The 44,506-nt window shown below is 42.6% G+C and carries 41 protein-coding genes (1 of these 41 running past the window's edge); 31 read left to right on the forward strand and 10 right to left on the reverse strand.

The window, feature by feature from the left end; genetic code table 11:
* The 11 genes from D890_RS0106930 to trpA all read left to right on the forward strand — a co-directional run.
* Positions 1-710: the 3' portion of an ABC transporter permease gene (locus D890_RS0106930; protein WP_018963795.1), read on the forward strand. The gene continues 469 nt to the left of window position 1, outside the view; 710 of the gene's 1,179 nt are visible here — the last part of the coding sequence; its start codon lies beyond the left edge, outside the window; the stop codon is at positions 708-710.
* The gene (locus D890_RS0106935) at positions 707-1,543 is read left to right on the forward strand and encodes a hypothetical protein (protein WP_018963796.1); all 837 of its coding nucleotides are present in this window, start codon (positions 707-709) and stop codon (positions 1,541-1,543) included. The genes D890_RS0106930 and D890_RS0106935 overlap by 4 nt, the downstream gene beginning before the upstream one ends.
* Before the next feature lie 1,308 nt (positions 1,544-2,851).
* Positions 2,852-4,021 (forward strand): hypothetical protein, encoded by a 1,170-nt coding sequence (locus tag D890_RS0106940; protein ID WP_156802699.1) that lies wholly within the window; start codon positions 2,852-2,854, stop codon positions 4,019-4,021.
* Between the two features lie 38 nt (positions 4,022-4,059).
* Positions 4,060-5,220, forward strand: a complete 1,161-nt coding sequence (locus D890_RS0106945; RefSeq protein WP_018963798.1) for a hypothetical protein — start codon at positions 4,060-4,062, stop codon at positions 5,218-5,220.
* 425 nt (positions 5,221-5,645) lie between these two features.
* The gene (locus D890_RS07790) at positions 5,646-6,299 is read left to right on the forward strand and encodes a hypothetical protein (RefSeq protein WP_156802700.1); all 654 of its coding nucleotides are present in this window, start codon (positions 5,646-5,648) and stop codon (positions 6,297-6,299) included.
* Positions 6,300-6,399: 100 nt separating this feature from the next.
* Positions 6,400-7,434, forward strand: coding sequence for a WD40/YVTN/BNR-like repeat-containing protein (locus D890_RS0106955; RefSeq protein WP_018963800.1), 1,035 nt, complete (start codon positions 6,400-6,402; stop codon positions 7,432-7,434).
* A 138-nt stretch (positions 7,435-7,572) separates the two neighbouring features.
* Positions 7,573-8,025 carry a PTS sugar transporter subunit IIA gene (locus D890_RS0106960; RefSeq protein WP_018963801.1) on the forward strand — a complete coding sequence of 151 codons (453 nt, stop codon included), beginning with the start codon at positions 7,573-7,575 and terminating at the stop codon, positions 8,023-8,025.
* A 19-nt stretch (positions 8,026-8,044) separates the two neighbouring features.
* Positions 8,045-9,322: a PTS ascorbate transporter subunit IIC gene (locus D890_RS0106965; RefSeq protein WP_018963802.1), complete on the forward strand. Its 1,278-nt coding sequence runs from the start codon at positions 8,045-8,047 to the stop codon at positions 9,320-9,322.
* Between the two features lie 26 nt (positions 9,323-9,348).
* On the forward strand, positions 9,349-9,648 hold the full coding sequence (locus D890_RS0106970; RefSeq protein WP_018963803.1) for a PTS sugar transporter subunit IIB: 300 nt from the start codon (positions 9,349-9,351) through the stop codon (positions 9,646-9,648).
* 487 nt (positions 9,649-10,135) lie between these two features.
* A complete protein-coding gene (gene trpB, locus D890_RS0106985; RefSeq protein WP_018963806.1) occupies positions 10,136-11,326 on the forward strand; it encodes a tryptophan synthase subunit beta in 1,191 nt (396 codons plus the stop codon).
* Positions 11,327-11,341: 15 nt separating this feature from the next.
* The gene (gene trpA / locus D890_RS0106990; protein WP_018963807.1) at positions 11,342-12,154 is read left to right on the forward strand and encodes a tryptophan synthase subunit alpha; all 813 of its coding nucleotides are present in this window, start codon (positions 11,342-11,344) and stop codon (positions 12,152-12,154) included.
* 38 nt (positions 12,155-12,192) lie between these two features.
* On the opposite strand, the gene D890_RS0106995 is transcribed toward trpA, so the two are convergent.
* Positions 12,193-13,593, reverse strand: a complete 1,401-nt coding sequence (locus D890_RS0106995; RefSeq protein ID WP_018963808.1) for an MFS transporter — start codon at positions 13,591-13,593, stop codon at positions 12,193-12,195.
* Positions 13,594-13,712: 119 nt separating this feature from the next.
* Between D890_RS0106995 and D890_RS0107000 the strand changes: the two genes are divergently transcribed.
* Both D890_RS0107000 and D890_RS0107005 read left to right on the forward strand, forming a co-directional pair.
* Positions 13,713-14,330 carry a DsbA family oxidoreductase gene (locus tag D890_RS0107000; RefSeq protein WP_018963809.1) on the forward strand — a complete coding sequence of 206 codons (618 nt, stop codon included), beginning with the start codon at positions 13,713-13,715 and terminating at the stop codon, positions 14,328-14,330.
* A gap of 72 nt (positions 14,331-14,402) precedes the next feature.
* Positions 14,403-14,879 carry a DUF421 domain-containing protein gene (locus tag D890_RS0107005; RefSeq protein ID WP_018963810.1) on the forward strand — a complete coding sequence of 159 codons (477 nt, stop codon included), beginning with the start codon at positions 14,403-14,405 and terminating at the stop codon, positions 14,877-14,879.
* 63 nt (positions 14,880-14,942) lie between these two features.
* Here the strand turns inward: D890_RS0107005 and D890_RS0107010 are convergent, their stop codons facing one another.
* The 5 genes from D890_RS0107010 to yhfZ all read right to left on the reverse strand — a co-directional run bounded on the left by D890_RS0107010 (position 14,943) and on the right by yhfZ (position 19,151).
* Positions 14,943-15,866: a phosphotriesterase family protein gene (locus tag D890_RS0107010; RefSeq protein ID WP_018963811.1), complete on the reverse strand. Its 924-nt coding sequence runs from the start codon at positions 15,864-15,866 to the stop codon at positions 14,943-14,945.
* Between the two features lie 22 nt (positions 15,867-15,888).
* Positions 15,889-17,226 carry a YhfT family protein gene (locus D890_RS0107015; RefSeq protein WP_018963812.1) on the reverse strand — a complete coding sequence of 446 codons (1,338 nt, stop codon included), beginning with the start codon at positions 17,224-17,226 and terminating at the stop codon, positions 15,889-15,891.
* 94 nt (positions 17,227-17,320) lie between these two features.
* Positions 17,321-17,698, reverse strand: coding sequence for a DUF2620 domain-containing protein (locus D890_RS0107020; protein ID WP_018963813.1), 378 nt, complete (start codon positions 17,696-17,698; stop codon positions 17,321-17,323).
* A 7-nt stretch (positions 17,699-17,705) separates the two neighbouring features.
* Positions 17,706-18,083 (reverse strand): hypothetical protein, encoded by a 378-nt coding sequence (locus D890_RS0107025; RefSeq protein ID WP_018963814.1) that lies wholly within the window; start codon positions 18,081-18,083, stop codon positions 17,706-17,708.
* Between the two features lie 138 nt (positions 18,084-18,221).
* Positions 18,222-19,151, reverse strand: a complete 930-nt coding sequence (gene yhfZ, locus D890_RS0107030; RefSeq protein ID WP_018963815.1) for a GntR family transcriptional regulator YhfZ — start codon at positions 19,149-19,151, stop codon at positions 18,222-18,224.
* A gap of 396 nt (positions 19,152-19,547) precedes the next feature.
* Between yhfZ and D890_RS0107035 the strand changes: the two genes are divergently transcribed.
* The 9 genes from D890_RS0107035 to glnA all read left to right on the forward strand — a co-directional run bounded on the left by D890_RS0107035 (position 19,548) and on the right by glnA (position 30,186).
* Positions 19,548-20,657, forward strand: a complete 1,110-nt coding sequence (locus D890_RS0107035; RefSeq protein ID WP_018963816.1) for an aminotransferase class V-fold PLP-dependent enzyme — start codon at positions 19,548-19,550, stop codon at positions 20,655-20,657.
* The gene (locus D890_RS0107040) at positions 20,648-21,805 is read left to right on the forward strand and encodes a YhfX family PLP-dependent enzyme (RefSeq protein ID WP_018963817.1); all 1,158 of its coding nucleotides are present in this window, start codon (positions 20,648-20,650) and stop codon (positions 21,803-21,805) included. The genes D890_RS0107035 and D890_RS0107040 overlap by 10 nt, the downstream gene beginning before the upstream one ends.
* Positions 21,802-23,007, forward strand: a complete 1,206-nt coding sequence (locus D890_RS0107045; RefSeq protein WP_018963818.1) for a phosphopentomutase — start codon at positions 21,802-21,804, stop codon at positions 23,005-23,007. The genes D890_RS0107040 and D890_RS0107045 overlap by 4 nt, the downstream gene beginning before the upstream one ends.
* Positions 23,008-23,217: 210 nt before the next feature.
* Complete coding sequence (locus tag D890_RS0107050; protein WP_018963819.1) at positions 23,218-24,042, forward strand: aldo/keto reductase; 825 nt, start codon at positions 23,218-23,220, stop codon at positions 24,040-24,042.
* Positions 24,043-24,195: 153 nt separating this feature from the next.
* Entirely contained in the window at positions 24,196-24,810 is a 615-nt protein-coding gene (gene epsC, locus D890_RS0107055; protein ID WP_245533162.1) for a serine O-acetyltransferase EpsC, read from the forward strand.
* Positions 24,786-25,670: a PLP-dependent cysteine synthase family protein gene (locus D890_RS0107060; protein WP_018963821.1), complete on the forward strand. Its 885-nt coding sequence runs from the start codon at positions 24,786-24,788 to the stop codon at positions 25,668-25,670. The genes epsC and D890_RS0107060 overlap by 25 nt, the downstream gene beginning before the upstream one ends.
* A gap of 345 nt (positions 25,671-26,015) precedes the next feature.
* Positions 26,016-26,645 (forward strand): peroxiredoxin, encoded by a 630-nt coding sequence (locus tag D890_RS0107065; protein ID WP_040363601.1) that lies wholly within the window; start codon positions 26,016-26,018, stop codon positions 26,643-26,645.
* A gap of 85 nt (positions 26,646-26,730) precedes the next feature.
* Entirely contained in the window at positions 26,731-28,713 is a 1,983-nt protein-coding gene (locus D890_RS0107070; RefSeq protein ID WP_018963823.1) for an ATP-dependent helicase, read from the forward strand.
* A 144-nt stretch (positions 28,714-28,857) separates the two neighbouring features.
* A complete protein-coding gene (gene glnA / locus D890_RS0107075) occupies positions 28,858-30,186 on the forward strand; it encodes a type I glutamate--ammonia ligase (protein ID WP_018963824.1) in 1,329 nt (442 codons plus the stop codon).
* A gap of 51 nt (positions 30,187-30,237) precedes the next feature.
* Here the strand turns inward: glnA and D890_RS0107080 are convergent, their stop codons facing one another.
* The 4 genes from D890_RS0107080 to D890_RS0107095 all read right to left on the reverse strand — a co-directional run bounded on the left by D890_RS0107080 (position 30,238) and on the right by D890_RS0107095 (position 35,300).
* A complete protein-coding gene (locus D890_RS0107080; protein WP_018963825.1) occupies positions 30,238-30,507 on the reverse strand; it encodes a MoaD/ThiS family protein in 270 nt (89 codons plus the stop codon).
* 8 nt (positions 30,508-30,515) lie between these two features.
* Entirely contained in the window at positions 30,516-32,360 is a 1,845-nt protein-coding gene (locus tag D890_RS0107085) for an aldehyde ferredoxin oxidoreductase family protein (RefSeq protein ID WP_018963826.1), read from the reverse strand.
* Positions 32,361-32,541: 181 nt separating this feature from the next.
* Positions 32,542-33,870: a TldD/PmbA family protein gene (locus tag D890_RS0107090; protein WP_018963827.1), complete on the reverse strand. Its 1,329-nt coding sequence runs from the start codon at positions 33,868-33,870 to the stop codon at positions 32,542-32,544.
* On the reverse strand, positions 33,867-35,300 hold the full coding sequence (locus tag D890_RS0107095) for a TldD/PmbA family protein (RefSeq protein WP_018963828.1): 1,434 nt from the start codon (positions 35,298-35,300) through the stop codon (positions 33,867-33,869). The genes D890_RS0107090 and D890_RS0107095 overlap by 4 nt, the downstream gene beginning before the upstream one ends.
* 109 nt (positions 35,301-35,409) lie before the next feature.
* On the opposite strand from D890_RS0107095, the gene D890_RS07980 reads away from it, so the two are divergent.
* From D890_RS07980 to D890_RS07715, 9 genes are all read left to right on the forward strand, one after another.
* Positions 35,410-35,607 (forward strand): hypothetical protein, encoded by a 198-nt coding sequence (locus D890_RS07980; RefSeq protein ID WP_156802701.1) that lies wholly within the window; start codon positions 35,410-35,412, stop codon positions 35,605-35,607.
* Positions 35,549-36,871, forward strand: a complete 1,323-nt coding sequence (gene dnaA, locus D890_RS0107100) for a chromosomal replication initiator protein DnaA (protein WP_018963829.1) — start codon at positions 35,549-35,551, stop codon at positions 36,869-36,871. Before D890_RS07980 ends, dnaA begins: the two co-directional genes overlap by 59 nt.
* Before the next feature lie 423 nt (positions 36,872-37,294).
* Positions 37,295-38,380, forward strand: coding sequence for a DNA polymerase III subunit beta (dnaN, locus tag D890_RS0107105; RefSeq protein WP_018963830.1), 1,086 nt, complete (start codon positions 37,295-37,297; stop codon positions 38,378-38,380).
* Positions 38,377-38,568, forward strand: coding sequence for an RNA-binding S4 domain-containing protein (locus D890_RS0107110; RefSeq protein WP_018963831.1), 192 nt, complete (start codon positions 38,377-38,379; stop codon positions 38,566-38,568). The genes dnaN and D890_RS0107110 overlap by 4 nt, the downstream gene beginning before the upstream one ends.
* 231 nt (positions 38,569-38,799) lie before the next feature.
* Positions 38,800-40,260 (forward strand): MATE family efflux transporter, encoded by a 1,461-nt coding sequence (locus D890_RS0107115; RefSeq protein WP_083916962.1) that lies wholly within the window; start codon positions 38,800-38,802, stop codon positions 40,258-40,260.
* Positions 40,261-40,611: 351 nt separating this feature from the next.
* Positions 40,612-42,234 (forward strand): extracellular solute-binding protein, encoded by a 1,623-nt coding sequence (locus D890_RS0107120; RefSeq protein WP_018963833.1) that lies wholly within the window; start codon positions 40,612-40,614, stop codon positions 42,232-42,234.
* A gap of 104 nt (positions 42,235-42,338) precedes the next feature.
* Positions 42,339-43,259 (forward strand): carbohydrate ABC transporter permease, encoded by a 921-nt coding sequence (locus tag D890_RS0107125; RefSeq protein WP_018963834.1) that lies wholly within the window; start codon positions 42,339-42,341, stop codon positions 43,257-43,259.
* Positions 43,260-43,265: 6 nt separating this feature from the next.
* Complete coding sequence (locus tag D890_RS0107130) at positions 43,266-44,135, forward strand: sugar ABC transporter permease (RefSeq protein WP_018963835.1); 870 nt, start codon at positions 43,266-43,268, stop codon at positions 44,133-44,135.
* A gap of 33 nt (positions 44,136-44,168) precedes the next feature.
* Positions 44,169-44,506, forward strand: a 338-nt coding sequence (locus D890_RS07715; RefSeq protein WP_040363500.1) for a glucodextranase DOMON-like domain-containing protein, incomplete at its 3' end; no start/stop codon positions are given.

Genomic DNA, 44,506 nt, shown 5'->3' on the forward strand with positions numbered 1-44,506 from the left:
AGCCCAACCTGACCCGTTGGGACGATTGGATAGATATAAACAACTCTATGCTTCCGTTATTGATAGCCTTTGTGATTATACTGGGCATATCTGGTGTTTACACGAGTGAGTACACCAGTAAAATGCATGGCATATTACTTACAACAAAAAACGGCAGGAGCAAACTCTTTTGGAGTAAGTTACTGGCAAGCTGCTTATTTGCCGCTCTGACTGTAATCATTTTTCAGGTTTTTGCAGCGCTACTTTACACGCATGTTTATGGCATTCCCTTTAAGAACACGCCAATGGACAGCCTTACATCCTTTTATAAAAGACCAAATACCATGTGGGCTTTGCAGTTTTATCTTTGCCAGCTCGTAGGCTCTTTGCTTGGAGCTATGGTACTTACAGCAGTAACGTTGTGCATATCGTCTTTCTGCCGCAGCAACTTAGCCAGCTTTTTCCTTTCAGGCATCTATTTTGCCTTAGGTACCCTTTACTCGCAAAATCTCGAAGGTCAATATATCAGCTCTAAAGTGACCATATTCGCTGATGTAAGCACATTCTCATTGATGTCCCTCACAGACGTTTTGGGGAATGGAAAGGTGTTTATTGTTGGAAACAGCGCCATCCCCACCATTGAGCTAACCGTTATTGCTCAAGCGGTTATATTCGCTGTAGCTCTTTCGCTAACCTATCTTTTCTACAATAGAAAGGAGATAGATGCATGATTAATAAAAGAGGCAGTAGACGTAATCTTATGATAGCTGAACTAAAAACGCTGCTAAATACTCGCTGGACATTTATCGTTCTTGGCGCTTATGCTTTATTTTCTTATGGAGTTTTCTTTTCTGAAGGATTCAGACAGATATGGGTGCAAGTGCTTGATGGAAACTTACTTACTACCATGTTTAATCTCTACATGCCAACATTTCTTTTCATAGTTGTACTTCTGAGTGCAGCACCAATTTTTGCCGGTGACAAGAAAAATGGTATGGAAGAGCTTGGGGATACCTGCTTCTACGGTAAAACGGTCAGGAGAAAAGCAAAAGTAGAAGCTATGGTTCTTTATACCTTTCTCGTCACAATAGCAGGCTTTTTTATAACGGCCATGATGTCATTAGTAAGTAAATCGCCTCTTAACCTTGCTAATAGAGCTTTTGAGGCAACAACTTCAGATGTAGTCATGAGTAATGGTCTATTTTACTTATTTTGCTTTGCCATGATTTTGCTTGGGCTGCTTGTGGTGACATCAGTAGTGGTACTTAGCTCTTCAAAAAGCGACGATGTAATTGTGCCTCTGGCATCAGGCATACTAATTTATGGAGTGGAACTGGCTCTATATCTCAAACCTGTAGCAAAAATTTTGTGGGATATAAACCTGTTTAGGATGCTTAGGCCTTACACAATGTTGCTTATTTCCTTGTATTTTGATTCCACCGCAAAAGCCATCGTAGCAAGCGTTATCATATTTTCCTTGCTAAGCGTAGGATTATTTGCGCTCACTATTAATAACCGTTCCCGGGTGAAGACAGAACGTGTCTTGTCTTCACAAAGTACGTAAGAACTATGAACGCATGGAGTGATTTTAAGGGTTTGCCCGTTTTTGTCAAGGCAAGCCCTGTTTATATGTTTAGTATCTAAAGAGTTGTTACGTGAAGCGCCCGAACTTGGTGTTTAGAACGCAGTAGCGTAGGAAGATCCTTGGATAGGCTACAAAAAGGTATACTGCCCTATACCTATATGTAGAACCCGACCAACGTGGAGTTGTATTCTAAAAGCAAATGGTCAAGCCGTTGCCAAGTCAGGATATCAGGGAATAGTGTAGAGGACATCCTTGGACAAATAGAAATGTACATGCAATGCTCTGCAGACGACTTTACATAAGACTTGGAAGCCAAATTTAAGATGGGTGCAGCGGTTTTACATGACTTGCTGAGAGCACGCTACAAACAGTGAAACTTGCATATACCAGCAAACTCGTAAAACTTCAGGAAGCTAAATCTGATGATTTGAAAATATTTACAAAGAGACTCAGACATAGCTGGTAGACTGGTATTGGCAAACATAACCATGTGCTCAAATATCTTATATTTCTGATGTGCTACCACCGACTTTTTCTTCGCACATTGCTGTTCGGGAGTGCCGAAGAGCAATCTAAACAGGAAGTTTGCAACATCACCCAAAACAATATATAATCGCAAGTTTAAAGGAATGCGATCTCATTCCAAAGCCATACAAGGATTTAGTAGACAGCCTCTTTGCAAATATTTTTCAGTTTCGGAATGGGGTCAAAGTCTGTTAATCACAGCATAAAGACCCAACTATTGTAGAACATAAAACCAGTAAGATACTCTGTTAATCCCTGGCTGCTATACGGGGGAATGAAAAAGCTCAGTTTTGAAAACATAGCGTAGATGCTACAGGCTTTCTCCAAGTTATAGGCATACTCGTGAGTGCTTTTTGCTTATAAAAAAGGCAACGCAATAGGCAAATGCCTAAGCTAATTGATATCTTTACGAAAAAACCGCCTGTAACTATTCTAATAGTAAAAAACGTGTGTGGGTTGTATTAGTCTTTGATACGTGGCAAAGGAAAATAAACGTTACCCGTAATGCCTGTAACGTAAGGAATTAGAAGCCCATAATGTCATGTAATCACTAATTTTGCTTTAGTTATAGGTATCATCCTAGTCAGAACCGAGTGTTTAGCACCAGTAAAAAGTCGCATTTTTCATCGAAGCCATGATAGACTTGTCAATAGGTAAAGGAAAGAGGTAGGAGTAACAATTAAGCATCCTGTGCAGGTAAGCTCAAACAAAGCTAAAATTCCTGTTCCGTCAATTGGGATTGGTCAGGCCCAGAGGTGTTAATTGAAAAAGAGTAGTCGTTTGTGTGTGTTGGTAGTCGCATTTGCTATTTGCTTTGCTGAATTATGTTTGTTTAGCGGTTGTTCTAATCCTACTAAGCAGGATACTACATTGTCAGGAAACATTATGTATCTATCAATAGTGTACACAGCTCTCGACCCAAGTGCTACAGACAGGTCGCAAGCAAGAACAACTTATTTCTATATTTATGACATCAGTAAGAAAGAACTGAAGAAGATGTACTCCATTACAGCTCCTTCTTCCTATCCTGTTGGAGTTGTAGATTACAAGAATTCCAAGGTTTATTATTCCATATGGGGCGATCTGAAAAATACTGCTGATAAGGCAGGAGACAAACTGCAGTGTTACGACCTTAAAACACATAAGACAACCGATATCACTTCAATGCACCATAGTTTCAATCAGATCACGTTGTTTGCCAATCAGATATTTGCCATTTCCGCAGGGCTAGAAAGTAATGGAAGTAGGCAGCTAACAAGAATAAACCCTATAACCCATGAATTTACACCAATTTCCCCAGATAACACGGACATTGAGTATAGAGATTATTCCATTGATTACAGTACAGGTGAGATACTCACCCTGTCATATTCTGATTTCTCAGATAGGCACGCTCCAGAAAGCAAAGATAACTCTGGTATCATTAAGGCACCACCTATATTCTTGTCTGTTACCAATACTCGCCTTGACACACCTAAAGTAATCTACACTTTTTCTCAGAGGCCATATTATTCTCCGTATGGGTATAATTGGGACAAAGATCCAGAAACAAAGAAGCTAGCTGAAAAGACGGCAAACAATCTGGATGTAGCCGCACCGAGCCGAATGGACAGCAATAATATACTCTTTTTGGGTGCTCCAGATGTGTTTAGCAATGATATAAAACTCAAGGTGCTCCACTTGGACACTAAAACCGTAGATGACTTCCCTATCAAAGGTGTAAAGTACTACTCAAGACCGCTTGTTTCGCCTAATAAAAAGGGCATGTTCATTTCTTTAAAGATGGAGAATGGTGAAGGCGGCATGTATTATTACACATTTGCTAATAAGAAATTGGAGTACTTGTTTTCCATAAACGATGTAAAGAAAGATCTGCTTACTCAGACTGCCAGCTCTTTAGTGACTACAGAAATACAATTGATTGTAGAATAATGACTTCTCGATAAGGTGTGGAAAACGGAGGTTTATCTATGAAGATGGCGATTAGAGGAACTTCTTTTTTTGCGGTGTTCATTTTATGTATAGAGTTATTCACGCTCAGTGGATGTTCTATTACCAGTTCATCAAATAAAAGTTCTATGGCTTATATATCATTAGTTTATACATACAGCGATACACAAGAAACGGACCCGTCAAAGAAAATTAAAACACTATTTTACATTTACGACTTAGCTAATAAGCAGTTAAAGCCCATATATAGTATCTCTGGTACGAGTATGTACTCAACCGGGATAGTGGATTACAAAAATTCCAAAGTCTACTACACAATGCCTGCTAACAATCACGATACATTGCAAGTCGACAACGAGGCAGGATACAAGTTAATTTCCTATGATTTAAAAACACATACAACTAAGGACATTACCGGTTTTCACCATGAATTTAAACAGCTTAACCTGCTTAATGGCAAAATCATTGGCATCGTGAAAGGTTCTGAAAGTAATGGGAATTCCCAGTTATCTTTAATTGACCCTGCCACTGGCATCGTCGAACCTATTTCCCCAGACGATACGGATGTAGTATATAGAGATTACTCTATTGACCATAGTACTGGCGAAATACTTACGCTAACCTACTCAGACTTTGCACGAAGGAATGAAAATGTAGGTATAAGTACAAGAACAGTATTACCATGTCCCTACTACCTTTCTGTAACGGACTCAAAGCTTAGCCCACCTAAGGTGATTTATACATTCTCTAGGTATATCTATTATACAGAATATGGATCTAGCTTGCATGAGGACCCACAGCTAACAGAGCTGGCACTCCGAACAGCGAACAACATAGAGGTAAAGGCAGCAAGCAGAATGGATGATAACAACATACTTGTCATAGCTGCTACGTCTTCTTTAACCAATAACGCTACACTGAAGATACTTCATCTGGATAAAAAAACTGTTGACGACTTTCCGATCGCAGGTGTCAAGTATTATTCAAAACCACTTGCTACACTTGACAGAAAAGGCATGATCATGAATTTAGTTATGCAGGATGGAACGAGTGGCACATATTACTACAAGTTTGCCGACAAAAGCTTAAAACTGCTTTTCTCACTTCAGGATGCACAGAAAGGGCTGCCTAATACTGCAACGCACCTGAATCTTATAGATATGGAATTTGTAGTGCAATAAACTTTCTACTTATTTGCATACGCTTAAGACTTAGAAAAAGGAAAGCTTAATACTGTAAAATCTATAGATCCGTACAAGTCACGTATTGAGACTGAAACAAATGTAGGTAGTTAAAACATCGCAGAGTCGGCGAAAATCTTCATATGACGGCCGTAGAATTGGATAAACAAGATCAGTGTCTACACACTAAGTTCCTGCGCAAGGGCAAAAACGTGTTTTGTCTTCACAAAGTACGTAAGAACCTACCGCCTCGAAAAGAGGGCTTTCTAATCAGTGCATATTTAGTTTCTGAAGAGCTACTTGACTTGCACGAAAAAAAAGATTAGACTAAAAGATGATAGAGGGGATGAGGTAATATGAGATAGTTAAAAAGGGAGTTATGGAGTATGAGGAAGCTAAAAGCAGAAACAAAAGGGGGTAAAAGTATGAAAAAGACAGTGAGAAACATTATCATTTTCCTGGTAATAACCGCATTGGTGGGAACCTTTTCGCCCATGGGGATGAAGCAGTCCGCTGCTCAAATAACAACACCAGAAGAAACCGTATATCAATATATCAGTGCACTAAACAACCATAACTGGAATGAAGTTGTCTCCTTGCTTACAGGTGATGAGCAAAGTGCAGTAAAGGGCTTCATAGCTAATCCAGAAAATGAAGGCCAAGACATTTTAGGTGTCTTAAGCGCTCAAATTGTTGAAATTAAAGAAATGCCTTCGGATGCAGCCAGATTCGCGACAACAGTAGATTCGTATAGATCCACTTACGGCGATGTTCACGTGTTTTATGCTGGCATAAACTATACCGTTGAAAACGAAAGCGAATTTTACCTGAATGGTGTCAACTACAACTTGATAGTGGTGGTTCCTGAAAACGGTAGTTGGCGCATAGTTCAATTCTCAATGGCACCGATTGATACCTTTGTAAAATGGGGCTATGGTTTTAATTCCCCATCAGAGAATGCAGCCCTAGAAGTGCTCAAACAGAGAGAAGAAGGTAGGATAGTCAATTATCAAGGCAAACTTCTTGGGACAAATATAGCAACTGAAGAACAGCTTAATGAGGAGAAAGGCGAACAATAATTCAGCAAATGCAATAGAAAGTGCAGCATAAACTTTTAAATAACTTCCTGAGGTGGACCGTTTTTCTGGTTTACCTCAGGACTTAAAAACGGAGGGGGAAATGGGGAAATTAATTAAGAACATTTTATTGGTTTTATTGGCTTGTGCTTGCATCTTTCCCTTAGTAGGATGCAATAGTAAACAGAATTCAGCAAATAATAGCGACAAAGCTTTTACAAAACCGCCAACAGTAGCAGAGGTTAAAAAGGTAAATCTCCCTGAAAATGCATATCCTCTTTACGTAAATGAACAAAAGCATCTTATTCTTGCTTTGGTTAGTGTAGATAGTCAAAAGAGCAGCATTCTTTTTGGTAAAGACGCTTCACATCTTAACAAGATTATGGAAATCGACTATCCTGCAGCTAAACTTTTTGCAGATCCTTTAAATGAGGACAAAATGTATCTACTGGGGTTTGGAGTGGCAAACAAAACGAATGCCGTTTATTTCAGCAAAGATGCTGGCAACAACTGGAATCGTATTGATGCCCCGGCAAATTTTTCTACAGTCGGCTTTTCTTATGATGGATTTGTTTATTTTGCGGGACCCGGCGAAAAGATGCCATGTTACATTTACAAATCGGATGATAACCAGCACTTCACCGAAGTTTATGAAGCGGAACTTAATCACGATATAATGTCGCTCACTTTTAATCCGGATAATCAAAAAATCATCTGGACATTTGGAGATTTAGGCATTTTTATAAGCAAAGATGCTGGAAAAACCTTCAAAAACTTAAACGTATCTGACAGAGCGTTAACCGATGGAGCTCTGGATCCGTATAACTACAATGTAGTCTACGTCGGTTTGGGTAACTACGGATTATTCAAAGTAAAGGATGATGGGACAGTTCAAGGCGTTTATACATCAAAACAACCTACAGAGCGTTTTATATCCGTTTTGACGGATTTCACACATAAAATAACTTATGCATTGGATGACAATGGCACTGTCTTTGTCATTCTAAAGGGCAACGTTTATAAGCTTGGCACATCTCTTAATAGCGCACCATTAGGATTATCAGAGGATGGAGAAAACAACCTTTATGTGCAATATGATGGTTATTACTACAGAATAGAACTGAATACTCCTTCATAGAACATAGATGTTCTCACCACTCCTCTGAAAAGGCAAACGCTCTTCAGCGGTTCACAGCGAACACATAATATGTTTTCGAACATGAAGGTAAAAGCAGCTAAAATTAAAGTATAAAAACCTTTTCAGGGGAGGAGCGCAATGCTTGAAAGCATTCTGACAGAAAAAGCAATCAAACTAAAGGCGCAGGCAAAAGATTGGCAGGAAGCAGTACGCTTAGGCGGTGAGCTTTTAGTAAATGCAGGCTTTGTACACCCTGCTTATGTCGATGCTATGGTGGAAACGGTAAGAGAGCTTGGTCCTTACAGCGTCATATCACCAGGCATCGCCATGCCACATGCAAGGCCTGAAGCAGGTGTCATAAAACACGGTTTGAGCTTGCTCACTTTAGCCACGCCGGTAGAATTTGGAAACAAGGAAAATGACCCCGTAGACATTGTGGTTTCTTTTTGTGCCACAGACAATACATCCCATATCCAAATGCTCGCAGAGCTTGCTCAACTTCTCGGCAGCGAAGAGGCTTTGTCCACTATAAGGAACGCTGAGGAGGTGAAAACAGTAGTTGATCTACTGAAAAGCTTCAAATTCACATAAAAAAGGAGAGTGATGGTCTATGGTAGCGTTCATTAATTTTCTGGTGAACAATATTTTCAACCAAGTAGCCATACTCATAGGCATTGTAGCCATGGTCGGCCTTATATTGCAAAGAAAGCCCATTGAAGAAGTCATATCAGGAACAATAAAAGCAGTTGTAGGCATACTCATAATGACCGCTGGAACAAACCTCTTCACAGCAGGCTTGTCTTCATTCCAAACCATTGTTTCTTCTGCTTTCGGTATAACGGCTCCTGTAGCTCAGAGCACATTGGATAACTTCACAACAAATTTCGGAAGTGTAGCGGTATCCATAATGGCGCTGGGTTTTCTCTTCCATCTCATATTGGTTCGTCTGTTTAACACGGGATTTGTGTATTTAACAGGCCATCTCATGTGGTGGATTTCCTTAGTCATAACAGCCAGCTTTATAGAAGTGTTTCCAACCATGAATCAAGGCTGGCTTATCGTTATAGGCGCTTTTCTTATTTCACTATACTGGACTTTGCAGCCGCGCATCATCCATAAGTACATGAGAAAAGTTACACACAGCGATGAAGTGGGTTATGGTCATACCTCGTCCAGTGTAGCTTACATGGGCGCTGCATTGGGTGGTTACGTAGGCAAACCTGAAGAAAGCACCGAGAAAATCAATATACCCAAACGCCTTTCCTTCATGAACGACATAACCGTGGGAACGGCATTTATTATCGGTATCATCATACTCATAGCTGTTTTCTTCGCTGACAGAAACGTGGTCACCCAGCTTGCAGGTAATATGAATTTTGTGGTTTGGGCAATTCTGCAGGGTTTACAGTTTGCAGCAGGTATAACCATACTCCTGTACGGTGTGAGGATGTTCTTAGGAGAAATCGTTCCTGCTTTTAGAGGTATTTCCCAAAAGCTCATACCCGGTGCCAGGCCCGCTTTGGATGTGCCAGTTGTATTCCCTTATGCGCCTACAGCGGTGCTTATCGGTTTTATCAGTTCAACGGTGGTTTTTCTCATACTAATGGTCATTTTTGGCATGACTGGGTTTGCTACCATCGTTCCTTCTATGATCATGCTTTTCTTCCCAGGAGCTGGCGCAGCCATTTTTGGTAACGCAACAGGAGGTTGGAAAGGTGCAGTACTTGCCGGTGCGATAAATGGTATATTCTTGGCATTTGGCCAAGCTATAACATGGCCCATGCTCAGTGGTACAGCGCCAGAACTCGCAGTGCTGGCTGATCCAGATTGGTATATAATCACATGGCTTATCATAGGCATTGGAAGCTTAGTTAAATCCGTATTCTGATACAAACACAAACGGAGGTGCGTTTAGTGTCCGATAAATTGAAAATAGTAGCCGCGTGCGGCGTTGGCATGGGAAGCAGCCTAATTCTAAAGATGAATATCGAAGATGTACTAAAAGAATTGAAGGTACCAGCTACAGTGGATCATTCTGATATCAGCAGCTTGATTGGAACAAACTACGACATCGTAGTGGTTCAAACATTCTACGCTGATCAAGTGAAGAACTACGGTAAAGTGGTCGTTGCTGTAGATGACTTCTTAAACAAAGACAAGCTCAAAGAAAAGCTACAGGAGGCTTTTAAAACCTTGGGCGTAGAAGCGCAGTGAACAGTACCGCCTTGTTAACATACATTTAGCGTGAAGAGTGGTCCCCGTGCGTTAAAGTGGATTGCAATAAACCTTCAGGAGGTGAAATACATGCGGTTCACAGTTTACGTCTCAAGTAAACATCCGCTTACCGCCTTGAAACAAAGCGATTTGCGGAAGAACATTGTTTCCACGGGGGCCACATTAGAGTGGCGCAATACTCACCTCCTTTGGCGCTGGCGAAGCGCTTTATAATCTCTGTCTATTTAAGACCTCTGCAAACACTATTGGCTCATCACTAAAGAAACCGTTTGCTTCTTTTTCGTTTACCTTTGAAGCATTTATGAGCCACATTTTCAACTTTCTTCTTGCTTCAACACCACAGAACAGTATCCATTGTTTTGGAGGTGCTGGCAACAGCTTTTGCCCTGAAATGTACTGCAAATACATGGATATGGCGGCTGTTAGAAGAAATTCCCAACTTATGAATTTATGAGGAGGTTTTCATATGATACCTAATGCAAAAGCGAAATTCGGTGAGTTCGGAGGGCAGTATGTACCTGAAGTAGTAATGCAAGCATTAATTGAATTGGACGAAGCATTCAACGATGCCATCAACGATGAACAGTTCATAAAAGAATACCACTACTACCTCAGCGAATACGATGGGCGTCCCACGCCACTTTACTACGCAGAAAACTTGACGAAAAAATTGGGTGGAGCAAAAATATATTTGAAAAGAGAAGATTTGAACCACACAGGTGCTCACAAAATAAATAACGCCTTAGGACAAATACTGCTAGCAAAACGCATGGGGAAGAAACGCATTATTGCGGAAACAGGAGCTGGGCAGCATGGTGTGGCAACAGCTACCGTGGCAGCAATGTTTGGGATGGACTGTGAGATATTCATGGGGGCAGAAGATGTAGAGCGTCAGCGTCTCAATGTATTTCGCATGGAACTTCTGGGCGCCAAAGTACGCAGTGTGACTTCTGGAAGCTCCACCCTCAAAGACGCTGTAAATGAAGCGATAAAAGATTGGGCTGCAAACATCAACGACACGTTCTATTTAATAGGCTCAGCCGTGGGTCCTTACCCTTATCCACTCATGGTAAGAGAATTTCAAAAAGTCATCGGTGAAGAAGCACGTAAGCAAATAATAGAGAAAGAAAACAGGCTTCCTGATTATGTAGTTGCTTGCGTTGGTGGAGGGAGCAACGCCATAGGGATATTCTATCCATTTGTCGGTGACAAAGAAGTAAAACTCGTAGGGGTAGAAGCTGCAGGCAAGGGATTAGATACCAACATGCATGCCGCCACATTTAACCGCGGAACAGTAGGCATCATCCATGGCATGAAAACCTATCTGCTCCAGAGTCCTGACGGCGAAATAACGGCTCCTTATTCCATAGCAGCCGGATTAGATTACCCCGGTGTGGGGCCGGAACACAGCTATTTAAAAGAAACAAACAGAGCCACATACGAAAGCGCCACTGACGAAGAAGCGTTGGAAGCCTTTGAAACGCTTTCAAAAGTAGAGGGAATTATCCCCGCACTGGAAAGTGCGCATGCCGTTGCTTATGCAATGAAGAAAGCTCCAGAGCTCAGTAAAAACCACATCATTGTTGTAAATCTCTCTGGCAGAGGCGACAAAGACGTTCAACAAGTAGCAAAAATAAAAGGCATCGAAGAGGAATAAAGGGGGTAGAGCGCCGTGGAAAACAGCAGAATAGAAAACACTTTCAACAGCATAAAACAGAACCATAGAAAAGCTCTCATAGCTCACATCACAGCAGGATATCCCAACTTGCAAAGTTTGATGCCCATAATGCAGAGTTTGCAAGCAGGTGGTGCAGACATACTACAGATTGGAATACCTTTTTTAGACCCTGTAGGCGATGCTCCCATAGTTCAGAAAGCCTCGCAAAAAGCCATAGAAAACCATTTCACCATAGGAGATTTCTTCCGTACATTGACTAACATACGTCAAGAGATTCAATCCCCCATTGTTCTAAAAGCGTATTACACAAGCATTTTCGGCTACGGGGAAGATAAATTCATTGATGAATGCAGTGCATCGGGGACCGATGCTGTAACCGTTCCAGACTTACCTTTGGAAGAAAGCAGCTCTCTAAGAGAAAAGTTGCACACCCATGGTATACCGCTGATATACACCATGGTACCGGCTTCCACAGAAAGGATGAACGCCATAGCGCACGTAAGCCAGGAATTCATATATCTTTTACCTGAGTACAATCCAGATGAAAAAACATTTATCGATGGGATAAACAACTTTGCTCGCAAGGTAAGAGATATTACTCAATTACCACTTTGCCTGGGTATGGAACTAAGTGATCACGAATCCTTTAAAACCGTATCAAGCGGAGCTCAGATAGATGGGTTGCTCATTGGAGATATTCTCATGAAGAAGATTTGCAGCGCTGTTGAAAAGGGAGCGTTCACGTCAATTACGGAACAATTGGAGCAAGCAGTAAAAGGCTTCTATTCATTGCAAGCCATTAGATAAAAAGCCGTTGGGGGAAGGCCAATGTTCTTCCCCCAATATTACTGCTGTACATGACTACCACGCACAGCAGAGCTTATGGCACAAAGTATGTCTATAGCCACGCCCGTCAGGTAAGCGACGCGAAGAGCGTTCATAAATGCTATATTTTCAAGTGCTTTTCCTGTTAAAGAAAGATGCAGAGAGTAGTACTTAGAGAGGTTAGAGAACACAGCGCCACCCACCGCTATGCCCAATACCATACCTACGTTCCGCATAGTGGCTAAAAAGGAAGATGCTACGCCAAGACGGTGGCGTGGCACACTGCCCATGACGGAACTATTATTGGGTGATTGAAACAAACCGTTTCCGACACCAAATATGATTAGGTTGAGTATGATTCTCCATAGCGGGCTTTCCAATGTGAGCGTGGACATGAGAAATATACCTATTGCGCTTATGACGGCGCCTAACGTACTCAAGCCACGTGCTCCCATCCTGTCAGATAAAACGCCGCTTATGGGAGACATGACCAACATTGCAGCAGGAAAAGCCGTCATCAAAGCTCCCGCTTCACTGGCACTCATCCCCCTTTGCGTCAGGTAAAAGGGCGTAAGGAATGTCATAATGTACTGGGCGCTAAAGTTTAGAAGCGTACTCGTTGTCCCAGCGGTAAAAAGTCTTATTTTGAACAGTGATAAATCCAACATAGGATCAGGCCGGTGGCTTTCAGCCTGAATCAATCCTGTAAGCGAGATTATAGAAATTGCCAGCAAAGAGATACCCTGCAAAGAAGCCCATCCCCACTGACTACCGCGGTTTATATAAAGTAACAATGTAAAGAGAAAAGAGAAGGCAAGAACTGCGCCCACATAATCAAAACGCTCATTGAGGCGTGTGGAACGTTTTGGAATAACCAACTGTGCCCATAAGAGAGCTGCTAAACCAATAGGCACGTTTATGAAAAAGATGTACTGCCAGCCAAAATTGGAAACAAGAAAACCACCCAAGCTTGGTCCTATGGCAAGTCCCACAGCAACAGACATGGCATTTATACCCAGTGCTCTTCCTCTTTCGCTGGCTGGAAATACCGCTGTTAATATGGCAGGGGTCATGGAAAGAAGCATACCGCCACCGATAGCCTGCAAGACACGTCCTATTATGAGCATGGTTATAGTGTGAGAGAAACCACAAAACGCTGATGAAAGTGTAAAGCAAAGCAATCCTATTTGGTATACAGGCCTGTAACCAATAATGTCCCCTAACCTACCAAATGCCAGCAGAGTGCTGCTAACCACCAAAAGATAAGCCATGGAAACCCAACTGACCATGTCCAATGGCGAATGGAAAACATTGGACAGTGTGGGCATGGCGATATTCATGATGCTGCCATCTATGGGAGCCATTATGCTTCCAAGCATTACAGCCACAAGTATTGACCATTTATTAACGCGTTCTTCCATACAGGTTAAATTATATCCGCATGAAATCTGTTATTGCATAAAGCACTTTTTAATGTATAGAACAGAGTAATAGACGGTATTAGCCATTTACCTTACAAAACAAAGGAGGATAACAACACATGACCATAGAGTTTTTTCATGACGTGCTGTGTGCGTGGTGCTATGCCTTTTCTCCCCGAGTTAGGAAACTCGTAGAAGAATTTCCAGAAATACAAGTAATCCACAGAGCGTTTCCGTTAGCTCCGGAGCCCATCTCTATTTCAGAAATGTTCGGCAGTAAAGAAAGAGGTAAAGAAGAGATACTTAAACACTGGGAAGCAGCAAACATAAACGATGACCAGCATAGGATAAATACCCAGCTCATGATGACTAAAGATTTCGATTACCCTTACTCCACACCAGGTTTATTAGCTTGCAAAGCTGCAGAAAAGCAGGGTGGGCAAGCGATGCACTGGGACTATTTCGACAGACTACAAAAAGCTCACCTTAGTGAATGCAGAAACATAGCAGACAAAGAAGTGCTTTTAGACGTAGCAAGAGAGCTCGGTTTGAACATGGAGCAATTCGAAAAAGATATGGAGAGCAAAGAAACAATGCAAGCATTACAGGAAGACATAGAGAGAGCGATGGAGCTTGGCGTAAGTGCCACCCCTACTTTAGTGGCAAACGGTCATTCACTCGCAGGTGCTGTCTCTTACCAGCGGCTGAGGAATTGGTATCTTTCTCTGGCAACATAGCAGCAAATCACTATTTCTGAAATCTTCATAACCTTATTGATGCTAAACTTTCCCCATGAGGGGTGAGATGTTATGGCCAGCCAAATCTTTTCCATAGCCTTCAGATCCGTAGTTGTTTATCTTTTTATCGTAGCCTGCACACGTTTATTCGGCAAGACAGAACTTTCACAGCTTTCTTTGATAGATTTGGTTTTGATCCTGCTCATCAGTAACTCTGTTCAAAACGCCATGGTCGGTTCTGACTCCACTCTCTTGGGAGGCATAGTAGCAGCGGGTATCCTTTTTATCGTTGATTATATCTTGAAGTTTCTACTGGATAAATTCCCCAAGTTGAGTAAAACTGTTCAAGGAGAGCCTATCCTGCTCATTTACAAAGGCGAGATAAACAAGAATAATCTTAACAAAGCAAAAATGGATACCAGCGACCTTGCAGAAGCTTTACGTCAAAACGGTATCATAAACATAAAAGATGTTAAGCTGGCCATATTGGAAGTAGATGGTCACGTAAGCATTATTCCATATGGCAAAGAAGAACAAAGTGGCAACTAAAAGGGGTACCAAGCCTATTACTTAGTTGCCACTTTGTTCTTTGACCAACCAAGCACTTACGACTTAATAAGCCAAAAACTGCCTTGGATTACAAACGAGCATTTTCTCGATGATCTCATCAGTAACACCATTATTCTTGAGCATCGGGATAAATTTCTCATAAATGCTCACATACCCATGCCCACCAAAAGCTTTTAGATATGTACTTCGCGTAATATCACATGAGAGCATTATTCTATCTTCGTAACCGGCGTCCAGTAGCGTAAGAATACCTTTTACTCTATCGTCATCAGAACGGTAATTGTTCTTACCCGTAGTGTCATATTGTATGTAAGCGCCCCATTTCAAAACCTCTTTTTGCGAGCTAAGATCAGGATTCAAATCTTGGTGCCCGAAGGACACTTTAGAAGGATCTATCCCGTTACTATCAAAGATAGCCATCTGATCTACAACCATGGTACCCATTTCACAATGTGTACTTATGGGAGCACCTGTCTCCTTATGCGAATCGCATACACATTCAAAAACCTTTCTTTCCAGTGGTGTTATTTCATTCAGACTGCTTCCTATTTCGCCATAGAACCCTGCTCTAATATGTGTTCCTTCCATGCCGACAAGAATGTCATTGGAAAGTTTTTCGGCTAATTGCTCTTTGGACAAAGCAGCTACTTCTGCCGGATAAAAACCTTCTTTGTAGTAACCGGTACCTGCAATGATATTCATATTCGTTTCGTTGGAGATCCTGAGCAAACGCTCAGGATCTCTGCCCATACCCATATTTGTTTGTTCAACAATGGTGTTAAAGCCATGCTCGAGCAGTCGTTTAAGTTCTTCTTCTATGGCAAACAATGTTTCTGACCAGCCAAGAATGGACACACTGTCACCACGTATTTTACTTAGGTCGAAGACGATATGCTCGTGAATCATCGTCCGATTAATGCTATCTGGTTCTATGTTACCTGAAACGGCATGGACTAATTTTGACATTACCATTCATATCTCCCATTCATCATAGTAAATGGAGCAAATAGAAAACGTTTAGTAAAATGCCCGTTACAATAGCGGCCAGCGGTGACGCAGCCATTCTTATGAGTGGACGGCCCAAATACTCATTTATCATGTACATGGAGACAAACAAGCCAAAGCCCAACCAATTTTGTCCTGTAGCATTGGGAACATTCATATTTAACACCGCTAACGCCGAACCAATGAGCAAAGCCACTTCCAAAACATTATTCATGGCCGACCTTATGTTATCTGACGCTTCTCGTAATGAGGGGAAACTACCTAACCCTTCACCTACCAAGCGCAGTACGGATACTTCCAGAAGTATGGTCCCAGCGCCCAGTACAAAAGCCATGATGTGGCCGAATATCCCTGTACCGAATAAAGCAGGTGCCAGCCAATAACCCACTGGGTAGACAAAGGTCAAACCCACCACACCGTACACACCAGAAGCAAGCGAGGTAGTAACTATAAGAGGAATAAAAGCTAATCCTCTTACAAAATCTGCAGCCGCAACATTGGATAAGCCAGCCATTGTTCCAGAAGCATATACCTGATGAAGTAGTTGAAAATCCACTTCAGAGCCAGCAAACCACTGCATATTGCTTACTAAGGAAACCAATCCACCGATGACCATGAGCAAAGGTAAAGATTTGAATATGCGTAACGTATTCTGCGTAAATATGTTTTCTCCTTTAGCTGCAGCTTTCTCTTCTTTACTACGTTTGGAGTCTTTCGCTATGGCGAATACGACCAGAAGAATGACGCCGACGAACATTTCCAATGCCTCAGGAGAAATGGAAGTTCCTCCGATGGTAATAATATTTAGTGCGGCGAGCTGACGAGCAACTAACTCAAGTAAAAGCGTTGCTACACCGCGTTGCCATCCAAACTGTGAAAGTACGGCAAGCGCTGGGAAAAGTGCAAAACCGGCAATGACTGGAGAAGATAGAGCTCCCAGTGCATCAAGCATGTTGACTGGCAGAATACTTAATACGGAATGAAGACCATCAAAAAATGCGGTTACACCTACTCCCCACACTGCGCCTAAGACACCAGCAAGCCACCCATAAGGTGCCACTATACCTAAAATATCGGTAGGCAAAAACAGCAGCCATGGGTTTAAAAGACCAGATGAAATGGTAAAAGCAAACCCCATAGACAAGATGAACCCGGCGCTCAGACCAAAAGCCACTGAAGCCATTTCGCCCCGCTTCATACGGCCTTCGTTGTATTCAGGCATGATGGGTCTAATTCCATCATGGAATACCGCTCTACCGTAATGAGAAGCCAAAGATGTCAATGCACATAACACTGCGACAATCACTAACTTTAATACCATTTGTTCTCCCTCCTCTAATTTATCGGTACCGATACCCCAAAACGTTCTACAGCGCAGTCAGTGACGTTGTCTGAGGCCACCCCAAACACAATGATTAGCTGTCCATACCGTGCTTCTTTAATATGCTTTTTACCAGCATGGGAACGGTCTCATCGATAGCTTCCACAGACATTCCAAACGCAACTTTCCCTGATTCAACAAGTTTGTCAATTTCTTCCTGCTTAGGTCTTCCTCCAGCCTTTGCTACGGTAGCGCAATTGCTGTAGCCCAAGATTCCTATGGGGATAGACAGAGCTGCCCCACCACCGCTGTTGCACGCACCAAAATAGTAATCTGCTTCTCCAGCTTTGATTTTCTTTGCCGCTTCAAAATCAGACATGACAGATGTGGTTACATTGTCTCCTCCAGCCTTTCTTGTAGCTCTTTCCACAGCATCTTTGTTCAATCCACCTATAACGATGCGAATAGGCATATATTAGTCACCTCCCTTCAACCTCACTTTTTGCTTCCATTAGCAAATTAATGTATAAAACAGCAAAGTTGATCTCTCCCATGGGAACTTCAGACAAACCTGTAATGTTTTGAAAAAGGGATATCATATCGTTGGTGATTTCCGTAAGCCCCTTTATGCTTTCCATAACTTGGTCTGGCGTAGAATCAATTGCTTCGCCTAAATGTATGCGATTTAAAGCCTTGGCAACATGAACAGCGAACATCCCACCTACTTCGTTTTCCACCTCTACGCCATATGTTTCTTCCACGTATCTGAGAATGTACAACGTTTGTTCATATTCATTGGCGTCAATTTGGTCAGAGTTCCTAAGAATATCAAGTCTTTCCAGTACCTCGCTGTCCATTTGCCTATCCCTACTTTCCTTAAAAAGGTTAAATTCCAGATACGGCAACTACCCTGTTAAGACGTTGTTATAAAATTGTGATGTCAAATTAATTATACAGAACTTTGTACAATATTCTATATCAAGGGAGTAGTTTCATCAATACTCTGGAAGTAGTTCACAGGAAAGTACTTTTTTCTGTATATCAAGAATCAAATCGCGGTCAATAAGGTGCTTAAAAACGTTTATTATTGCTTTCTTTGATTTAACGACTACAATCGCCGCCACAGTGGCTTTTTCTTCCAAACGCCGAGCTTCTTCCTGTTGAAAATCAAAGAATGGCGTATCGAGGCGCCTATCGGTAATTTCATCCACATTCCAAACAGCCGCATCTATGTTATGTTTTTGCAAGTTTTCTAAAATCTGGTTGTAGCTCAAATCTACGTAGGTTACATCTTTCCCAGCACATTCCGCTTTAGTAAGAAGCAGCTGGTCCACAGAGCTATTGTCCAAAGCAACTCTCATACCACTTTCTATGGTTTTCAACTTCGAATCAGAAAGAAGTACTTTATGCCCACCCACATAAGAATATTCGCCAAAATCGGCTACCACCTCTACGTTTTTTCGCGCTGTTTTTAATGTTTCCGCCGCCAACAACGACATGACGGCAAAATCATACTTGCCATCGAGAAGAACTTCCTCTCTACGGTAACCACCTCTCATGTAAGCTAAACTAAGAGGTATGCCAGCTTTTTCAAAAGCCTTATAAAGCCCTGTTGCCATTCCTTCATATCTCCGCGAGTAAGGAAGTGGCATAACACCTGTTACCGTCTTTAGGTCGGAAAGGTCCCACAGCTTCTTGTAATCTATTTTGTCAATGAATGTCCCATTATGTCTTTTTGCGCTTATTACAACAGCTCCTGAATCCTCAAGGTATTTAAGTGCCGCTTGTATGGTTCCCCTACCCATACCAAACTGGTCAGCGTATTCCCCCACGGGTTTTATCTTTTGGCCTTCTTCCATAGTAAGAAACCTACGGGCTAATCTAACTACTGCTGTTCCGTTTTTTGTCAATAAATTTTTGTCCAATGCCCCGCACCACCAAACTGTCAGATTGTGTTGTGAAAAAACACCATTCGGCTTTTACGTGAACATTATCATTATTCGTATGCCGTAAGTCAATTATAGCAACATACAATGGCGCAAAACAGCTTGTAACCTAACATCTGATGGAAAACGGTAAGTTTTTTATGTAAGCAAATACATCCTGTGGTTTACTAAATAGCTTGCTAATAATGTGCTATAATGTTTTGTACAAAGTTTTGTACATTGGGATGGCGGTGGCAATTATGTTACTGATGACAATAATAAAGCAGGTATTTTATAAATGATGCACCACATGGGGGAACGTCTTATTTGTTTCGATTCTTGCAGTAGTGTGATTCTATATGTTCTCGTTACTGCCTTTTATAGCGAGGTGAAACCGTGGAAACATATCCATTAGAGTTTTTAACGCTGGAGGAAGCAAAAGAATTACAGTTCAAGCTCGTAGATGTTATAACAAAACATTTCTCTGGTGATGAATTCTTGAACATGGGAGATTTAGGCGTGGCGCCATCCCATGGTCGGCCATTAGCCACAGCAAAGGTGGAAGAGACACTGGCTGACTTTTTTGGTTCTGATGATGCAGTGTTAGTCAGAGGTGCAGGCACGGGAGCCATAAGATTTTCACTGCAGGCACTGCTAAACCCAGGAGACAAAGTAATCATACACAGCAGCCCTATTTACTCCACAACAGCAAGCACCATGCAATATATGGCTTTGCAACTGGAGTATGTAGACATGAACGATTCACAAAATGTTTTGAAAGCACTCAGCAATAACAAAGACATTAAAGCTGTCTACATTCAACACTCTCGCCAAAAAGCTTCAGACCGATACAACATGTATGAACTCATTAAAGAAATCAGAAACAGTTCTGACGTGCCTATCATAACAGATGAAAATTACACGGTGCTCAAAACCCATTGCATAGGTACGCAAGTAGGTGCCACCGCTTCCACTTTCTCTTGCTTCAAACTGCTTGGACCAGAAGGTATAGGCTGTGTCATTTGCGAAAAGCGTGTAGCAGATAAAATCCGGCAGATAAACTATTCAGGAGGTGGTCAAGTTCAAGGCTATGAAGCCATGGAGGCGCTCCGATCGTTGATCTATGTACCGGTTATGAATGCTCTGCAAGCAGAAGAAATAACAAAAGTAGCTGAAACGTTGAATGAAGGAACCATCAGAGGCGTAAAAGGAGCTTACATAACCAACGCTCAATCCAGAACCATATTGGTAGAACTCGACCAGCCCATAGCAGCCAAAGTTATAGAAGAAGCTGGCATATTAGGGGCCGCTACACACCCCGTAGGAGCAGAATCAAGGTATGAGGCTACGCCTATGTTTTATCGCCCCTCAGGTACGTTCATAAAAGAAAATCCACAAATGAAAGATTATATGATAAGAGTAAATCCCATGAGAGCAGGGAGCCAAACGGTAATCAGAATTCTCAGAGAAGCACTTCAAAAAGTGAGCGGTGCATTATGTTCTTAGAAACTGCGATAAAAAACAATCCAGCGCTGCTGGATGCAGCATTCTTTTTTCACAAACACCATCTTATCGAACCGAATACATACTGCATTGACTTAGACATGGTTAGGATGAATAGTGCGCTCATCGCGCAGGAAGCTCAAGCTCAGGGGATATCGCTCTATTTCATGTCAAAACAGTTTGGCCGTAACCCATTGGTCGCACGTGCCGTAAGTGAAATGGGCTTACCACAAGCTGTCGCTGTCGACATGGATGAAGCGCGCATTTTGCATAATGTAGGAATAAAGATAGGCCATTTAGGACATTTGGTACAAATCCCGCAATCAAGCATAGAAGAAGCACTCATGATGAATCCAGAAGTTATTACATGCTTTGGTGTGGAAAAAGCACGACAGATAAACAAGGCCGCACAAAAACTTGGGAAAATACAAGATATTTTATTGCGTGTAATTGACGAGAAAAGCTGCCTTTATCCTGGGCAAGAAGGTGGCATATGCCTACGTAATCTGGAAGAAACGGCAAAAGAAATCTTAAGTCTGGGCAATGTTCGTATTGTTGGCATTACGTCATTTCCATGTTTCTTGTATGATGACGAATCAGAAAGTATTAAACCAACCCGTAACATGGAAGTCCTAATTGATGCAAAAGATGTTCTAACGCAAATGGGCATAGAAGTAAAACAAATTAATGCACCCAGTGCCACATGTGTTTCATCCATCCCCCTCTTAAAGAAATGCGGTGCTACACACGGTGAACCAGGGCATGCACTCACAGGCACCACACCGTTGCATGCCCTGGGAAATGAACCTGAGAAAATCGCCATGGTTTATGTTACTGAGGTATCACACAGAGATGACCATAACGCATATGTATTTGGCGGAGGCTTTTACCCCAGGTCTCATCTGAAGCATGCTTACAATCCAGAGCATAAACACATTTTTCAAGCGCAAGAACTACCAGCAGGAAACATTGATTATTACGGCAGAGTGGAAGATGAAGACGGCTTACTCAACATTGGGGATGGTGTTCTGTTCGCTTTTAGAACACAAGTGTTTTTTACACGATCTAAGGTGGCTGTCATAGAAGGAATACAAAAAGGAAAGCCAGCACTTGTAGGCATCTACGATTCCACAGGGAGGCAGCTAAAGTGAGACGTGTAATACTTTTAGCCATAGATAGCCTCGGTGTAGGCGCTATGGATGATGCAGAGGAGTTCCGTCCTCAAGACAAGGATGCTAATACCCTTTTGCATGTGGCAGAGCATAGCGAACTGCACGTGCCAAACCTTGAAAAAATGGGCGCAGGAAACTTAGTGGAAACAGCCAAAATAAAAAAGATTTATCAGCCCATAGCCAGTTACGGTTCCAGCAATCTCATGCATTTTGGTGCAGATACATACCAAGGTCATCAAGAAATAATGGGTACAAGGCCTAAAATGCCCATAGAAAAACCGTTCAGTTTTTACATAGATAAGGTAGAAAAGGCATTGATTGAAAACGGGTACACGGTAGAGCGTCCAGACCCAGAACATCCATTCTTGTTAGTTAATGGTCTTGTCACTGTTGCCGATAACTTGGAAGCCGATCCAGGCCAGAATTACAACCTTACGGCACCATTGGATTACATAACCTTTGAGGATGAGCTCAAGATAGGCCGCATCGTTCGTCAAAATGTGGAAGTGGGACGCGTTATTGTATTTGGTGGCAAAGGTGTCTCTGTAAAGGATATTTTGGATGCTGAAGAAGTAAAACAAGATGGTGTCATAGTGGGCATAAACGCCCCCAAATCTGGTGTCTACGATAGTGGTTACATGGTAAGGCACCTGGGTTATGGTGTTAATCCTGACGTTCAAGTCCCCACACTTATGAAAAGAGCAGGCTATGATGTTTCTTTGATAGGCAAAATGGCTGACGTCATCGTTTGCGAAGGAGCGGAGTACTTGCCTATGGTAGAAACAGAAAATGTTCTGAACATCATCTGTGATAAGCTCCAAACGCAAAACAATGGCCTCATAGCAGCAAACGTACAGGAGACAGATTTAGCTGGACATTCGCAGGACCCCATTAAGTATGCAGAGAAGCTGATGACTGCGGACAAACGCTTACCAGAGATTATGAGTCTAATGACAAAGGAAGATGTCTTAATAATTACAGGAGACCATGGCAATGACCCCACTGTAGGGCACAGCCACCACACCAGAGAAAGAGCCATCCTCCTGGTTTATTCAGAAGGATTGATGGCACGTCCTTTGGGCGTAAGACAAACATTATCGGATATCGGAGCAACCATAGCAGATTATATGCATGTGGGAGAACCAGAAAACGGAACAAGCTTCCTAAACAGCTTATTGTGAGGCGATCTGGCCATAAATCATAACTTCCGGTGGTAAATAGCGCAGTTCAATTTGCGTAAGCAGGATATTAAATTTCTCATTTAGCAAAGCAAATGTGCAGGAAACACATACCTTTTAAGAAACAACAAAAGATGGTTTGGTTATCGTATATTTTTTAAGTGTTACTATTAATGAATAGGAAAAGCATATCAGCCATAGGGAGGTCATAACATGAGTGTACTTACAGAAACATACGTGCTCAGCAATGGTGTCAAGATTCCGAAGGTGGGTTTCGGAACATGGCAGGTACCTAACGGTGAAGTTGCCTACAATGCTGTTTCGTATGCTTTAAAGGTGGGTTACAGACATGTGGACACAGCTTACGTATACGGCAATGAGGAAAGCGTAGGCAAAGCCATAAGAGAATCGGGTATACCGCGCAATGAAATTTTCGTTACATCGAAACTGCCGGCAGATGTCAAAACATATGATGGAACGCTGGATTACTTTGAAAGAACGATGAAGAATTTGGGCTTAGATTATTTGGATTTGTACTTAATACACTGGCCATGGCCCTGGAATGAAAAGGGCAAAGATTATAAAAAAGAAAACATAGACGTATGGCGAGCTATGGAAAAGCTGAACACTGAAGGGCGCATTCGTGCCATAGGTGTTTCTAACTTTGACGTGGAGTATCTTCAAGTGCTCTTGGATAATTCAGAGATAAAACCCATGGTTAACCAGATAAAATTCTTCATAGGCAATACACAGGAAGAGATTACGCAATTTTGCCAAAAGAATGGCATATTGGTAGAAGCTTATTCACCACTGGCAACGGGAAGACTCATTAACAACGGGGCTATACAAAAGATTGCAGATAAATATCACAAGACTGTTGCCCAAATCTGCTTGCGTTACGTTTTGCAAAGGAACGTCTTGCCTCTACCTAAATCTACTACGCCTGCGCGCATAGAAGAAAATGCCAAATTAGATTTTGAAATTGCTCCTGAAGACATGGAGTATTTAAACAATTTAACAGATACGGTTCAAGCGTAATCATATTAAAACTAAAACAGGTTCCATCTTGCTCTCTATCAAATAGCTAAGATGGGACCTGTTTTCGAAGATTAAAACTACACGAGCGTTTGCTTACGTTTCCCTTAATATTTTGTTCTATAATGCACTATACTGTCGGGTATAAGCTTTTAGATGGATAACGAAATAATTCGAAGTAGGAGGCGACCAGCAAATGGGATGCGGTTGTACACATTGTGGAAAGAACTTTCTCAAGTCAGAAAAGATTTACGTCAGGATTATCAGGCTCTTTTAAAGAGCGACCCTTCTTTAGAAACTCCTTCGCAAGCACGGTTCCATGCAGGTTTTAGAAGTTTAAAGCTTTATAGGTATGCCCATGCATTTTATAAATCTGGTTTCATAAATGTGGCGTCTTTCTTGCATCTTATCAATCGAATCGTGTACGCTGTGGATATACACCCTGCGGCAGAAATAGAACCTGGAGTTGTTATAGACCATGGCATCGGCATTGTCATAGGCAGCACAGCTAAAGTCGGATCAGGTAGTATTATTTACCACGGTGTAACGTTAGGCGCAAAGGAAATATGCAGTGGGATAAGGCACCCACAAATAGGAAAGAATGTTTTTATCGGAGCGGGAGCCATCATATTGGGGCCCATAAACGTAGGAGATAATGCGCGCATAGGTGCAGGCAGTGTGGTAGTTAATGATGTACCGCCTTTTGCTACCGCTGTAGGTGTGCCCGCAAAGGTGGTAAAACAAGAATGCGTAAAGGAAGTGGTAGCGTGAACACACTCATTGAAACTCCCATGGCATACATAGAGCCTTACGGCATTTATGCAAAACTGGAACGCTTCAACCTCACAGGAAGCATAAAAGATAGACCAGCTTACTTTATGCTCATGCACGCCTTAAAAGAGAACCTTGTGAGCAGTGGCGGAACCATTATAGAGCCCACATCTGGCAATACAGGCATTGCGCTGGCCGCACTTGGTTCTCAGATGGGCATAAAGGTGGTTCTAACCATGCCAGCTTCGGTCACACCAGAACGAGTAAAACTTGCCCAAAGTTATGGCGCACAGGTTTTGCTAACGCCTGCCGATGAAGGTATGAGTGGGGCTATCAAAAAAGCACAAGAGTTAAAGGAAGAACGTCATGGATACATCCCCGATCAGTTCAATAACCCCTTTAACACTCTTGCCCATGAGCTTACTACTGGTCCAGAAATCCTTAAGCAAATGAATTGGGACGTGCAGGCATTCGTCGCTGGAGTAGGTAGCGGCGGTACCATAACGGGCGTTGGAAAAGTACTCAAGAAAGCATTAGGCAATAAAGTAAAAATTGTGGCTGTAGAACCAGCCGAATCTCCTGTATTATCTGGAGGAAAACCAGGAAGTCATATTATACAAGGTATAGGGGCAGGTTTCGTGCCAACGATATTCGATGAAAATGTGATAGATGACATCGTTTTAATAAGCGGAGAAGAAGCCATGAATGGCGTAAAGATGCTCAACGAAAGAGGTTTTTCCGTTGGTGTTTCTTCAGGAGCAAACTTTATGGCTTCACTAAAAGTAAAAGAACATCTAAAGCTGAAAAACGTGGTAACCGTGTTCCCCGATGATGGGCTCAAGTACCTTAGCATGTTTTAAATTAATGTTTAATAGCTATATGACACATCGTACAAATAAGTGTATAATAACGCTGTGGAAGGACTGTAACACATAACCGCGTGGCAGGCATGGGCAAGCACCTCCCGCTCCAACCTGACCACCACCCCCCTTCCCCATCTCATAAACTTAACTCCCGGCCTCCGACCCCCCCTCGGAGGCTCTTTTTTTTGCAAAGATTCTTTTTCGTAAACAAAAAAAAGCTTTGTTTTCTCTGACGTTCCCCATATCAATGTTTTGAATAATGCAAAAAGGGGTATAGAACATTTAGTAACAGAAATGTTGATATAAAGGAGCGTGGTAGTGGTGGAAAATGAGCAAGGAAGGATGCCTCTTTTAGGGGAAAAATTTCCAGAGCTTGAAGTAAAGACAACCCAGGGGATGATGAAATTACCCGATGATTTTAAAGGCAAGTGGATGGTGTTTTTCAGCCACCCTGGAGACTTTACGCCAGTATGTACCACGGAATTTGTTGCATTCCAAAAACGCTATGACCAGTTCAAAGAACTTAACGCAGAACTTATAGGGCTTTCGGTAGATCAGGTACCGGCCCACATAAAATGGATTCAGTGGATAAAGGAAAATTTAGGCGTTGAAATTCAATTCCCTATCATAGGTGACGAACTCGCCAGAGTTGCAAAAACTTTGGGGATTATCCATCCAGCTAAAGGCACTAACACAGTCAGGGCAGTTTTCATTGTAGACCCACAGGGTATTATAAGAGCAATTCTGTATTATCCACAAGAAATCGGTAGAAACATGGACGAAATTTTGAGAATGCTGAAAGCATTCCAAACGGCAGACGCTAACCATGTATCCATACCAGCAGATTGGCCCAACAACGAGATTATGGGTGATGAAGTAATCCTTCCGCTTCCTCAGGACATCAAGAGTGCGGAGGAGCGCATGAACCAACCCAACTGCTATGATTGGTGGCTCTGCCACAAAAAACTGTGATTTCCCCTTCCCCATTTAGCACATATTAGTCCCCTTTAAAGCCTCCGATAACCCCTCGGAGGCTTTCTTCATTTATAATAAGAGTGTGGACTCCATAGATTTAAGCAAATTAAATGAAGCGCAGAAGAAAGCGGTAACAGCCCCTCCAAAACCACTTGCGATCATAGCAGGTCCGGGCTCAGGCAAAACAAGGGTACTTACTTATAGAGCGCTGTATGCTGTGAAAGAATGGAATATGCCTCCTGAACGCATATTAGCTATAACCTTTACGAATAAGGCGGCAGATGAGCTAAAGGAAAGGCTGGGCAAACTCATACCCGAGGGTGAACGAATCTTTGCGGCGACTATGCACAGTTTTGCTGCACGCATGCTTCGATACTTCGCTCCTTATGCAGGAATAAGTCAGAACTTTGTTATCTACGATGATGATGACAGTAAAGGGCTCATAGAGGACATACTCAAGCGTATGAACATGGATACAAAGAAATTTAGGCCTGCTGATGTCTTGAACCACATATCGGCTGCAAAGGCAAGAATGTTTGATAGCAACACGTTCCCTGAGTTCGTACGCCAACGTTTTGGATCATGGGGCTATTACTTCGATGTGGTCCATCAGGTATTCATGGCTTATGAACAGATGAAACAGCAAAGCCAGGCACTGGATTTTGACGATCTCATTTTAGTCTTGGCGGAACGTATGGCTGATAAGCAAGAATTAAGAGAAATGGTATCCAACCTATTCGATTTGATTATGGTGGATGAATTCCAGGATACCAACCTGGCGCAGTACCAAATGCTACTTTATATGACGCACCCGGAGTATTCTCGCATGAATAATGTGACTATTGTAGGTGACCCTGACCAATCTATTTACGGATTTAGAGCCGCCGAATATTACAATATAAAGCGCTTCATAGAGGATTACAACCCAGAACAAGTCTTCTTGGATTTGAACTACAGAAGCAATAGAGTTATTGTGGACGCTGCATCAGCATTGATCAATGATAGCCCTTCAGCACTTTTCGAGCGGAAATTGGAGAGCATGAAAGGCGAAGGTACGAAACTCGTTTTGCGCAGGCCCTTTGACGATAACGATGCGGCAGTAACCGCAGCTTATGAGGTAGGGCGTTTACATCAAATGGGTATACCCTATGATGAAATTGCCATACTCATGAGAACACGAGCACTTACAGCTCGGCTCGAAAGAGAGTTTGCTTCGCGTAACGTTGATTATCACATTATTGGTGGCGTACCATTCTTTTCTCGTCGAGAAATAAAAGACATCCTAGCTTATATAAGGCTAAGCAGAAATCCCTACGACAGAGTTAGTTTAAAGCGCATACTCACTATGGAAAAACGCGGTTTTGGAAATGCCACATTAGAAAAGTTTTTCAGTTTTGCTCAAGAGAACAATACAGATTTAGTGGAGTCTCTAAATGCTGCTGTTGAAACATTGCTGTTCAAGAAATTCGCCCAGACAGACTACTTAGAACGCCTTTACACATTGCTACAGACATTGCAAGAAATGAGTGAACCTGCTCAAGCTATAGATTTCGTATTGGAACAAGAAAACCTGTATGACCATTTTAGAACCATAAGCAAATCTGAAGAAGAGTATGTAGAACGGACTGAAAACATAAAGCAACTGCGGTCCATAGCTGAGGAGAGCACTGATATGGAAGATTTCTTACAGCGCAGTGCTCTTGGCACCAGAGAAAACAATGGTGGATCAGAAGGGGTTGCCATATCTACGGTACATGGAGTAAAGGGGTTGGAATTCAGAGCAGTCATTCTTTATTATGTTACCGATGGATTCTTTCCTCACAGCCTTTCAGTAACCACTACAGAGAAAGAAGAAGAGCGTAGGCTACTCTATGTAGCCATGACAAGGGCCAAAGATAACCTCATTTTTTATGTTCCTTATCGCCAACCTTGGGGTAACGGTATGGAGCAAATCTCACGCCCATCACCATTCTTACGTTCCATTCCAAAAGAACTGTGGGATGGGAAACCGCAGGAAATAGAATCGCTTTACACAAATTACTCTGCCCAACGTTGGCCTGATTAAACCGCGTAAACACACACGGCGTTGACAATGTTCCACGTGGAACATTTCCGCTATAAACAACATGTAACCTCCCCTTAAACAATGCAATGCTTTGTAGTACTAAAATCTGCCTCATATTGAAAAGATAAAAAGGGGGCTACGCTTTTGGCAATTACAAAAGAGAGCATACTTAAGATACTGGAAAAAGAATCCATAAGGTTCATATATCTGCAATTTACCGACCTTTTAGGCACTCTCAAAGCCGTCTCTGTTCCCGTCACAGAAATTGATAACATTCTAAATGGCAAGGTCATGTTCGATGGTTCTTCCGTGCAGGGATTCGTTCGCATAGAAGAGTCTGACATGGTCCTCGTACCAGATTTATCCACCTTCGCTATATTGCCATGGAAAGATTCTCCCAAAAAAGTGGCTCGCCTAATATGTTTTGTCCACAGGCCAGATAACGAACCCTTTGAAGGAGACCCGAGACGCATTCTACGGCGCGCCGAAGAAGAAGCCTCCAAAATGGGTTTCACCTTGAATGCTGGGCCTGAAATGGAGTTTTTCCTTTTCCCCGATGGCAACCACAACAAACATGACCTTCTCTTGGATGACACCGCAAGCTACTTTGATTTAGAACCATTGGACAAAGGCGAAGACGCACGTCAAAGCATAGTGGTAACACTTCAGGATATGGGCTTTAACATTGAAGCGTCACATCATGAAGCCGCGCCTCATCAACATGAGATAGACTTTCGATATGACAGAGCTATTGTGAGCGCTGACAACGTGATGACGCTAAAAACGGTAGTAAAAGTCATAGCAACGCGTTTTGGGTTGCAGGCAACATTTATGCCAAAACCTATTCTGGGTATAAATGGTTCGGGCATGCATGTACACTTATCCCTTTCCGATAAAGAAGGCCGTAATGTTTTCTACGACCCCAGCGATGAGCATGAACTCAGCATCATAGCTAAACAGTTTATCGCAGGCATAATCAAACATATAAAGGGCATCACACTTCTGCTGAACCCAACAGTGAATTCCTATAAGAGGCTTGTGCCACATCATGAAGCACCTGTGAACATAGCGTGGTCGTTCAGTAATCGTAGTCCCCTTATAAGGGTCCCTGCAGGTAGACAAAATGGAACAAGGATAGAACTGCGCAGCCCAGACCCATCAGCAAATCCTTACCTTGCCTTTGCGGCCATACTAACGGCTGGCTTGGACGGAATAAGAAAGAACCTTACGCCACCTCCCGCGCTCGTAGATAACCTTTATGAGATGACCGAAGAAGAACGCCAACGAAATGGCGTGGGCTCGTTACCAGCCGATTTAGGTAGTGCCATAGCTGCATTTAAGGAAGAGCCGTTAAATAGGAAACTGCTCGGCGACTTCGCTTACAGCAATTTCTTGAAAGCAAAAGAGATGGAGTGGATAGAGTACAGAAAACAAGTCCATCCTTGGGAAATAGATAGGTATTTTAACGTATAAAACGAAAGAGGGGAGCCTTTAAGCTCCCCTCTTTCGTTTTATGATGACTTTCTAACCACCAGCAATAGGTGGGAGGAACACAACAGTACAGCCATTTTTTAAGGCACTGCTCATACCATTCAGTGTGGATATATCTCTGCCATCTACAAGTATTCTTAAACCCTTTATAGTGTCCATGGCTGTTTGATATGCCTGTCCATATTGTTTTATAAGTTCATCTAAAAGGCTTTGAACTGTTGCGTTTTCATCGAGTTGCATAGTTTCTTTCTCTTTGTTCGTTACTTGCCGAAGATTTCCAAAATACTGCACCAAAATATCCATGTTACTTTTCACCTCGCAGCATAATCCAATGTGAAATCAAGCCCAAGTTCACGGAGTTTATCAGCTGTGGGCAAACCTGTTTCTTTATCCCATCCACGTGCCGCGTAGTAATCATCCAACAACGCATCTTGTTCAAATACTTGGCCAGCTGCAGGCCCATAAGGCAGAGGTTCTTTTACGATGCGTTCAGGCATTTTGTCATCTTTTCTTGTAAAGCCTTCTCGCGCATTGAACATACGTTCCAAATTGACAATGCGTTCTCCCACAACCCACATGTAGTTCGGATCGGCAAACGTTTCTTCACCCGTAGCGCCGTACATGAGTTGGCTAAATATATCTGGGCCAGTCATCAGTGAAGCAAAAGTACAAAGTATGCCCGTTTCTGTGAAAGCAGCCCAATCTTGGTTGAATTTTGTAATTTCACCTTTGCCTTCTACGGCAAATCGGTCAACTGGGTGAGGAATGGGAATGCCAAACAACTCCTGGGCACCATATCCATAATTGTGGTCTGCTCCCAGTGGAGATGTTACCAAGCTTAAGCCATGTGCTTTAGCACCCCGTGGGTCATAAGCAGGCAGTTCCAAACCTTTCACATTAATGGCGAAATACTCTGAACCATGGCCATATTTCTCTGCCATACGCTTTGTTCCTTCTGCCAATACGTCACCAAAGCCTTCTCTGTGTGCAATCATTTCTACCAGTTTCGGTACTGCCTCCACGTTTCCGTAAACTAATTCCAAACCATCGGTATCATCTTTCGTGATAATGCCCTTTTCGTAAAGTTCATAAGCGAATCCGATACTTTGTCCAGTAGATAGCGTATCCAAGCCCAGTTCATCGCACAACCGGTCTGCTAAAACAGTGAGACCGATTTCTGCCTTGCCCATGGGCCCTGAAAAAACCCAAAGGGTCTCATATTCAGGACCTTCGCTCCACGAACCTCTATAAGGCCCTTCCCACACTTTTGTTATCTGGCTGCACCGCGTCATGCAGTTGTGGCATCCCATTTTTCTTACACGGAGTTTGTTGTATTCAGAAGCTTGAAGTTTTTCCCACTCCGGCCCAGGAGCTTCTCTAAAGTTGCGCCAAGGGTACATGCCAAGAACAGCCGTGAGTTCGGAAGCTTGCGTTCCGCTGGTGTGCATCATCTCATACATGGGGCTGTTTCTATAAGCATTTACTTGTGCTTTTAAGGCTTGCTGAAACACATCAGGCTTAGCTATGGGCACCTTATTGTGGCCACGAACAGCCACAGCTTTTAAGTTCTTTGAGCCCATCACAGCACCACCACCGCCACGTGCAGCCGCCCGTCTATCACTAAACACACCGGCATAGCGCACCATGTTTTCTCCAGCAGGACCAATAGCCGCCACACGCACGAATGGATCGTTCAGTTCTTCACGTATGAGCTGTTCAGAATCAGCTAAGTTTAATCCCCACAGGTAAGCTGCATCTCTTATTTCTACTTTGTCATCATTTATCCATAAGTAAACAGGTTTGTCAGCTTTTCCCTTTATGACGATGACATCATAGCCAGCATACTTCATCTCAGGAGCAAAAAAACCACCGCCTGAAGACTGGAAATAGCCACCGGTAAGAGGCGACTTGAAATAAATCTCAAACCTGCCTACCGATTGAGCACCTGTAGCAGCAAGGGGCCCAGCTATGAATATGACTTCATTTTCTTCGCCATAAGGGTCAATTCCGGGCTTCAAGTCATCATAGAGCATCTTGGCACCGAATCCTCTGCCGCCCATGTAGTCTCGGATAAGCTCTTCGTCTAACTCTTCAGTGGTCCAGGTTCTGTCTGAAAGATTAACACGCAGGACACGGTTCATATACCCACCCCGCATGAACATCGCCTCCAAGAGATTTTATGAATAATATTATAACATTTATTTATTGCATTTATAAAACAAGCCATAAGAAAACATGGTAAACAATGTAGAAGAATCAATTGTTTTATTGAGCTAAAATATGAAAGGGGAAGCGCTATTGCGTTTCCCCTAATGTGAATAATGTTACATTATTGATTTACATAAAATTAAAGTTTTCTATTTTTAGCGCCGGAGCCGTCGTAGAACCCATCTCTTCGCCTACCATCATTAGTTCAGAACCAATATCTGTGGTATGCTGAAGCGCCTCAACAAAGCTTTGTAAGAATCGTGTATTGTTCACGGCCTTTGTAACCTTACCGTTTTCTATGAGGAATGTACCGTTTCTCGTGATACCAGTGGCCAATACGGTGAGTGGATCAAGGTAACTGCTCACATAGTTCAACATGGTCACCAATACACCATGCTCAGTTTCTTTTATCAGTTGTTCCTCGCTCTTTTCTCCAGGTAGCATTATCACATTCAACGGTATGGGTGAATACCCGTAGGCTTCAGGAGGCAGAGAATGACCAGTGTTTGGATGATTAAGCATTTGAGCAAGCCTGCTGTCAAAGACAACATCTTTAGCAACGCCGCCTTCGATAAACTGTACAGGTTTTTTCAGGTAACCTTCAAAATCCATGGGCATCCTCAGTGCAGTTAAATCATCTAATCCCCAATCATATATCGTCATGAACTTTGGGAATAGCTGTTCGCCGCGATGCTCCCACACATAACTATGACCTTGATAAGCGGCTCGTGCGTTAAAGGTGAACATGGCCATTTCTTCGAGTAGTGTACCCACAGCCAAAGGCTCCAGTATTACCGTGTATTTACCTGGTTCTAAAGGTTCTGGGTGCTGGCTATCTAAGCACTTTTGCAAAGCACGTTCGGAAAGTTGTTCCCAAATAAAATTGCCAGGGTTATTAAACTGGCTTATTTGATATCCACTACCTTCATCTTTCATGTACATGGCTTTCAATAAGCCTACGTCTGACTCCCACTGAATGGAGGTGCCTGCACTGTTTCTAATGATGAGTCTTTGCCTTTGCGCGTTAACCAAACCGAAAGAATCAACGCCCGCTTTTACGCCTTTATCAATGATATTGGCAGCAATACGTGCCCGCTCATCATGGTCGTCTATTAGGTCCTCTACAAAACGAGACTTCATATCATACTGCTGCTCACCTGTTTCAGAAAGCTGCAGGGTGCTTTCACTTGCAGAAAGTTCTGCATTACTGAGCGCTTTTTCTAAAAGTTCATCGATGCGATCTTCCTTCACCGAACTGGTAGCAGCTATGCCCACTCGTTTATTCTTTTCAACCACCACTGTTACACTCATGTTTTCCTGGCGTACATGCTGGTGTATGCGGTTTACCGCGAACCTGGTCAGCAAGTTCTCCTGATTACCTGCTACTACCAAAGTTTTATCAGCTTTTTTGTTGTTAGCAAGTTTTTCCGCTATGTTATTTAATGTATTATCAATCATTCGTTCCCACCTACCTTTACGTTCTTAAATAGGGCAGGGGAAGTACCGTGTGCAACACGCATGGTTTGCCCTGGTTCACCTTTTCCACAATTGGGCAGGCCCCAAACACGCCATTCCTGCGGTCCAGCCACAGCGACCAAACTATTCCAAAATTCTGGCGTGATTCCCCAGTAAGATGGATTCTTATAAAGTTTTCCTTTCTTACCGTTCTTTATCTCCCAGGCCGCTTCCGCGCCGAAGTGGAAGTTCAGCCGCTTGTCATCGATGGACCAGTTCTTATTTAAGTCAAGCATGTAGCCGTTGCCAGCCATATCCATAAGTTCTTCTAATGTTTTATCTCCAGGAAGCAAACTCACATTAGTCATACGCACAATGGGAAGGGACCACCATCCATCAGCTCTGCTGGCACCTGAGGAATTGTGCCCTATTTGAGAAGATGTCTCCCTGTCACTCAAATAGTCTACAAGTAAGCCTTCTTTTATGAGATAAACTTGGTGTGCTGGAGTCCCTTCGTCGTCCCACCCAAAACTGCCTAAACCATAAGGCAACGTAGGATCACTGGTAATATTCATGACTTTACTTCCGTATTGCAGCTTGCCCAGTTTGTCCAGCGTTGCGAAAGATGTGCCAGCATAAGAAGCTTCATATCCCATGACACGGTCCAATTCTGTAGCATGACCCACAGATTCATGAACCTGCAAAGAAAGTTGAGGCCCGAGCAAAATAAGGTTGGCCACACCTTGAGGCAAATCAGGAGCGCTAAGAAGGGCTACCGCTAAATCAGCGACTTCATCAGCATGTCCGACAAAATCCATTTCCTCAATGAATTCCCATCCAGCTTTTCTGAAATCGCCGAAAGAGTTTGGATAGCTTTTCACTTGAATTTGCGTTCCATCCATGGCAGTAGCTTGTATTTGACCACCAGACTCTACATAATGCTGAGTCACATACGAACCTTCAGAACTGAAGAATTCCTTCTCTTCTTCAAAAAACTCAAGGAAATGTTCCCTGTGTTTCAGCTCAGGTCTGGTAGCCATGCGCTTATCAGCTTCAAGAAGAACACTAACTTTCTTATCTAAAGGTAACTTAAAAGGATCAATTTCACATGGGCCCTCATAATGACCTGTTACCGGTGCTTGTGCTTTCCACTCAAGCTTTTTTGCGCTTGCCATGGAAGAAGCTTTAGCAATTTTTACAGCTTCGTTAACAGTTTTTTCAGCATTGTCAAAATTGTAACTTGCAGAAAAACCAAAGGCTCCATCCATCAATACGCGGATGTTATAGCCATCTGTTTCCGATTCTTGTACTTCCTCAAGCCTCCCATCTCTTACCGCAATTTCTTCTGTCCTTCTTCTTACTCTTCTGGCATCAGCATAAGTTGCGCCCTGATCCAGTGCTTTTTGAACTAAACCCTCTAAAAAGTCTTTCAACTGAAGCCCACCTCCTTGAGGCTATTATATACATAAACACAATATTTTTGGACAATGAATGTAAAGTCAGTAAGTTATCCATATAACCTTCTTCCTGTCTATCGTTTTTGTGTTTGTTCCACGTGGAACACTTTTTACGTTTTCTTCGTTTTTTACCACTTATCCACAGAAGCCTGTGGATAATGTGGATAACTTTTTGCTGTCCTGTGGATATGTGCTAAAATTTTCCACAGGAGGTGTGGACAAATATGGATCCGAAAGAGCTCTGGAAACGGTTTTTGCAGGAAATCCAGAAGTACGTCAGTAAACCTGCTTTCGAAATGTGGTTCAAAGACAGCGCCATAGAAAGCTTAGAGGAATCAAACGTAGTCATAGCTGTTTCATCGGACACAGCTAAAGAATACATAGAAGAAAACTACATGCCCATTGTAAAAGAAGCGCTAAGGCGTATAACGGGTTTGACACCCGATGTAGCAGTGGTGGTACAAAAGAAAAAAACCAACGATGTCTTCTCAAACACGTTGCTGAAACAACCGAAACCAAAATCTCTCATACGACTGAACCCACGATACACCTTCGATGAGTTTGTGGTAGGAGATTCTAACCGCTTAGCATATGCTGGCGCAAGGGCAGTGGCAGAGAATCCCGGGAAAAAGTTCAACCCGCTCTTCATATGGGGAGGCGTTGGACTTGGGAAAACTCACCTCTTACACGCTATAGGCAATTATTTAGTTGACCAAGACGATACAATGACTATTCTTTATATAACGGCGGAAGAATTCACTAACGAAATGGTGGAAAGCATAAAGAAAAACAGCCCTGAAGATTTCAGAGCTCACTATAGAACCGTAGATGTGTTGCTTATCGACGACATTCAGTTCATCGCAGGGAAGGAAGCCACCCAAACGGAATTCTTCCACACATTCAATACACTCTACCAAGCGGGGAAACAGATTGTTATGACCAGTGATCATCCGCCCCAGGAGCTAACTTTACTTGAAGATCGGCTAAGAAGCAGGTTCCAACAAGGGCTTACTGTGGATATACAGCGTCCCGATTTCGAAACACGCGTTGCCATATTAGAAAGGAAAGCTCAAAAAGAAGGGTTAGATGTACCCAGTGAGGTCATTGAGTTTATCGCCCATGCTGTAACAACAAACATAAGAGAATTAGAAGGCGCTCTTACCAAAGTTATCGCTTTAGCCACCTTGCAAAATGTTCCACTGACCTTGGGCTTGGCAAAACAGGCTTTAGGTGAAATCGGCCCGGACCAAAACTCTGCGTTAAATGCACAAAGCATAGCTGAGCAGGTGGCATCCTACTTCAATATGACCTTGGAAGATTTGAAGTCCAGCAAGAGAAACCAAGACCTTGTGATGCCACGTCAGATAGCTATGTACCTTATCAGGCAGTATACAGATATGTCCTACCCCGAGATAGCAGCCTTCTTTAACAAGAAAGATCATACTACTGTGATGTATGCCATTGGAAAGATACGCGACGCGCAGTTGAACAACGTAAGCGTGCGTCATTATGTAAACGACATAAAGAAACGCCTTAACATCTTGTAATCCACATGCTTGAGTATGACCTGTGCAATTCCTGTTTACGAATAGGAAAATTTTGTGTAAATTGTGGAAAACTTTTCATTTTTTGAGTTTTTGGTGCATACTGTGGAAAATAATCCACAACTTATCCACAGTATACACAGCTTTATAAACCTACAATAAATAAAGTTATCCACAGTTTTCACAGCGTTAATACTACGACTGAAAAAAACCAAAGAAAAAAACATAGTCATAATAGAGAAAAGAAAACAAGAGCGCTACGAATACGACTAAAAACTTCCTTTTTCTTCCAAAAACAAAAAAACATGAACAAACAAAATAAGCAACAGCTTCTATTTAGCATGTTAGAATAATCATCAACGAACTGAAGAAAAAATTCATAGAACACATAAGGATTACTTACGAGTTACAGGGAGGTATATGCAGATGGCAATAACACTCGGTAAAGAAGAACTCATACAATCGTTGGACGCTGTACTGAAACATGTCCCTAAAAAAACAACGCAACCGGTTCTTTACAACATCCTTCTGGAAAGTACAGACCAGTATCTAAAAATCACTGGGACCGATATGAAAAGTGCACTATCTTACAAACTTTCTTTAGAAAACAGTACACCATTCAAAACTACAGTACCTGCAAAGTTTTTTAGCGATTTTATAAGAAAGGCACCAGGAAGTGATATACAGCTTTCCTTAGAAGAAAACGCCCTAACTGTTTCTTCAGCTACAGCATCGCTTAAATTATCAACACTTCCACCAGAAGATTATCCAGAGCTGGAAGTGCTGGAAGGCAACACGTTTACCATAGACAGTGCCACCTTAAAAAAAGCGGTTGATGCTGTGAAAAAGAATGTTTCAAAAGGAGAGCTCAGAAACCCGGTATTAGAAGGTATTTTGTTGGACGGTACAGAAGGTGTTTTGATAGCCGTTGGTACGGATGGCCACAGATTAGCTGCCTGCAAAACAGATATCCAGCTTACTGAAACGGCATGTTTGCCGGCAGATGTGCTTAGTGACGTATGCGACACATTGGTAAATACCGGGACGACAGCTTATGTCACCTTTGGAGAGGGAGAAGTTTCTTTTGAAAACGAAGTAATGTATGCGGTTGTGCGCACATTAGAAGGACAATTTCCTCCATGGAGAAGCGTTATACCAAAGAATGTAGAAACCAATGTGAGTTTGTCAAAGAAAACACTTAGTGATGTTCTTGACAGAGCTGGTATGTTGGCGAAAACGTACGATGACGCCGTTCGTTTGAGCTTTGAAAGTGATTCATTAGTGATTTCTGCTGAGGTACCAGAACTTGGCTCTTTCGTAGAAAGCATACCAGTAGAGAAAAATGGCGCCGACTTAAAAATTGCTTGTAACTATGCGTATTTACAGGATGTTCTTTCTGGCATAGAAGAAGATGGCGTCATGTTTGGGTTAACCAGCCCATTACATCCTATTGTTGTTAGGCCACAAGAATCCGAGCTTTATGTTGGCTTAGTAATGCCGATGAAAATATGATAGAACTACAACAGTTTCTAAAAATTGTTTTGAATATCTCTGGTGGTGAAGCGAAACACATCATACAAGAAGGGCTCGTCATGGTTAATGGCCAGGTGGAAACGCGCAGGTCGAAAAAACTATCCGGTGATGACGTTGTAGAAATAGAAGGTCAAAAATATAAGGTTTCAGATTTTCCACTGAAATAACAGAAGCAAGTATTCTGCTACAAGAAGTAAATCCAAAGGAGCAGTATGAAAATACTGCTCCTTTTTTGTAATCGCTCTTTCATACTTGCTTTGATATCTATTAAGCTGTTATTATGTAAATAGAACCTTATCCTTTGAAAGGCAAAATATTAAAAAGCAAAAATTGTTTTTTATAACGCTTTAGGCTAAGCGTTTCACTACATGAGGGGAGGTAATGAAAACTTGGATAAAATGGAAACATCAGAAACACCAGAGACACCGTCTGCAAAAGACGTATCCACGGAAGGCGAAGAAAAAAAAGAGAAAGAACTGCCTTCGTCATCGTCGCGTTTTTCTGTAAAAGAATTAGAAGCACACCCTGAATTACTAAACAGACAAGTATGGCAACTCGCTTGGCCTGCCATGGTAGAACTCATCTTAAGCACCCTCTTTGGCATGATTGACATGATAATGGTAGGTCGTTTGGAATATGGTACTCAGGCTATTGCGGCTGTGGGCCTAACGAACCAACCTACCATGCTTGCCATGGCTGTATTCCAAGCGTTAAATGTGGGAAGCACAGCTTTAGTAGCGCGCTTCTTAGGTGCTCAAGATATTAAGGATGCCAAAGCCACAGTGCGGCAGTCTTTAGTATTAGTTACCATTTTAGGTATCGCTATCACTGTACTGGGCTACATATTTGCCGGACCTGTGGTTCATTTTATGCGAGCAGAAGAAGATGTTTACCCTCTCAGTGTTAGCTATTTTCAGATAGTTTCCCTTGGGTGGTTATTTACAACGCTTTCTTTGAATATCGGCGCCATTCTCAGAGGTACGGGCGACACTATGACGCCTATGCGCTACAATCTCATTTCTAACTTGCTCAACGTGTTTGGCAACTATCTTCTCATTTATGGAAAATTTGGATTTCCAGAGTTGGGCGTTGCAGGAGCAGCGTGGTCTACAACCATATGTCGTGGCATTGCAGCTATTATGGCACTCCATGCCATTTTCAATAAAAAATGTATCGTTGGGGTTTCCATAAGAGACAATTACAAAATCGACAGGTCTTTGTTGGAAAGACTCATAAACATTGGTTTGCCTTCTGCTATGGAGCAGTTTATACTGCGTCTTGGACAGGTTTTCTTTGTAAGGACCGTAGCTGGACTGGGAACGGTTGTTTATGCGGCACATCAAACAGCTGTGAATATTTCCAACTTAACATTTACACCGGGTCAGGCTTTCGGTATGGCTGCTACCACCACTGTGGGTCAGAGTTTAGGCGCTGGTCATCCGGAGCTTGCCGAAAAAGCAGGACATGTAGCAAGGCGTATGGGTATGATTATCGCAATATCCATTGCTGTTCTGTTGTTCTTTTTTGGTTATGATATCGCCATGCTCTACGTTGACGACGCACATGTGGCGGCTGATGCGGCAAGGGCTTTGAAAATACTTGCTATTATGCAGCATATGCAGTCAACGCAGTTTATCTTAGCTGGCGCCCTCAGAGGTGCAGGGGATACGCGGTGGCCTCTTTATTCCACGACCATAGGTGTTTGGGGCATCAGAGTTGTATTAGCTCATGTGTTCGTGAACATTGTTGGCATGGGCCTCATAGGAGCCTGGCTTGCGCAGTTGTGTGACCAAACATTTAGAGCAGTATTTATTTACATAAGATATCGTTCAGGTGCATGGAAAAAGGTAAAAGTATAAATAAGCATCGTTACAAGCGGCTTTTTTCCATGTTTGTGTGTTATGGAAGATGATTCTTAGCATGCGCTAATGTGAAAGGGACATTGAGGTCCGTTGCCATGAATGCCTATGGCATTTGTGTTTTGAGTGCCATAATATCTCTGAAATGTGCGCTGGTAGGTACTGCCCGCTTATGTGCAGGTTTGTCTGCCAAAATGGAACATTCAGACTAAATTTATCGTGGTGTTTCATCAATACGCGTATTTTACAGGCCTTCTGATATAAGTTAATTTATTGTTATTAACATAAAATGTAATTATCTTAAAGTATGGTATAAATTTAACGTATAAACATTTTGAGGGAGGTTGTGATATGAAAAAAGTATTAAGTACAGTGCTTGTCGCCGTACTCATCTTAGGTTTTGCAGTAATTGTACCTGCTAACGCTCAAACAAATAAATTGCTCGAACTCTATATAGGAGAACCAACCGCTTACGTGAATGCATCCGCAGTCAAACTTGATTCCGCGCCGGTCATACAGAACTCAAGGACGCTCGTACCTTTAAGGTTTGTAAGCGAGCAGATGGGTGCAAAGGTAACGTGGAACAGTGCGAAGCGTCAAGTTACCATCGTAGATGGTTCTAAGACCATTGTGCTCACCATCGACTCAAACAAAGTATCCGTAAACGGTAAGACGGTAACCATAGATGCACCTGCAAAGATCATTAGCAGTCGTACTGTGGTTCCTGTAAGATTTGTTTCAGAACAGTTGGGTTACAAGGTGAAATGGGATCCTGTTAGCTCCAGAGTGCTTGTTTCCAACTTTGATACCAGCATTCCAGTTAATAAGAACGTAAAAGGTACTATTACCGTTTGGCATGGTTGGGGCTTGGGAACAGCAGAAGCCGATGCTTTGGATAAAGTCATAGCTGAGTTCCAGAAAGCTTATCCGAATGTCATCGTCAATGAAGTACCTGTGGACTTTAACAATCTGCAGAATAAATTCCTTACAGCAGCACCTCAGGGTCAAGGTCCGGATGTTGTCATAGGACCTCACGACTGGATAGGCCAATTTGCAAAAACTGGTCTTATCGACCCCATAAACATTTCCAGCTTAACGCTGAGGGCTAACTACATCACTACTGCTGTAGAAGGTGAATCTTATTCTGGGAAAGTATATGGTTTACCTGAATCAGTAAAATCCGATGCTTTGTTCTACAACAAAACCTTTGTGCAAACGCTGCCTACATCCATAAACGATCTGCTCAATGCCAATCAGAAGTACCCCGTTTCTGGTGGCAGCCCACTGGTATTCGATGCAGGCAATTTCTATCATGAAGGATGGCTGCACTTTGGCCTCGGTGGTGGCATCTTCAATGGAACCAATTATAAAGATGTTTCACCAATAAAGAATGCTGGTGCCGTAAAAGCTTTCCAGGCACTTCTTGATATGAAGACCAAAGGCGTTATGCCAGCAACATTGCCTGACTATGGCACAGCTATGAGCTTATTTACAAATAACAAAGCTGCATTCTTCGTTACAGGACCTTGGGAATATGCCAACCTGAAAAAAGCGTTGGGTGATAAGATGGGCGTCATGGTTATCCCTGGTGGGAAGCCATTCGTTACTATTGAATCTACCATGCTTTCTAAATATGCGAAGAACAAGGACGCCGCGCTGGAATTCATGAAGTTCCTTACCGGTGGTATCAATGGGCAGTCTTCTTACAATGCCGCTGCTTACTTAGGCAAGACGATAGGTCACGTGCCCGCATCCGTCAATGCTTACAGCGACAGCGGTGTGGCCAATGACCCAATTATTAAAGTATTCTCTGCACAGGCTGCGAAAGGTGTACCTATACCAAACGCACCTGAAATGCAAGCTGTATGGTCTGTCGTAAACCAGATACTGCCTACGGTTTATCAAGGAAAACTTACACCGGCAAACGCGGCAGCTCAAGCATATCAGCAAATTACGGAACAAATAAAGAAATAAAGCATAGTTAGAGCGAAGCAGCGGCAATCTCTGCGTACTGCTTCGCTCTTTAAACGCCTTATGAGTATGGACTTAGCGTTGAGAGGAAGAGAGGAACGTTCAATATGAGTAAAGTTAGAGAGTGGCTGACCGCTTATGGATTCATAGCTCCAGCCATGATAGCGATTCTGCTCATTTCTGTTTATCCCCTGGTTTTTGGCGTTTCCATTGCCTTCACCGATATGTCTGTCTTTAACTACCTCTCTCATGGTTATAAGTTCATCGGATTTGCCAATTTTTCTGAAATGCTTACGGACCCAGAGACATGGATCCTCACATACAGAACGGTTATTTGGACGGTCATAAACGTGTTTTTGCACGTTTCATTGGGTATCGCTTTTGCCATGCTTTTGTCAAAACCGTGGCTAAAACTCAAACCCATTTTTAGATTGATCTTAATTCTTCCCTGGGCTATACCTTCTTTTATTTCTATCCAAGTATGGCATGCCATGTTCAACGAACAATTCGGTGCTATAAACCAGCTTCTTACAATGATTGGCTTCCACGCTATTCCCTGGCTTACAAGCCCTACTTGGGCTTTCTTGGCGGTTATCATAACTAACGTCTGGCTCGGTGTACCGTTTATGATGCTCATTGCCTTAGGTGGTTTGAACTCCATACCCGAAGAAATACAAGAAGCCGCATACGTGGATGGTGCATCGCCATGGCAAACTACACGCTACATAATACTGCCCTTGCTTCTACGCACCATGGTTCCGGCTATTGTACTGGGCATCATTTGGACGTTCAACAAATTTGATGTAATTTACCTGATTACCCAAGGTGGTCCTCAAACCGTGGTAACGCTGGCTGGGCACCAGAAAGTCATGGGTGCTACCGACCTGCTCATAACAAAGATTTATAAAACAGCATTCCAGTATCCTAACTCTTGGGGCGCTGCGTCAGCATTGGGCTATTTGGTCTTCTTAGTGCTCTTGGCAATGTCCTTGCTCAATCTGCAAATCCAGAATTTTGTAAAGGAGTGATGCGCCGTGGCTCTGAAGCAGAAACCATCTTGGTTTGAAGTATTTTACACTTATGCTCTCATCATCATCGCTTGCTTAGCCGTTCTTTTTCCCATATACTGGATATTCACCACATCACTAAGACCTTTCGACATTCTTTCTACACCGAAGCTTGAACTATGGCCTAAGGGCGCCACCATATCCAATTACGTGAACATCTTCAAAGATAAGAACTTTTACATGGCTTTTATGAATTCTGTAAAGATATCCGTATTAGCGACCATCTTGGGTGTTGTTCTAGCTACGTTGGCGGCTTACGCGTTCAGCCGTTTTGAGTTTCCAGGCAAAGGTCCTTTTTACTATTACTACCTAATTTCTCAAATGTTCCCCAGCGTTGTGGGATTAATTCCGCTGTTTGTTATCTTCTTACGCATCGGATTACTCAGTGAAACGCCATTTTTGGGTATTGCGCGGGTTCACTGGGGGCTCATAATCATTTACGGTGCAGGCGGTTTGGCATTTTCTGTGTGGAACATGAAAGGGTTTTTCGATGCCATTCCCAAAGAACTTGATGAAGCAGCTATGATAGACGGTGCTGGATCTTTTACAATATTTTGGCGTATCATTTTGCCTTTGGCTACGCCGGGCATAGCCATAACAGCCCTGTTTATATTCATGGGCGCATGGCTCGAATTTGTAACGGCAATGACATTCTTAAGTAATCCCAAGCTTTACACGTTGCCATTGTGGATAAACCTTTCTATAAGTAATCCATTCGGCATACCATGGGCAAAATTTGCTGCTGCGTCCCTGGTTATCGCAGTGCCGGTAACACTGCTTTTCTTGTTCCTTCAGCGTTACTTGCTCAGTGGATTGCTTAGAGGGGCAATTAAGTAAATAAAACAATGTTAAATAGGAGGTGAGTTGTGTATGAAAAGATGGCTTGCAGGAATTGTGGTTTTGGTGCTTGCACTAACATGTGTTCCTTTTGCGGTGAAAGCTGAAGAAGCGGTACCTACCAGCTCCGCAGCAGTTTCAGATTTCACCATCAGCATCAGCGACCCTAAAGGTGACGATTATGGGCCAGGTTGGTACAAGTATCCCACCAACGCAGTGTTCAAAAAGGGTGACTTTGATCTGACAGGGTTTGAACTCAAATCAGCGGGAGATAACTACATAGCTACATTTGACGTAGCGAACTTGGACAATCCATGGGGTGGAAATGGTTTTAGCAAACAGACATTTTTCCTGTTTTTCAGCACAGCGAC

It is taken from the genome of Coprothermobacter platensis DSM 11748 (assembly GCF_000378005.1).
In the GTDB taxonomy this organism is placed as follows: Bacteria; Coprothermobacterota; Coprothermobacteria; order Coprothermobacterales; family Coprothermobacteraceae; genus Coprothermobacter; species Coprothermobacter platensis.

Coding starts and splice junctions, on each gene's coding strand:
- D890_RS0106935 (WP_018963796.1), top strand. CDS start 707: ATGATTAATAAAAGAGGCAGTAGACGTAATCTTATGATAGCTGAACTA.
- D890_RS0106945 (WP_018963798.1), top strand. CDS start 4,060: ATGAAGATGGCGATTAGAGGAACTTCTTTTTTTGCGGTGTTCATTTTA.
- D890_RS07790 (WP_156802700.1), top strand. CDS start 5,646: ATGAAAAAGACAGTGAGAAACATTATCATTTTCCTGGTAATAACCGCA.
- D890_RS0106955 (WP_018963800.1), top strand. CDS start 6,400: ATGGGGAAATTAATTAAGAACATTTTATTGGTTTTATTGGCTTGTGCT.
- D890_RS0106960 (WP_018963801.1), top strand. CDS start 7,573: ATGCTTGAAAGCATTCTGACAGAAAAAGCAATCAAACTAAAGGCGCAG.
- D890_RS0106965 (WP_018963802.1), top strand. CDS start 8,045: ATGGTAGCGTTCATTAATTTTCTGGTGAACAATATTTTCAACCAAGTA.
- trpB (WP_018963806.1), top strand. CDS start 10,136: ATGATACCTAATGCAAAAGCGAAATTCGGTGAGTTCGGAGGGCAGTAT.
- D890_RS0106995 (WP_018963808.1), bottom strand. CDS start 13,593: ATGGAAGAACGCGTTAATAAATGGTCAATACTTGTGGCTGTAATGCTT.
- D890_RS0107000 (WP_018963809.1), top strand. CDS start 13,713: ATGACCATAGAGTTTTTTCATGACGTGCTGTGTGCGTGGTGCTATGCC.
- D890_RS0107005 (WP_018963810.1), top strand. CDS start 14,403: ATGGCCAGCCAAATCTTTTCCATAGCCTTCAGATCCGTAGTTGTTTAT.
- D890_RS0107010 (WP_018963811.1), bottom strand. CDS start 15,866: ATGTCAAAATTAGTCCATGCCGTTTCAGGTAACATAGAACCAGATAGC.
- D890_RS0107015 (WP_018963812.1), bottom strand. CDS start 17,226: ATGGTATTAAAGTTAGTGATTGTCGCAGTGTTATGTGCATTGACATCT.
- D890_RS0107020 (WP_018963813.1), bottom strand. CDS start 17,698: ATGCCTATTCGCATCGTTATAGGTGGATTGAACAAAGATGCTGTGGAA.
- D890_RS0107025 (WP_018963814.1), bottom strand. CDS start 18,083: ATGGACAGCGAGGTACTGGAAAGACTTGATATTCTTAGGAACTCTGAC.
- D890_RS0107040 (WP_018963817.1), top strand. CDS start 20,648: ATGTTCTTAGAAACTGCGATAAAAAACAATCCAGCGCTGCTGGATGCA.
- D890_RS0107050 (WP_018963819.1), top strand. CDS start 23,218: ATGAGTGTACTTACAGAAACATACGTGCTCAGCAATGGTGTCAAGATT.
- epsC (WP_245533162.1), top strand. CDS start 24,196: ATGGATAACGAAATAATTCGAAGTAGGAGGCGACCAGCAAATGGGATG.
- D890_RS0107060 (WP_018963821.1), top strand. CDS start 24,786: ATGCGTAAAGGAAGTGGTAGCGTGAACACACTCATTGAAACTCCCATG.
- D890_RS0107065 (WP_040363601.1), top strand. CDS start 26,016: ATGCCTCTTTTAGGGGAAAAATTTCCAGAGCTTGAAGTAAAGACAACC.
- D890_RS0107080 (WP_018963825.1), bottom strand. CDS start 30,507: ATGGATATTTTGGTGCAGTATTTTGGAAATCTTCGGCAAGTAACGAAC.
- D890_RS0107085 (WP_018963826.1), bottom strand. CDS start 32,360: ATGCGGGGTGGGTATATGAACCGTGTCCTGCGTGTTAATCTTTCAGAC.
- D890_RS0107090 (WP_018963827.1), bottom strand. CDS start 33,870: ATGATTGATAATACATTAAATAACATAGCGGAAAAACTTGCTAACAAC.
- dnaA (WP_018963829.1), top strand. CDS start 35,549: ATGGATCCGAAAGAGCTCTGGAAACGGTTTTTGCAGGAAATCCAGAAG.
- dnaN (WP_018963830.1), top strand. CDS start 37,295: ATGGCAATAACACTCGGTAAAGAAGAACTCATACAATCGTTGGACGCT.
- D890_RS0107110 (WP_018963831.1), top strand. CDS start 38,377: ATGATAGAACTACAACAGTTTCTAAAAATTGTTTTGAATATCTCTGGT.
- D890_RS0107115 (WP_083916962.1), top strand. CDS start 38,800: ATGGAAACATCAGAAACACCAGAGACACCGTCTGCAAAAGACGTATCC.
- D890_RS0107120 (WP_018963833.1), top strand. CDS start 40,612: ATGAAAAAAGTATTAAGTACAGTGCTTGTCGCCGTACTCATCTTAGGT.
- D890_RS0107125 (WP_018963834.1), top strand. CDS start 42,339: ATGAGTAAAGTTAGAGAGTGGCTGACCGCTTATGGATTCATAGCTCCA.